Origin of the sequence: Trinickia terrae, assembly GCF_005144415.1 — a bacterium.
Classification (GTDB): Bacteria; Pseudomonadota; Gammaproteobacteria; order Burkholderiales; family Burkholderiaceae; genus Trinickia_A; species Trinickia_A terrae.
This window is the reverse complement of the sequence record NZ_SWJE01000010.1, coordinates 173,015-230,459: the sequence shown is the minus strand read 5'-3', so window position 1 is coordinate 230,459 and position 57,445 is coordinate 173,015. Positions and strand designations below refer to the sequence as shown.

Genomic DNA, 57,445 nt, shown 5'->3' with positions numbered 1-57,445 from the left:
TCGCCGCGGCGCAGGGCGTCGACCTGCGCGCGCCGAACCGGACGAGCGCGGCGCTGCAGCGCGTGCTGGACACCGTGCGCGAAGCCGTGCCGCACTACGAGCTCGACCATTACTTCGCGCCGGACATCGCGGCGATCGCGAAGCTCGTGGAGAACGGCACGTTCGCGTCGCACAGCCCGTTCTCGTTCGTCTCCGAGCAGCACTGAGGCGAGCCGGACCCGATTCACCAGACTCACCAGCAAGCACCCGCATGAACGCTCCCGCTTATCAAGGCATCAAGGACTTCATCCTCGCGCGCATCCATGCGGGCGAATGGGCGGAGGGCGATCAGGTGCCGTCGGAGAACGAGCTGGCGCGCGAGTTCAAGGTGGCGCGCATGACCGTCAATCGCGCGCTGCGCGAGCTGACGGCCGAGCAGGTGCTCACGCGGGTGCAGGGCGCAGGCACCTTCGTCGCGCGTCCGAAGTACGAGTCGACGCTGGTCGCGATCCGCAGCATCTCGGACGAGATCGTCGCGCGCGGCCATCGTCATCACGCGAGCGTGCTGCATCTGGGCGCGACGATCGCCGACGACGCGCTCGCCGACGAGATGCAGGTGAGCGCGGGCAGCCCCGTGTTCCATTCGAGCGTGCTGCACTTCGAGAACGACGAGCCCGTGCAGCTCGAGGAGCGCTGGGTCAACCCGGCCGTCGCGCCCGAGTACGCGCTGCAGGACTTTGCGCTGACCACGCCGAACCAGTACCTCGTGCGCGTCGCGCCGCTGCAGCGCGTCGAGTACCGGATCGAGGCGGCGCAGCCCGAGGCGTCCACGCGCATGCACCTCACGATGGGCGACGCCGAGCCTTGCCTGATGCTGCATCGGCGCACGTGGTCGCAGGGGCTCGTCGCCTCGGTGGCGAACCTCTGGCATCCGGGCAGCCGCTACCGTTTCACTGGACATTTCTGAACCGCCGCATTGACCGCATCAACCGAACCCGAAGAGAGCCGACATGAACAATCCGAAGCACATCGATCCGCGCCTGGACCCGACCCGCACGATCCGCGCCCCGCGCGGCGCGGACAAGACCTGCAAGAGCTGGCTCACTGAAGCCGCGTACCGCATGATCCAGAACAACCTCGATCCGGAAGTCGCCGAGCATCCGCATGCGCTCGTCGTCTATGGCGGCATCGGGCGCGCGGCGCGCAACTGGGATTGCTTCGACCAGATCCTCGCGTCGCTGAAGGACCTCAACGACGACGAGACGCTGCTGGTGCAATCGGGCAAGCCGGTCGGCGTGTTCCGCACGCACGCCGACGCGCCGCGCGTCCTGATCGCGAACTCGAACCTCGTGCCGCACTGGGCGAACTGGGAGCACTTCCACGAGCTCGACCGCAAGGGCCTCATGATGTACGGCCAGATGACGGCGGGCAGCTGGATCTACATCGGCAGCCAGGGCATCGTGCAGGGCACGTATGAAACGTTCTTCTCGGTCGCGAACCAGCACTTCAACGGCGATCCGAAGGGCCGCTGGATCCTGACGGGCGGCCTGGGCGGCATGGGCGGCGCGCAGCCGCTCGCGGCGACGATGGCGGGCTTCTCGATGATCGCCGTCGAATGCGACGAGACGCGCATCGATTTCCGCCTGAAGACGCGCTATGTCGACAAGAAGGCCAAGACGCTCGACGAAGCGCTCGCGATGATCGAGGAGGCGAAGAAGGGCGGCAAGCCGGTGTCGATCGGTCTGTTGGGCAACGCGGCGGACGTATTCGCCGAATGCGTCGCGCGCGGCATCACGCCCGACTGCGTGACCGACCAGACGAGCGCGCACGATCCCATCCATGGCTACCTGCCGCAGGGCTGGAGCGTAGAGCAATGGCGCGAGCGTCAGAAGGTCGAGCCGCAAAGCATCGTGCAGCCCGCGAAGCAATCGATGGCGAAGCAAGTCGAGGCGATGCTCGCGCTGCAACAGCGCGGCGCGGCGACGCTCGACTACGGCAACAACATCCGCCAGATGGCGCTCGAAATGGGCGTGAAGAACGCGTTCGACTTCCCGGGCTTCGTGCCCGCGTATATCCGGCCGCTGTTCTGCGAAGGGAAGGGGCCGTTCCGCTGGGTCGCGCTCTCGGGCGACCCCGAGGACATCTACAAGACCGATGCGAAGGTCAAGGAGCTGATCCCCGACGATCCGCACCTGCACAACTGGCTCGACATGGCGCGCGAGCGCATCGCGTTCCAGGGGCTGCCCGCGCGGATCTGCTGGGTCGGCGTGAAGGACCGCTATCGCCTGGGCCTCGCGTTCAACGAGATGGTCAAGAACGGCGAGCTGAAGGCGCCGATCGTGATCGGGCGCGATCACCTCGATACGGGTTCGGTCGCGAGCCCGAACCGCGAGACCGAGGCGATGAAGGACGGCTCCGACGCGGTCAGCGACTGGCCGCTCCTCAACGCGCTGCTCAACACGGCCGGCGGCGCGACCTGGGTGTCGCTGCATCACGGCGGCGGCGTGGGGATGGGCTTCTCCCAGCACTCGGGCGTCGTGATCGTCTGCGACGGCACGGATGCCGCCGCGCGCCGCGTCGAACGCGTGCTGTTCAACGATCCGGCCACGGGCGTGATGCGCCATGCCGACGCAGGCTACGAGCTCGCGCAGCAGACCGCGCGCGAAGCCGGGCTCAAGCTGCCGATGCTGGGGCGCTGAACGTGGCCGCCGGCGTGGGTGGTGTCACGGCCGATGCATCCGGTCCGCGCGAGCCGCGCGCGGGCGCGGTCACGCTGCTGCGCGCGGCCGGCCTCGCCGCCTCGCGCTGGAAGAACGGCGGCGGTGTGACGCGCGAGATCGCGGCGTTTTCCCCCACGGGGACTTCCTTCGGGGCGCCGGCGGGCTCGGACCTCGAGACGTTCGTCTGGCGCGTCTCCGTCGCCGACGTCGAGAAGGCAGGGCCGTTCTCGCGCTTTGCGGGTGTCGACCGGACGCTCGTGCTGCTCTCGGGCAACGGCATGCTGCTCGACGAGCAAGGGGGCGTCACGCACGAGCTCAGAAAACCGCTCGACGCCGCGCACTTCAACGGCGAGGCGGCGATCGACGCGAGCCTCGTCGACGGCCCGACGCGCGATTTCAACCTGATGTTGAGGCGCGGCCGCGTGCGGGGCCTCGTCGACGTCTGGCGCGGCGACGCGGAGCATACGCTCGACGCGGACGTGATGCTGCTGTTCTGCGCGAGCGGGACGCTCGACGTGACGCTCGGGCTGGACGCACAGGGCGGCGGCGCGCCGGTCACGCTCGGTGAAATGGACACGCTCAGCATCGAGGCGCCTCGCGCGCTGTCGTGCGCCGTGGCCGGCACGGGCGTGATGCTCGCGGTGTACATCCGCTACGTGTGAATGGCCCCCGGCCGTCATGAGCCTGCAATCGCAAACCGAATCGAGCACGCGATGAACGACACTGTCTGGCATAACTTCCATCTCTGTGCGCAAGGCGACCCCGACCGCACGATCGCCGACGCGGCGCTCGCCGTGCGCGACGGCAAGGTGGCCTGGCTCGGAGCGCAACGCGACCTGCCGGGCGAATTCGCGGCGTGGCCGCGCGAGAGCTTGAGCGGCGCGTGGGTCACGCCGGGGCTCGTCGATTGCCATACGCATCTCGTCTACGGCGGCCAGCGCGCCGACGAATTCGCCCTGCGCCTCGCGGGCGCGAGCTATGAAGAGGTCGCCAAGCGCGGCGGCGGCATCGTCTCGACGGTGCGCGCGACGCGCGCGGCGAGCGAAGCCGAGCTGTTGGGCGCATCGGCCGCGCGGCTCGAACCGCTGATCGCCGAGGGCGTCACGGCCATCGAGATCAAGTCGGGCTACGGCCTCGACCTCGCGAGCGAGCGCAAGACGCTGCGCGTCGCGCGCGAGCTGGGCCGCCGCTATCCGGTCTCGGTCTACACGACGTTTCTCGGCGCACACGCCTTGCCGCCCGAATTCGCGGGCCGCGCCGACGACTACATCGACGAAGTCTGCAACACCATGCTGCCGGCGCTCGCGGACGAAGGGCTCGTCGATGCGGTCGACGTGTTCTGCGAGCGCATCGGCTTTTCGTTGGCGCAGAGCGAGCGCGTGTTCGAAGCGGCGGCGCGCCGCAACCTGCCCGTCAAGATGCACGCGGAGCAGTTGAGCAACGGCGGCGGCGCGGCGCTCGCGGCGCGCTACCGGGCGCTCTCCGCCGACCACCTCGAATTTCTCGACGAAGCGGGCGTCGCCGCGATGAAGGAGGCGGGCACGGTTGCCGTGCTGCTGCCGGGCGCGTACTACTTCATCCGCGAAACGCAACTGCCGCCGATCGACCTCTTGCGCCGCTACGGCGTGCCGATCGCGATCTCGACCGACAGCAACCCCGGCACCTCGCCCGCGACCTCGCTCGTCGCGATGCTGAACCTCGCTTGCACGCTGTTCCGCCTGACGGTGCCCGAAGTGCTGAAGGGCGTCACGCAACACGCGGCGCGCGCGCTCGGGCAAGAGGCGCGTCACGGCGAGCTGGCGGTGGGGCGCGCGGCGGACTTCGCCGCGTGGTCCGTCGATACGCTCGCCGAGCTCGCCTACTGGATCGGGCGGCCGCTCACGCAGCGCGTCGTGCGCGCGGGCGAGACGGTCTATGTGCGCGATGCGCATCCGATCCTGTAAACGCCCCCTCTTCGAGCTTTCGACCGATGACTGCAAACCACATGCTTTTTGCCGAGCACGCGTATCTGCCCGAGGGCTGGCGGCGCAACGTTTTGCTCGAATGGGACGACGCCGGCGTGCTGCGCGCGGTGACGCCCGACAGCGTGCCGCTCGCGAACGTTGCGCGCGCAACGGGTCCGGTGATGCCCGGCATGCCGAACCTGCATTCGCATGCGTTTCAGCGCGCGATGGCGGGGCTTGCTGAGTACCGTGCGAACGCCACTGACAATTTCTGGAGCTGGCGCGACCTGATGTACCGGTTCGCCGCGCGCATCACCCCGGAAGGGCTCGGGGCGATCGCGCGCTGGCTTTACATCGAGATGCTGAAGGCGGGCTATACGTCGGTGTGCGAGTTCCACTACGTGCATCACGCCGCCGACGGCAGCCGCTACGCGAATGCGGCGGAGCTGGCCGGGCGCGTCGTCGATGCGGCGGCGAGCACGGGCATCGGCATGACGATGCTGCCGGTGCTCTATCAGTACAGCGGGTTTGGGGCGCGGGCGCCGCGCGAGGACCAGCGGCGGTTCATCAATACGCCGCAGGGTCTGCTCGAATTGCTCGCGGCGCTGCGGCACGCGCGGCCGGAGCATGCCGCGTTGCGTTATGGCGTGGCGCCGCATTCGTTGCGGGCAGTGTCGGAGGCGTCGTTGCGGGCGCTGCTTGCTGGGCTCGATGACGCGGTTTCGAACACCGCGTCTCCCATTCACATTCACATCGCCGAGCAAACCGGCGAGGTCGACGACTGCCTGGCAACCACCGGCGCGCGTCCGGTGCAGTGGCTGCTCGATCGCTTCGACGTCGATGCGCGCTGGTGCCTCGTGCACGCGACGCATATCGATGCCGCCGAAACCGCTGCGCTCGCGAAGAGCGGTGCAGTGGCCGGCCTGTGCCTGACGACCGAGGCGAATCTCGGCGACGGCATTTTTCCCGCGCACGCGTACCTCGAAGCGCAGGGGCGATTCGGCGTCGGCTCGGACAGTCATATCGGCGTCGACTGGCGCGCCGAGCTGCGGCTCCTCGAATATGGCCAGCGGCTCGCGCGGCGGCAGCGCAACGTGCTGGCATCCGACGCGCATTCGCATGTCGCGGATCGTCTGTTCGACGCGGCCCTCGCGGGCGGCGCGCAAGCGACAGGCCGCGCGACGGGCGCGCTGCAGGCAGGCTGCCGCGCCGATTGGCTCGTGCTCGATCCCGATCACCCGAGCCTCGCCGAGCATGCGCCGGACAAGTGGCTGTCCGGCATCGTGTTCTGCGAGCATGGCGAAACGCCGGTTCGCGACGTGTATGCGGGTGGACGGCGAGTCGTCGAGGCGCGCCGGCACGCCGACGAGGACACGGCCTACGCTGCCTATCGCGCGGTCGTCGCGGACCTGTTAGCCTGACAGCCGGCCTATTCTTTGATCGATTCCAACGCACACGCGTCGGCCACCTATTCCGTTACGCGCACCGCCATGACCGCTTCCACCGATCTCCCGATCTACACCTTGCATCGCGGCAGCTTGCCGCTTTTGATTTCGATTCCGCACCTCGGCACACGCATCGCCGATGACATTGCGGCGACGATGACGCCGGCTGCGCTGCGCGTCGATGATTGCGATTGGCATCTCGACCGGCTGTATGGGTTTGCCAAGCGGCTCGGCGCTTCGATTCTGAGCCCGACGTATGCGCGCTATGTGATCGATCTGAACCGGCCGCCCGATGGCGCGAACCTTTATCCGGGGCAGGATACGACGGGGCTTTTGCCTGTCGATACGTTTGATAAGGAGCCGCTTTATCAGCCGGGCCGCGAGCCGGACGAGGCGGAAATTGCGCGTCGTCGCGAGATTTACTGGAAGCCGTACCACGAAGCGCTCGTTGACGAACTGGCCGCGCTCAAGGCGCGGCACGGCAAGGTGCTGCTGTGGGAGGCGCATTCGATTCGCTCGCAAGTGCCGCGTTTCTTCGAAGGGCGCTTGCCGGATTTCAATCTCGGCACGGCAGGCGGTGCGAGTGCGGTTGCGGGGTTGGCCGAGGAGCTGGCCGCGATCGTGACGAAGCACGGCGGCTATACGGCGGTCGCCAACGGGCGCTTCAAGGGCGGCTATATCACGCGCCAATATGGCGTGCCCAAGAATGGCATCCACGCGCTGCAGTTGGAGCTCTCGCAGATCACGTATATGGAGGAGCGGATGCCGTATGCCTACGACGACGCGCTCGCCGCCAAAGTCGAGCCGCTGCTTGAAACGCTGGTCAAGACCGCGCTTGAACGCGTCGCAGCGAGCTGATTTCCGCCGAGTATCCGAAGCCGCTCGCGACTGCGGACAACCGTTCGGGCACGGCCAGCTTCTCGCGGAGGAAGCCGTGCCCGATCCGTTGAAGAAGCGTCTTCATTGCCCCGCCGCATCCTTCGCCAAATCGACTTCATCCACGCCTGCCTTGCGCCCGAACCGGCGGCGCACCCACTGCTCGAAATCGTCGACATAGTTCACGGCATTGCCCGTGCGCCCCATCGAGCGCGCGAACCTTAGCCCGTAGCGCCGCAGTTCGAGACGTACGAGACTGACTCGACCCATAGTCCGCACAGCTGGGCTGCCCGAGTTTTTACCCAGCTTAACGTTGCTTGACCGCGATGGACGGCGAGTGCATCTACGATGCTCAAAATCTCGCCGATGCTGTGCGGTCTTCCTCGCCGCGCCATCTCGGCCATGCCCTCGTGCCAGCTGTCGCTCGCTCGGTACCCAGAGGGATCGGCCATCACGCAGTGGAGGGCGTCGTGCGGTGTCTCACGCAAGGGAGCACTGCCAGCGGCTCCGGCCGGTGACAACGGAACTATTCGTCTCGATCGCATGATGAACCAATGAAAGACATCGAATTCATGGACGGCGTGCGTCCCTATCACCTTTTCGTTGTGGAGGGTGATGGCGCGGTGAGGGACAGGCTTTGCGGCTACCTGGAAAGGGAAAAGCTCATTGTCACGCCCATGGCCACTGCAGCTGAAATGCTTCGCCGTGTTCATCGGGTGCGTCCCGACCTGATCGTGCTCGACGTGGGGTCGCCAATAATGTCCGGACTTGGCGCCTGTCGCAAGTTGCGGGCAGAGGGGGATCGTGTTCCGATTATCTTGTTGGTGGGGCACAGCGAGGAAATCGAACGTGTGGTCGCGCTGGAAATGGGCGCGGATGACTGTTTGAGCAAACCATACGGGCACCGGGAACTGCTCGCCCGCGTGCGGGCCGTTCTGCGGCGAACCACCATCACACCGGGCGCGCCACTTGATTCAAGTGCTTCCATCCAGATTGGGGAATATGTTTTCGATGTGGCGGCGCGAAGTCTGTACCGCAGCAACAATGTGCGCGTTCTCAACACAATCGAATACACGATGCTTGCCGAGTTGGCGACGAATGCTGGCATCCCTGTGTCACGGGAGCGTCTAGTGGCCGTGTCTCACTTGCGCGAGGACGCTGTCTCCCTGCGAGCCGTGGATGCCGCGATGGTCCGCCTGCGCAGGCTATTGGAACCGGACCCGGCCGTGCCCAGGTATATCCAGACCGTACGCGGACATGGCTATGTTTTCGTGCCAGTCGCAACCAAGATGCCGGCATGAGCAAACAGCGCGATTTTTCACCGGTACGTTGGATCGTACGTCAGGCGCTCACATTCGCAATGGTAGTGCTGTGCGCAGTGGTACTGGGCGTAGTGCTTGGTACGCTGGTCGCTCAACTGATCAATTCGTTCCCTGCCCCGTTCGGCATGGATTGAAGCGGATCACGCATCCATCCCAAGACAGAAGCACTGATGGTCCGCCGCGTAGTGCAGAGCGAGAATTTCCTATCGCACGCGATCGGGATCGAACGTCGCCAGATTTCGCGCGGACCTGTGACGCGTTCGCCAATGTCCGGTCTTCGGGTCGATCTTTGCTGCAATCCCGAACAGACCGAAAATCGCTACCGGCGCGACTACGAAAAAAACAGCTAACACAACACCTCTCCTTAGGGGATGAGGAAAATGTCGGATGCGTGAGTGAAAACTATCGGCAAGCCGACATGCAGACGACTCCACCAGCACCAATCACTGTGCCCGCAACCAGACCAGAAAGAAAAGGTTGAGTGGTGCACCCCGAGGTACAAAAAATCAAGAGTACGGCGAATAGAGAAGTGATTCGTCGCATTCAGTCGCCAGTTGTTTATGACGTGTGTTAATGAAATCGCCGGTTGCCGAATCGATCAGACGCGCAAGCCGGTGTTCAAAGGCAATCCCCCTGGCGACGTGCCAGCACGATGTGTTGAATGGAGTGCGAACCGAAGGGCGTTTCCAGTTTGAATGTCTCCGATAGGTCCGCCGCTTCAGGCATAACCGTCGCGTTGCCGGATCCGGACATTGTCGGACCTTCACAGGCCAGCGCCCATGAAGACTGCGCGCCTTCGCGGCGAATGTTGGAGTACGCACACTTTGGGGGGGCTCTGGACCCATCGTCAGCGGGTGCGGGCGCAGCGCTCATCAGGGCTTTTTCGGGAATGGAGCCGAGTTCTGCCGCTGAAATGCACGCCGTTCGGGCAGGCTTCGCGGAGTCGCCGAAAGGCAGGCCCCTGAAGGTGCTGGTCAGTTCCCACTTCCCTGGCTTCACGGGAACCTGCGCGAACGCGCCCGCATGTACCGCTATTGCCAGCCAGATGACCGATCGCGCTCCAGGTAACGCCATGACATTGCTCCGTGGTTGGGAATGAAGCGAGTTTAGGGTTCAACGCGCGCCGGGCGTCGCGCGAAATGTGACGGTGCGTGACGCGTACCGGCTTGATGTCGCAGATCGTCTCTCGCGTGACTGGCGCGGCAACCAAGGCGGGATCACATTACCGAATCCACAGTGTCAAACGACCTGCATGGCGCATCAGTGCCGGGCAACCACCCACATCAACGACAACATCATGAATGACTTCACGCGACTTGTAGCACTGGGACTGATTTCGGCCGGCTCGCTCCTGGCTGGATGCACGACGGAAGGCCCAACGGCCTCGAGGGCTCAACCGAAGAGCGTGCCGGATATTTCGGTAGTGATCGATTGCGGGGAGTGTCAGGTGCGCCCGAGCGTTCCGGAGGCGATCCATAAGGGCTACGTTGCGGCAGCGTCCAAAGCCGGCGTGCCGATCGCAGGTGACACGAAGGTGACGCTGACGATCAAGGACTACACGGAACGTGGCCTCGCAGAGCGCTCCGCTATTTTCGTCGTTTCCTTGCTCGTGCCGCCGGTCGCGTTCGTGCTGAAAGATGAGATCAAAGCCGACGCATTGGCCGATGGAAAACTGGTGTCGCTGGAGTACCACTACCGCGTACCTTTCCGGGGCATCGAGGACGTTGCGCAGAAGTTGGGCGAGCGGACGTTCGAGGCCGTCGACAGATAGCTTGCCCAGAGTTGCTTCGCGCCGCTTCCGGTGTCAGCGGCGCTCGCATCAAACGTAAATTGATCCTGGCTTTAGTACGGCGCCGGGGCGAGCAGTACCGGCGCTGGGAAGAGCAGCACGGGTGGCGGTGGCGGCAGCGGCAGCGGTGGCGGTGGCGGTGGCGGTGGCGGTGGCGGTGGCGGTGGCGGCGGCGGCGGTGGCGGCAGCGGCAGCGGCAGCGGCAGCGGCACAGGCACCACGGGGAGAGGTGGCACAGGCACCACGGGCGGTGGCGGCACAGGCACAGGCACGGGCACCACGGGCGGTGGCGGGTCGTCGGGCGTCACGGGGGGCGGCGGCGTGTAGGCCGTCAACAGCAGCGACGAGGCGGCGGCCACAGTGGCCACGGCGGCGAGCTTCAGGGCGGACAGCAGCGATCTGTGCATCAAAGCCTCTTTCTATCGTTTCAATGGCGATTGCGGGATTGGGAAGAGATGGCGCGATAGCGCGCCGAGTCCGGTTTCAGGCCGGATAGAGGGTCTCGGCGTGTCCACGCATGCGATCCGGCGCTCAACGCTGCGCCTCACGCTCGCTGCTTTCCTGGGAGCAGGCCACGCTGCGCGAACGTGCCCAGCGGCGCGCGTCGATATCGATCCGCGCGGCCAGCGCCGCGACCGCGCGCTGTTGCGCCGTCACCGTTTCGGCGTAGCTGCCGCCGGCGGGCTCGTCGAAATCGCCGTGGCATAACAGCCGGCGGTTTGCCGTGTCGGCGGCGAAGCCCAGGCTCCAGTCGGCGTCGAGCCGGACGCGCTGCCCAGGCCAGGTATCGAAGCGGCGAACCTGGACCTTGATTCTCAGCAGGGGCTTTCCGGGGGGCGGCAGGCCGGCTGTGTCCTGCGTTCCGAGCCGTCTCGTCAGCTCGGCCGACAGCGCGCCGCGCATTTCTTCGCCGAATGGGCTTGCCCAGCGTTCGCCGTCGAGCACGGCCATGCCGTTCGTGCCTTGCCGCACGATCTGCTGCGTCTGGTCGAGGCTGGCAGGGATGCCGACGGGGAGGACGTCGATCAGGAAGTCGACGGGCTGTTGCGGCGACACCGCGCCTGCCGATGGCGCCAGCAGCGTGTGGTAGTGGACCGGTTCGGAGGCGCAGGCGGCGAGGCCGAGCAAGAGCGCGGCCGGGCCAACGCGGAAGAGGGCGCGCCGGGCCGCCCCATGCAAAGCAGGCGAGCGTGGGGGTTGTTTCATCTCAGTTTCCCTTTGGTGCCGAGCCGGTGTTCGAGGCCGGTTGCGCATCGCTCGGCATACCGCGCAGCAGCGCTTCGGGATGACGGCCGAGCAGGTCGATGACGGTGCGCAGCGAACCGGCGGTGCGCTGCACTTCCTGCAGCGACTGCTGAAGGTTTTGCTGCAACGGCGAGTCGGCAGCGAAGGTGCTCTGCACCGTCCCGAGCGTTTGGTTCGTCTGCTGCAAGGTCTGAGTGGCGGCCGGCAGAACCTGTCCGTTGACCTGCTTCAGCGTCTCGTCCAGACCCGCCAACGATGCGTCGAGATGGCGGCCGATCGAATCGAGCGGCATCTTGTCGACCTTGGCGACGATGCTGGCGATCTGCTCCTGCATGTGGTCGAAGCCTCCGCTGACGGCGGGCAGCATCAGCGGGCGCGCATGGACGTCGAAGGCAACCGCCGGCGCGTTGGGCACGAAGTCGAGCGAGATGTAGAGCTGGCCGGTGAGCAGGTTCCCCGCGCGCGCCTGGGCGCGCAGGCCGTGCTGGACCAGGCCGGCAAGGAGCTGGGCGCCCTGCTCGTCGATATCGCCGCTGTACCTTGGCAGCCGTTGCAGCACGCTCCCGAGGCGGCCCGGATACACGACGATGTCGACGATCGACGGGAAACGATGGTTGCCGGCGTCGTAGTCGAGATGCAGCGACGTCACCCGGCCGATGTTCAGCCCGGAGAATTCCACCGGCGCGCCCACCGCGAGACCGCGCATGGACTGCTCGAAGCGCAGCTGCATGTGCTGGCCTGGACCGTCCGGCGGCGCCATCGCGGTCTGCTCGTCCCTTGCCAGCTCGTAGCGGGTCAGGCTGGGGGCGGCTTGCAGGCCGCCGCCGGACGGCGTGGCGAACGCGACGCCGCCCGCGATGACCGTGGCCAGCGATTGCGTGTTGAGCTTCAGCCCGTCGGCGCCGAGCGAAACGTCGACGCCGCTCGCGTTCCAGAAGCGCGTGCCGGTCATGACGTAGCGGTCGTAGGGCGCATCGACGAATACCTGCAGGTCGATGCCGCGGCCGTCGGCGTCGAGCCGGTACGACGCAACACGGCCGACCTGGATGCGGCGGTAGTAGACCGGCGAGCCGATGTCGAGCGAGCCGAGATCGTCGGCGTGGATCAGGAAGCTCTTGCCGGGCATGCCGTTGATGACGGTCGGCGGCGATTCGAGCCCGGTGAAGACGCGGCCCGGGTGCGGCGAGCTGCCCTTGTCCACGCCGATGTAGGCGCCCGAGAGCAGCGTGTCGATGCCTGACACGCCGCCCAGCCCGACGCGCGGACGCACGACCCAGAAGCGCGTATCGTCGCGCGCGACACTCTCGGCGCTCTTGCTCAGCGCGACGTCCGCGACCACGTGCGAGCCGTCCTCGCTCAAGGCGATGGCCGTCACCGTCCCGATCGTCACGTCCTTGTACTTCACCGGCGTCTTGCCGGCTTCGAGGCCGGTCGCGGTCTGGAACGCGATCGATATCGTCGGCCCCGCCGACAGCCACGCGTGGAGCAGCAGCGACAGTCCGATCAGCGCGGCAATCGCCGGCACGAGCCAGACCGGGGACACGCGCGGCCGGCGCCGGATCACCGGGGGCAAGCCTGGTTCAAGCTGTTGTTCGGGGGTGTCGCTCATCAGTCTTTACCGTCCCAGGTCAGGCGAGGATCGAATTGCATGGCCGAGAGCATGGTCAGGATCACCATGCCGCCGAAAAAGAGAATGCCGGGGCGCGGCTCCACGACAGCCAAGGCGCGGAACTGGACAAGCGCGGCGGCGACCGCCACCACGAGCACGTCGAGCATCGACCAGTAGCCGGCCAGCTCGACGAGGCGATGGAGCCGCGCGCGCTCGCGACGCGCCCAGGGGCTGCCGCGCCGGGCCGTGACCATCAGCAGGCCGAGGATCAGGAATTTCGCGCAAGGCACGGCCACGCTGGCGACGAAGATCACCAGGGCGATCCCATAGGCGCCGTGCTTCCAGAACGCGACGACGCCTTGCAGGATGGTGTTGTCGCTGCCGCGGTTCAGCATGACGGTGTACATCACCGGCATCGTGTTGGCGGGGATGTAGAAGATGATTCCCGCCAGCAGGAACGCGAAGGCGCGCGCGATGCTGTCGGGCCGGCGGCGCTGCAGCCTCGCGCCGCAGCGCTGGCACCGCGCATCGTCGTGACCGTCGGCCGGCGCTTCGCTGACGAGGCCGCATGCATGGCAGCCGAGCACGCCGAGTTGATGGGCGCGGGGGCGTGGATTCATGCTTGCGCACCGCGCTCGGTCAGGTCCCACAGCGGCTGGACGTCGCGGCGGGCGATCAGCGTGATCAACACCATCGACGCGGCCATGGCCCAGATGCCGACGCCCGGCACGACCTTCAGAAAGCCCGAGAGCTTGACGATCGATACGAGGACGCCGAGCAACGCCACCTCGACCATGCTCCACGGCTGCAAGGCGGCGAGCAGCCGCATCGCCGGGGCGAACCCGGGCGCCTGACGGCCTGCCCGCGCGTAAGCGAGCACCCACGCGAGCAGCGCGATCTGCAGGAAGGGCACGACGACGACGGCCAGCGCGGTCGGTACGGCGATGGGGGCGGCCGCGCCGTGCGCGAGCGCCATGACGGACTGCCAGAGCGTCGCTTCGCTGTGCAGGCCGTGCAGATCGATGCGGATCAACGGACAGACGTTGGCGATCGCGAAGACGATGGCCGCGGCGGCCGTCAGCGCGAGCCACCCGTCGACGTCCGGATGGCTCGCGCCATGCAGCGCGGCTTCGCAGGTTTCGCAGCGCGACGTATCGCCGGGTGCGAGGCGAGGGCGCCGGTAGACCGTGTCGCATTCGCGGCACACGATGAGGTGCGGGAAGGTTCTCATGGCGCCGCCGTATCTTTCGCCAACGCATCTTCGCGTACCCCGGCAACGTGCTCGAAGCGGCGGCGCAGCCACCGTTCCAGATCGTCCACGTAGGTGAAGATCACCGGAATCACGATCAGGCTCAGCAACGTGGAGGCGAGCAAGCCGCCGATCACGACGATCGCCATCGGCTGCCGGAAGCTCGGGTCCGCCCCGAGGCCGAGCGCGTTGGGCAGCATGCCGGCGCCCATGGCGATGGTCGTCATCAGGATCGGGCGGGCCCGCTTGTGGCAGGCGTCCATCAACGCCTCCATCCGGCCCAGGCCGCGTTCGTGCCGGGCGACGACGGCGTACTCGACGAGCAGGATCGAGTTCTTGGTCACGATGCCCATCAGCATCAAGAGGCCGATCAGCGCCGGCATCGAAAAGCTCATGCGGGCGGCCAGCAGCGAGAACAGCGCGCCGCCGATCGACAGCGGCAGCGCGCAGAGGATCGTGGCCGGCTGCAGGAAATCGTGGAACAGGACCACGAGCACCGCGTACACGCAGAAGATGCCGATCGCCATAGCGATGCCGAAGCTGTTGAACAGCTCACCCATGTTCTGCACTTCGCCTTGCTGAACCTCTTTCACGCCCGACGGCAGATGCTGAAGCGCCGGCAACTGATGTGCTTCGCGGTTGACTTCGCCGAGCGTGCGTCCGTTGAGCTCGACGGACAGCGTGATGTTGCGGTCGCGGTCCATCCGGTCGATCTGCGACGGTCCGCTGCCGATCGAGAGCGTGCCCACCGAGGCCAGCGTCACGCTGCCATGCGTGCCCGCGACGCGCAGCTGGCCGATGGCATTGAGGTCCTGCCGCAGCGCGGGATCGAGACGGACGCGCAGGGCGATCTGCCGATCGGGAAGATTGAGCTTGGGCAACGACGTCGAGTAGTCGCCGTAGGTGGCGATGCGCACGGCGTCGGCGGCGGCCTCGGCCGTCACGCCGAGGGCGGCGGCGCGCGCCGGGTCGATGCGGAACTGCACTTCGGGGCGTTGCAGCGCCGCACTCGACGTGACGTTGCCGATGCCGTGCAGCGTGCGCAACTGCTTTTCCAGTTCGGCGGCCGAAGCTTCGAGTGAGGCCGTATCGCTGCCGGCCAGCGTGATTTGCAGCTTTTCGCCGTTGCCGCCGTTGTTCACCGATACGCGCACGCCTGGCAGATCGCGCAGCTGCGCGCGAATCTCGTCTTCCACCGCCGATTGCTTCAGGCTGCGCCCGCTGCGCGGGACCAGGTCGACGATCAGCGACGAGGTGCGCACATCGGACGTGCTGCTGCCGCCGCCGACCGGACCGCCGCTGCTGTCGTCGGCGCTTCCGACCGAGGCGAAGACGCCTTTGACCTCGGGCAATTGACCGATCAGCGCGTCGGCGTGAAGGGCCGTGGCGCGGCTCGCTTCGAGCGTGCTGCCCGGCGCCAGCTCGAGCTTGACCTGCGTCTGCGACTTGTCCTGCGACGGCAGGAAGCCGGTCTTCAGCGCGCCGATCGCCGCGAGGGAGACCAGCAGGAACAGGCCGACTGCCGTCATGGTGCGGCCGCGCTTGCCGAGGCAGGCGCGCACCCAGCCCAAATAGCGTTTCATCAGCGGGCCGTCGTGGTCCACGTGGCTGGCCGCCTTCATCAGGTAGGCGGCCATCATCGGCGTGAGCAGGCGCGCGACCAGGAGCGAGATCAGCACGGCCACCGACGCGGTCACCCCGAACTGCCGGAAGATGAGCCCCGGAATGCCCGCCATGAACGCCGTCGGCAGGAACACGGCGACCAGCGTGAAGGTGGTGGCGATCACCGCGAGACCGATCTCGTCGGCGGCTTCCATCGCGGCCTGGAAGGGCGATTTGCCCATGCGCAGATGGCGCTCGATGTTCTCGATCTCGACGATCGCGTCGTCGACGAGAATGCCGATCACGAGCGACAGGGCCAGCAGCGTCACGGTGTTCAGCGAATACCCGGCGAGGTACATGAAGCCGAACGTCGGGATGATCGACAGCGGCAGCGCCGCCGCCGACACCAGCGTGGCCCGGCCGTCGCGCAGGAACCACCAGACCACGGCGATGGCGAGCAGCGCGCCCTCGATCAGCATGCTCATCGAGCCTTCGTAGTTGTCTTCGATGGGCGTGACGGTGTTGCTCGCTTCGGTCAGCTCCACCTGCGGATGCGCCGCGGCGAACGCGGCCACGGTGCGGCTCAGGCCGTGCAGCACCGTCACGTCCGAATTGCCCTTGGAGCGTGTGATCTGCACGCCGATGACGGGCCTGCCGTCGAGATAGGCGTAGCTCGTGCGGTCCGCGGCGCCGTCATGGACGCGGGCGATCTGGTCGAGGCGCACACGGCGGCCGTCGCCGGTGGCGATCGTCAAGGCCGCCACGTCTTGTACGGTGCCCACGCCAATCAGCGTGCGCGCCGACTGCCGCTGGCCGCCGACGTCGCCCTGTCCGCCCGAGCGGTCGCGCTGCATGGCCTGGAGCTGGGTCGAGACGGTTTCCGCCGTCAAGCCGAGCCCGGCCATCGTTGCCGGGTTCAGGTCGATCAGCACTTCGCGGTCGATGCCGCCGATCCGCTCGACCTTGGAGACGCCCTTGACGGAGAGCAGCGCCTTCGAGAGGTCGTTGTCGACGAACCAGGACAGGTCCTGCTCGTCCATCGACGTGGAAGCGGCCGTGTAGGTGACGAGCGCGGAGCCGGCCGAGTCGACTTTCGACACGGTCGGGGCCGCCATCTCCGCGGGCAGGTCGGCGCGCGCGCTGTCCACGGCGTTGCGCACCTCGCTCAACGCGGCCTGCGGGTCTTTTTCGAGCTTGAAGGTGACGCTGATGCTGACCGCGCCGTCGGTGATCGTCGTCGAGATGTGATCGAGCAGCGACAGCGAGGTCAGCTTGTCCTCGATCTTGCGGGCCACCTCGTTTTCCAGTTGCGATGGCGCCGCGCCTTCGAGCGATGCGGAGATGGTGATGGCCGGCAGGTCCATCTCCGGGAAATCCTGCACCTGGAGCCTGTGGAAGCCTAGCAGGCCGAAAACGGTCAGCAGGATGAAGCAGAGCACCGCGGGTACGGGATTGCGAATCGACCAGGAGGAGACGTTCATTGGCCGCCTCCTTGCGCCGCGCCGTTTGCCGAGGCGAGGGAGGCGGGCGCCTGCTGTTCCACCACCTTCACGCGCGAGCCGTCCGACAGGAAGCCGCCGCCGCTCGCCACGACGCGCATGTCCGTCGTGAGCCCAGAGACGATTTCGCAGCGTCCGTCGCGATGGCGTCCGGCGACCACGGTGCGCCGTTCGACCGTCGCGCCGTCGCGATTGAGCACGTAGACGTCGGTGCGGCCGTCGCGGGGCACGAGTGCGGATTCGGGCAGCGTCAGTACCTTCGCGTCGCCTAATTCGATGTCGCCGCTCGCGAACATGCCGGGCTGGGCGCCGTGTCCGTTCAGCGCGACGTAGACGAGGGCGCGGCCGGTGCTGGTCGACAGCGTCGGCGACACCAATCGCACTTTGCCGTCGAGCACCTTGCCGTTCGGCAGCGTCACGCGCGCAGACTGCTGTGCGTGAATGCGCGCCAATTGCTGCGCATCGACCTCGGCCTGCCATTCGATCCGTCCCTGGCGGATCAGCCGGAACAGTTCCGTGCCCGTGCTCACCACGTTGCCGAGCAAGGCCGAGCGCGACGACACGATGCCGTCGTCGACCGCGACGATGCGCGTCTGCGACAGGGCGATGCGCTTGTTCTCCAGGTCGGCCTGGGCGGAGGCCAGCGCGGCGCGGTCGACGGTCGCCGTGATGCGGTACTCGTCGAGCTTCTGCGCGGACAGGGCGCCGCTGTCGGCCGCCTGCCTGGAACGTTTCAGGTCGGCCTCGGCCTGCTCGAGGTTGGCGCGCGCCTGCGCGACGGCGGCTTCCTGCTTGCGCAGGTCCGCAGTTGCCGTGGCATCGGCGAGCCGCGCGAGCAGCTGGCCGCGCTTGACCTCGCTGCCGACGTCGGCCAGCACTTCGGTGATGCGCAGGCTGCCGGTCTCGGCGCCGATCACCGCCTCCTGCCAGGCCGCCGTGCTGCCGTTGGTCTCGATGGTGTCGGGCCATTGGCGGTACTGCGGCTCGATCACGCTGACGGTCAGTGCGGCGGGCGGCGCTTGCGTCTCGGCATGGGCCCGGAAATCGGGCGTGAACCGCCAGGCGGCAGCTCCGGCGGCGATGAGGGTGAAGGCTGCCAAGGCGGCCTTTGGACGACTCAGCTTCACTGTATGGTTCCTTGCGTGGTGGCGGGTGTAGTGGCCGTGGTGCCGGCAACCGGCAGCACGGCATCGTTGCCTTGCCAGCCGCCGCCCAGGGCCTTGTAGAGGGAGATCCAGTTGCGCACGCGGTCGCGCTGCAGCTCGATGTCGGTGATCTCGGCGCTCGTCAGCGAGCGGCGCGCCTGCTCCCGCGTCAGCAGCGTGTCGAAGCCCGTGCGCCAGTTGGTTTCCATCGCGCTGTCGTAACGGCGGTATTGCTCGACGGCACGGCGTGCATCGTCGCTGCGGCGCGCGGCGCCGTCGAGATCGGCGAGCGCTACCTCGACCTCCTTGACCGCGGTGCGCACCGAGCTGCGATAGGAGGCCAACTGCTCGTCATAGCTCGCCTGCGCGGAATCCACGGCGGCCTTGCGCTTGCCCGCGTCGAACAGCGGGACCGACAGGCTCGGCCCGAACGACCACGTCGACATCGGCGTGGTCAGGTTGCTGGCCGAGAGGCCGATCGAGCCGGACAGCGACAGGCTCGGGAAACGGTCGGCGCGGGCCTTTCCGATGGAGGCATAGGCCGCGGCCAGCGCGCGCTCGGACGACGCCAGATCGGGCCGCTGGCGCACGAGATCGGCAGGAGCGGACTGCACGCGAAATCCCTCGGGCTGGGGCAGGGCGGGCGCTTGCGGCCGATCGACGATGGCGCGCAGCGCCGCTTCGCTCGCGCCTGTGAGCTCCACCAGCGACTTGATCAATTCTTCGCAGGTCACGCGCTGCTGCGTGGCCGACGCGTTGGCGCTGGCCGTGTTGGCTTGCGCGAGGTAGCCGTCGGAGGCGGGCGTCATGCCGGCGTCGACCGCCGCGAGCGTGGCCTTTTCCGTGTGCGCGTACGACGCCGCCGATTCCTCATCGGCGCTGACGAGCTGACGGCATGCGCGGTACTGCACGTAATCGTCGGCGACCTCGGCGGCGAGCGAAACGCGCGCGTCGTGCCAGTCGTCGATGCGCGCTTGCAGCTGCGCCTGCGACGATTGGCGGGCCGAGCGCACCTTGCCGAACAGGTCGAGCTCCCAGGAGGCGTCGAGCTCGCCGCTGCGCGTGGTCGTCTCGCTCGTGAAGACTTCGTTGCCGAAAGACACGGAGGACTTCGCCCGCGTGACCGACCCGCTGCCGGTCAACGACGGCCAGGCCCCGGAGCTGTCGGAGGTCAGCGTGGCGCGCGCGTCGTCGATGCGGGCGACGGCCTTCGCGAGCGACGGGCTGTCGGCCTCGGCCGTGCGGATCAGCTCCGCGACGGCCGGGTCGTCGAAGCGGCGCCACCAGTCGACGAGGTTTTCCACGCTGCCGCCGTGCGGCAGCTCGGCTTGCCAGCCGGTGGCCTCGACCACCTTCGGCGCCTGATAAGGCGGCTGCAATGCGCAGGCGCATAGCGCAAGGCAGCTGCTCGCGATCGCGGCAAGCCATGCGCGGCGGCGCCGGTGATGTTGCTCCTGCTGCTGCTCCATTCGGTTCAATGCACGCTCCCTGGCCCCTGTCGGGCCGATGAGCGCTATTGTCCGGAGCGCTTGATTCAGCGCGGTATGGTCAGGTTAAGTTGCGTAAAATTCGGCGCGAAAGGCTTTCTCGGGCGATACCGGCTGCGCCATACTGCTTTCATGATGAATCTCGATCGATCCTCGATGACGCCGGTGCTGCTGGTCGACGACGACGCCGAACTGACCGGCATGCTCGTGCAATACCTCGCTCACGAAGGCTTTGCCGCCGAGGTCGCGCACGACGGCGAGGCGGGCGTGACCCGCGCGCTGTCCGGGCGCTTCGCGATCGTGGTGCTCGACGTGATGATGCCGCGCCTCTCGGGCATCGAGGCGCTGCGCCGCATCCGCGCGGCGAGCCACGTGCCCGTGCTGATGCTGACGGCGCGCGGCGACGACATCGACCGCATCTCCGGCCTCAACCTCGGCGCCGACGACTATGTCCCGAAGCCTTGCACGCCCGGCGAGCTCGTCGCGCGGCTGCGGGCCATCCTGCGGCGCGCGCCCGGCACGGGAGCAGCGGGCGCCGGCGGTCCGGTCCACGCGGGACAGCTCGTGCTGTGGACTTCCAGCCGCCGAGCCACCTGGCAGGGCACGCCGCTCGAATTGACCGGCACGGAGTTCAGCCTCGTCGAAATCCTGGCGCGGCACGCCGGCCGGCTCGTCAGCAAGGAGGAGATCTCGCAGCAGGCTTTCGGCCGGCCGCTCGCGCGCTTCGACCGTCGCATCGACGTGCACATCAGCAGCATCCGGCAGAAGCTCGGCCAACGTCCCGACGGGCAGCCGTGGATCGTCAGCGTGCGCGGCATGGGCTATCAGCTCCTCACAGATTGAAGACGGACTGAACCATGCAATTCCGGCTTGGGCGGATGTTCTGGCGAATTTTCTTCATGGGCTGGCTCGCCATGGTGGCTGCATTCCTATGCGCGGGCTTCTACATGCATGTCAGCGGGGTTCAGCCACCCGATACTCCGCGTTGGATTTTTCTTATTCCGCTGCTGGCGGGCGCCACCGTGAGCGTGCCCATCGCGTTCGGGATCGCGTGGCATATCTCCAAGCCCGTACGGCATCTCAGCCAGGCGCTGCGCGACGCGGCGCTGGCGCGCTTCGACGTGCGCGTCCTGCCCGCGCTCGGTTCACGCCGCGACGAATTCGCGTATCTGGCGCAAGAGTTCGATGAAATGGCGGCGCGTCTCCAGCAGGCGGCGATGCAGCAGCGCCAGCTCTTTCATGACGTGTCGCACGAGCTGCGCTCGCCGTTGGCGCGCATCCAGGCGGCGATCGGGCTCATGCAGCAGGATCCCCAGTCGGCGGCGGCGATGGCCGAGCGCATCTCGCGGGAAACGGAGCGGCTGGATCAGTTCATCGAAGAGCTGCTGACGCTGCACAAGCTGGAGGCGGGCGCGATGAACCCGGCGCGGGAGCGGGTGGATGTCGTTGAGCTGCTGGCCGATATCGTGCAGGATGCTGCGTTCGAGGCGCAGGCGCGCGGTTGTGTCGTGACCTTGGACGCGCTGGATAGCTTTGTGGCGGAAGTCGCCGGGGAGCCGCTTTATCGCGCTTTCGAAAACGTCGTGCGCAATGCGGTGAAGTACACCGCTCCCGACACCACCGTGGAGGTTCGTGCGCGCACATTGCCGACGCCGGACGACGGAGCAGGGTGGCTCGAAGTCAGCGTGAGCGACAGGGGGCCGGGCGTGCCGGCGGAGTCGTGCGAAGAGATCTTCGAGCCGTTTCGCCGTTTTGAGTCTCACGAGCGCGATGGCGTGATGCGCGCGGTGCCTGGTACTGGGTTGGGGCTGGCCATCGCACGGCGCGCGTTGGAGCTGCATGGCGGCGATATTCGCGCTGTGCCGCGAGAGGGGGGCGGGCTCGTCGTGATCGCACGCTTGCCGGGTTCGGCGGCGACAGCGAGGCCTGCGTCGAGATAAAGCTCACGACATGGACGCATATTGGCTATCGAATGAGGCGAGCGTAAATGCATTCAATGCTTAACATCTTCGCGACGCTCGTATTGGCGATTACCGCAATCGTCGCCATTTCTGTGCTGGCGTTCTACTTCATCACGGGGGTCGTGCCGATGTCGTCGAGTTCGGCGGAAGCGAGCGACGTGATTGCGTTGCTGAAACAGGCAGGGCTGCCTGAGCACGCAATCCTGTACGACCTCGGTTGCGGTTGGGGAATGCTGGTGAGTGCCCTGGCTCGCGCGTTTCCCGAGGCGCAGATTCGCGGCATTGAGATCTCTCCCTTTCCGTATTGGATCGCCCGCCTGCGAACCCGGAATCTGCCCAACGTGCGTCTGCAAAGAGGCAGCTTTTTCGATTGCGATATCCGCGACGCGGACGCCATCGCCTGCTATCTGATGATCAAGCCGATGCCGAAGCTCGCCAGCTTTCTCGACACGACGCTCAGGCCCGGCACGCCCGTGGTGTCGCTCGCTTTTTGGTTTCGAGGCAGGCAAGTCGTCGCGGCGCGCAAGGGACCAGGGTTGCGCGGCGCCGTCGCGCTGTATCGTTGGCCCGCTCAGCGTAGCGATGAGCCGCAGCGCGATGGCGCCGATTCGCTCGTTCCATGAAGCCGCGGCCGATTCACACCCTCGGTGCCTCGCCAGGGAGCGTAACTTGCTCGCCCTGCATCACGCCGGCCGCGCCTTGCTCGCGGCGCGGCAGCTACGTTCTCAAGTCCCGTTCACGGTTGCCGTAATGTCGGCATTCGCTTGCGCAATGAATGCAGCCACGCCTGCTGCGATACCTGCGGCGTCGGCGCCGTAGACGCCGCCGCTTATCCTCTGTTGGAACAGATGGGCCAGAGCGTCGAGGTCGGCAATGGCATTGCTCATGGAATTATGGAACTGGTTATAGCGCGCAGCCCTGTTCCCCGCGGGAAGCGCTGCGACTGCGGCCCGCGCGGCAACCTTGAAGCTCCGTGTCGCATGAGCTTTACGCGCAAGCAACGCGTGCTTCAATTGCGGTCCGATCGCCGCGGCCTGTTGATGCGTGCCTAACGTTGCAGCCGCTGCCGCGCTTCTTCCCTGCGACCTGACAAGGTTGGCCGCGATCGCGGTATTGGTTGCCGCGGACAATGCATGGCCGTTCGCATTGCCGAAGCTCGTTATCGCATCGAAGGGGACATTGCCATGCACGAGCACTTCCTTGGTCCGTACCGCATCGAGAATTTGTTGCCATTGCTGGGTTTGGCCGGCATTCATCGTGGCCGGCCGATGCGCACCAGCCGCAGCATGTGCGGCGGCGGCTTGACCAGGCTGCGCGGCATGGATCGCAGCGACTTCCGTGTGTGCGGCATCCCATATAGCCGGAAAGTTGTTGCGGATATTGACGGCCATGCGGTTCCCCAGTTCTAGCGTGGCGCCCGCCGTTGCATGCAAGTCCACGATATCGGCGGCTGGGACTTGCAGCATGTCCGCATGGACTCTTCCGTTGCTGTTCGCATTGAACAATGCACCCTGGGCATTGGTCACATCGGCCAGTCCGGCGGTCATCGAGATATAGGGTGAAGGTGCGCCGCCAACGTGCTGCAGCGGCGTCGCGTGGCTTCCCGGGTTCGCGCCCTGAATCGAGTTTCGCCCATTCACGCGCTGGCGGTCGGCCACCGTGATGCTCCTTGACTGGAAACGCGGCGTGAAGAGACCGTTGGCATCCCTCACATACTCAGCTCCCGTGCTTTTATTCACCCAGAGTGTATTCACATCACCGGCGGCCGCCGGCACCGGGAGGTACATTTGCTGATTCTGATCGTCCGCCAGCGTCCCGAGGCGATCCACGTGGGCACCCGCGGCCGTGTCCAGAAATACTGCACTGCCCGTGAAGTTGAGCACATGGCCTGCCGGGACAGCGGGGTGGCCGCCGAAGACCGCTTGCATGGCTGTCTGGGCTGCCGCGGTATTCGCATTGTCCGGCAAGGCGGTAACGGCGGCCTTCATCGCCGCATTCAGTGCGGCTAACTGATGGTTGTAGAAGCCGGCGTCCTGTCCCGAATGCTGGTTGTCCTCATAAAACTGCTTGGCCTGCACCACGTTGGCGGTGGGCGAAGTCGTTCCGGTTCCGACTGCGTCAGTCTGCGCAGTCGCTGGAGCGGACTTCAACTGGAGCGCCCGCGCGCCCATGACATCGGCTTCCCGTTCCAGCGATTCGTTGTCGTTGATCCGCACGCCTCTCGCCTGCATCGTCGGCTTCACGAGCCCTCGCGCCTGTTGCACCACATGCCAGGCTTCGTGCGGAAGATGACGCTCCTCACCCGGGGCGACGTGGATATCGCTGCCCATCGCATACGCAGCCGCGTTGAGTTGCGCAGGCTGCCGTGAGTTGTAATGCACCTTGACGTGATCCATCGACAGGCCGGACAGATGCTCGATACCCGCTTTCAACGAGTCCGGCATGCCGGTTCGATTGGGGGCATGCTCGGCCTTCGCTTGCAAAGGGGTATCGGAGACGGCTTCTCCTGACGCGCCTTGCAGCGACGACGCCTGTTCCTCCCGCTCCTGCCGTTGCACAGCTTCCCCGCGAATCATTGCCACTTGCGCGCGCTGCGCCACCATGCGTGGGCTTTGTTCGATGAGGGCGGCGAGTTGGCGGTGCGATGCCGCGGCTTCGCGGTTGCCGACCAAGGTCTCCGCCTGCTTGCTCGCCGTCGTCGTGGGGCGGACGGCATCGTTGAGTCGCTCTGCAGCTTGAACGTGGGTGGCTTGCGGCATTTGGCGTTCCATTTTTTGTGCGCTCACTACAAGCTATGGCCGGGTCGAACGGCAAAGCGATCCGGCGCGTGCGATTGTAGCTCTCGTTCGTCTGACGATACGGCAGGATGCGATATCGCGACGGAGTTATTTACATAGTGCTTGCGCCGATCGGGCGCGCAACTTGCTCGCCAAAGGCCAAAAACCGTTCCCGGTAACGGATACTTTCAATTTCCCGCCTTGCCCGCTCCACAGCGCAGCGGCTACGCTTTCCACCAAAGCATTTCCGAATACGCGCGCCACGCCTTAGCGCGTGCCGCGTCGACCCCACCTCGGAGGCAACGAAGCGATGGACGATTCGGCAATGGAAGACTCCTACGACGCCATGCTGCCCATCTGGCGCGAGAACCTCGTCGTTCTGACCGAAGCAATCGGCGCGGACACGCGCCTCGCGCGGATGATGTCCCTTTCAGCCAGCTTGCTGAAACTGATCCTCGCCGGCCAGCGCGAATTCAGCGAGGAGTTCGTGCGCGGCGTCGAAACAGTGACCGGCCTGCCCGCGCACTGGATGGACACGGTGCACGAAGCGGACGAGATCCCCGGGAGCACGCGCGCTGCGATCGATACCGAAACCCCGTTCGCCAAGTTCCGCGGCACCGTGCACCCCGTGCGCAAGCGGGCCGTGCTCAAGTCGAGCGGCGACATCATCGGGCGCAGCGAAGCCGCCCGGCGCGCGGCCGAGGCGGCCGCCAGCGACGAGGCCGAGCAGAACCGGCGCCGCGCGCATTTCCGCAAGGTCCGCGATCTCGCCATCCAGGAAGTACGGCGGCTCGAGTGGCATCTCGGTCATCCGCCCGCGGAGCTGGCCGTGCTGCGCGCAAAAATCGAGGACGTGATGGACGCCGCAAGCGAGCTGGACCCGCGCGTCGCAGCCGATCTCGCCGGGCGCATCGAGCAGATCGAGAAGCATCACGACCTGCTCAGGCGCCACGTCGAGAAGCTGCATGCGCTCCTCGCGCGGCTCGATGCGGCCGAGCGCGGGCCGGAGGGGGGGCCGGAGTAGCGCGCGACGCGTGATCGACCGGCAGCGCACGGGATGCGCGACCCGCATGAAAGTCCACCGTAAGCACAACGCGCGCCCGGCGCACCGCATCTGATGTTTTGAGGTAAAAGGGAGCGCATGACCGATCGCTCCCGACTGATTCCGCTCATCGTTGCGTGCCCGCTGTTCCTGCAAAACCTCGACACGTCGATCATGGCGACGGCGCTGCCGTCCATCGCGCGTTCGCTCGACGTGGAAGCGCTGCACCTGAACCTCGCCATCACCTCCTATCTGCTGAGCCTCGCCGTGTTCCTGCCCGCGAGCGGCTGGCTCGCTGACCGCTTCGGCCCGCGCCGCGTGTTCTGCGGCGCGATCGTTTGCTTCTCGCTGGGCTCGGCGCTCTGCGGGCTTGCGCAGTCGCTGCCGGAGCTCGTGCTGTTCCGGGTGCTGCAAGGCATGGGCGGCGCGATGATGGTGCCGGTCGGGCGCTTGATCCTGTTGCGCAGCGTGCCGAGCGCGCGGATGGTCGCGGCGATGGTCTGGTTCACCGTGCCGGGCGCGTTCGGGCGGCTCGCCGGGCCGCTGTTCGGCGGATTGATCGTGACGATCGCGTCGTGGCGCTGGATCTTCCTCCTGAACGTGCCGTTCGGCGTGCTCGGCGTGACGCTCGCGTCGATCTTCATCGACGGCGAGTTCGAGCCTGTGATCGAGCGCTTCGATCTGGCCGGCTTCCTGCTCATGTCGACCGGCCTCGTCGGCATGGTCGGCGGGCTCGACACGGTCGGCCGGGGGCTCGTGCCGCACGCGGCGACAGCGGCTTTCATCGGCACGGGCGCGCTTTCGCTCGCTTCCTATTGGCTCTACAGCCGCGCCCGCGACGGCACGGTCATCGACCTCGCCATCCTGCGCTACAAGGCGTACCGGACCGCGGTGCTAGGCGGCATGCCGCTGCGCATCGCGATCGGCGCTTCGCCGTTCCTGATGCCGCTGATGCTGCAGCTCGGCTTCGGGTTGTCGCCGCTGCAATCGGGTTCGCTTTCCGTGGCGACGGCGGTCGGCTCGCTCAGCGTGCGCACCGTGATGACCACGGCGATCCGCCGCATCGGCTTTCGCACGCTGCTGCTCGGCGCGACCCTGGTGACGAGCCTGTTCTACGCGAGCTATGGCCTCTTCCGGCCGACCACGCCGCATCTGCTGATCTTCGCCGTGCTGCTGTTCGGCGGTCTGTTCAATTCGCTCGCGATGGTGACGCTCAACACGCTCGGCTACTCCGACATGCCCAAGCCGAAGATGAGCCGCGCCACCGCGCTCTCGAGCATGATGCAGCAGCTCTCGGTGAGCCTGGGCGTCGCGTTCGGCGCGTCGCTGGTCGCGTTGACCGCGCATCTGCACGGCGGCAGCGCGGCGCATCTGGTGGCGGCCGACTTCTCGCCTGCGTTCGTCGTGGTCGGTGCGCTGACGCTCTGTTCGCTGCTGTTCTTCGTGCGGCTCTCGCATGACGAAGGGGCGGAGCTGCGGCAGCATTGAGGCACGTCGCGTTCAGGTTTTCATGCGCGTCGCGAGGAACTCGCCTTCGAGCCGCCACGTCGGGGCGCCGACGTCGCGCGCGTCGCCGATCCAGTGGAACGAATCGGGTGTGATCTCGGTGAAGCGCCAGCGCGTCGCGGCGCCATTGGCCCGCGTGCCGAGCTGCACGATGTCGCGGCCCTCGCGCCGGCCGGTCTGTTCCTCGCGATGGCCGTTCACGGGGTTGGTCCAGGCGATGCGCCAGGCGCGCAGCGCCGCGTCCCAGACGCGCTGCGTCGTGCCGTACATGTTCCAGGCCGGATCGGGCGGGGCGGTGCGCGCGCCGCGCGCGGGCATGATCCAGACGTCCTGGATCGCGCGGCCTTCGAGCACCCAGCCGAAGTGGGCTTCGCCCGTCAGTGGCGCGGCGGGGACTTCGCCGCGATAGTGCAGGACTTCGAGCTTCCAGCTGCCGACGAGCCAGCCGTAGAGATCGTCGGCGGCGTCGATTTCGGCGCTGCGGGAAGGTGTGCCCAGCGCCGTGAGGAAAGCTTGCGGCAAGCCGTGGTTGTCGAGATTCATGAGCGGTTCTCCATGAGGGGGAGGGCGCGGGCGAAACGCCGTCATCGGCGCGCGGCCGATGTGTGTGCTACAACGGATCGTAGGCACGGATGCGAGGCGAATCTTGGGGAAAATTGCGGTCGATCTGGAGCATGCGCTTGCGCGGCGCGAGGCGGAGGGCGTCGAGGGCAGGGTGACGCCGCGCGCGCTGGCGCGCGGCGCGGGCTGGTCCGCCGCCGACGTGCTGTGCACGAACGGCCCGTTCGACCGGCCGTTCGAAGAGCGTCACGAGAGCGTTTCGATCGCGATGGTGATCGGGGGCGCGTTCGAGTACCGCTCGGACGCCGGCGCCGAGTTGATGACGCCGGGTGCGGTCCTGCTCGGCAATGAGGGCGCTTGCTTCGAATGCGGTCATCGGCATCATGTGGGTGACCGCTGCGTTGCCTTTCACTATGCACCGGATCGCTTCGAAGCGATCGCCGCGGACGCGGGCATCCGCAGCCGTGACGCCCGCTTCGGGACCGTGCGTATTCCGCCGCTGCGTGCGCTCGCACCGCTCGTCGCGGCAGCGTGCGCGGGCGTGGTTTCTCCTGCGGGTATGGCTTGGGACGAGCTTGCGCTGGCGCTGGCGGGACGCGCGCTGCGGCTCGCCGCCGGCATGCCGGCCCAGGATGCGCGCGCCGTGCCCGAGCCGGCGCTGGCGCGCATCGCACCGGTGCTGCGCCTCATCGACAGCGCGCCCGACGACGGCTTGAGCGTCGAGCGTCTTGCGCAGCACGCGGGCCTGAGCCCCTATCACTTCCTGCGCACGTTCGAGCGCGCGACCGGCGTCACGCCGCACCAATACCTGCTGCGCGCGCGGTTGCGCAATGCCGCGCAGCGGCTCGCCGGCGAGCCCGCGAAAATCGTCGACATCGCGCTCGAGTGCGGCTTCAACGACGTATCGAATTTCAATCACGCGTTTCGCGCGGAGTTCGGCGCGAGCCCGCGTGCGTATCGGTTGCGCATGCAACGTTAACGATGCGCGTTCCCGTCCTGTCTCGTGCGTTCCTCATGACCTCGTTGCGCGGCGCGGCCTGCACGGGTGTGTTCGTGTGCTGCACGGGCGCGTTCGCGCAAACCGCCGATGCTTCGGGCAATGCCGCGCCGTCGACGGTCGAATCGGACGTGCACGTTTTCGTGATCCAGCACGACGGCTCGGTCAAGGAGCACGACGACTCGATCCTGCGCGCCAACACGACAGCCGGCGTCGACGACGTCGCCCAGCGCTACGTCTGGTTCAACAAGGACACCGAGAAGGTCGAACTGCTTGCTGCCGAATCGATCGATCCGGAAGGCCGTGCGCATCCGGTCGGGAAGGAGGCGATCCGCGACGTGCAGGAGCCGCGCTCGGCGGGCGCGCCGACCTTCGAGGACGGCGTGTTGCGCACGGTGATCTTTCCGGGCGTCGAGTCGGGCTGGCGTGTGCGTCTTGCGTTTGCGAAGGCGCGCGTGAAGCCGTTGCAGGCGGGCATGTTCGAGTACTACGCCGAGCCGTCGCGCGATCCCGTCGACGAGCAAAAGCTGATCTTCGACCTGCCCGCCGACATGCCGCTCTACGCGGATGCGCGCGGCTACGTCGCGCTGCCCCCGGTGACGGAGAACGGGCGCACGCGCTACGAGTTCGACTACCGTCACGGGCCGTACGCAACGATCGAGAACGGGGCGGTGGGGTATGCCGATTACGGCGACCGGCTAATGGTTTCGACCGTGCCCGACTTCGCCGCATTCGCCGCGCGCTACCGCGCGGGCGCGGCAGACCCGAGCGCGAGCGATCCCGCCGTCGTGCGCTTTGCGCAGGCGCTCACCGCGAACGCGCCCGATGCGCGCACGAAGGCGCGCGTGATCTACGACTGGATGCGCGCGAACGTGCGCTACGTGGCGCTTTTTCTCGGCGAAACGGCGACGATGCCGCATCGAGTCAGCGACATCCTGCGCAATCGCTACGGCGACTGCAAGGACCACGTGGCGCTGTTCGGCGCGCTGCTGGCGGCGGTGGGCGTGCGCAGCGAGCCGGCGCTGATCGGGCTCGGGCCGGTCTATACGCTGCCTTCGGTGCCTGGCTACGGGGCGACGGCGATCAATCACGTGATCTTATGGCTGCCCGATCTGCAGGTGTTCGCCGATACGACCGCGGGCGGCACCGAGTTCGGCTACCTGCCGCCGATTTTGATGGACCGTCCGGCGCTTTTGGTCGACGACGGCGTGCTCGTGCGCACCTCAGCTGCCGAGCCGCGCGGCCGCACGGCGCGCTTGCAGATCGACATTGCGACAAGCGGCGACGCGCACTATGCGTACCGTGTCGAGGATTCCGGCTGGACCGCCGAGCTGGAGCGCAACATGTTCCGCCGCGCGACGGTCGAGCGCGTGCAGCAGATCGCCTTCGACCGCTTGAAGCTGACGGGCCTGCAGGGCACGGCGCGGCTCGTCACGGACGACGTTGCCGTGACATACGGGCCGTTCGCGGTATCGATGACGGGGGCGCTGGAGCATGTCGCGTGGCCGACGGGGATGACGGCGGTGCCGGCGCTGTCGAGCCTGTCAGGCGGGATCGCGACGCAGGTGCAGGGCTGGCTTGCCGAACCGGTGCGCACGCAGCCGTATGTGTGCATCGGCGGCGAGTTCGACGAGACGGGGCAGATCGTGTTGCCGCCGAACGTGCGGATGGTGGGCTTGCCGGACGATCTTGCCGTGGAGGACCGCTTCTACGACTACGCATCGCACTACGTGTTCGATTCGGCGACGCGCGTCGTGCAGGTCACGCGCCGTCTGCGTGCGCGCTTTGACAAGCAGGTGTGCTCGCCGCAGGAGTTCGATGCAACGCGCTCGACGCTCGTGAAGATCGAACGGGATGCGCTTGCGCAGGTCGTCGTTCAAGCAAGCGAGCCGGGCGCGAGGTGATAGCTCGCCTCAAACCACGTTTTTCTCCACCATCGGCCGCCCCTGCAACACGCGCTCGAACCCGAGCCCGCCAAGATCGAGCGTCACGAACTTCCCGTGCAGGATCAACTCGGCAACCCCACGCCCCGTCGCCGGCCCTTGCTGCAGCCCATGCCCGGAAAACCCGTTCGCAAACACGCAATTATCGACATCGGGGTGATAGCCGATGATCGCGTTCTGATCGAACACGTTGTACTCGTAGTACCCGGACCACGCATTCTGTATCCGCAGCGCCTCGAATTGCGGCACGCGATGCGCGAGCGCGGGCCAGATCACATCGTCGAAGATCGCGTAATCAACCTCGTCGAGCGGCAAATCGTCGGGGTCGTGATCGGCGGAAGGGGAGGTGCCGCACAAAAAGGTCTTCCCCTCAGGCCGAAAATAGACGCCGCTCGGATCGATCACGAGCGGACACTTGTCGAGCTGCGCGGGCGAGCTCACGTTGAAGATGCTGCGGCGGCGCGCGTATACGGGCAAGTCGATGCCGGCCATCTGCGCGATGCGGCGCGCCCACGGTCCCGCAGCGTCGACGAGCACGTCGCAATCGAACGTCTGCCCCTGCGCGGTCGACACTTGCTGCACGCGCCGGCCGTCGCGCCGCACGCCCGTGACTTCGGCCGCCACATAGCGCGCGCCGAGCGCCTGCGCCTTCTTGCGCAGGCCCTGCACGAGCCCGTAGCCGTCGAACCAGCCTTCGCCGGAGACGCCATAGGTGCCCGCGACGAGATCCTCGGTATTGAGCCAGGGGAACGCCGCTCGCAATTCGTCATGCGGCAAGTAGCGGATCTGCGCGCCGAGCGAGGTCTGCAGCGCATGGTTCTCGCGCAGGATCGACTCGCCGGCCGCGGTCGCGAGAAAGAGATAACCGCCTTCGTGCAGCTCGATCGACGGCCTATCGCCGCCGATCGCGAGCCGTTCGCCGATCGAGCGCAGGAACTCGATGCCGAAGAGCGACATCTGCACCGACAGCGCCGTCGAGAACTGCTGCCGGATCGACGCCGCTGACAGCGCCGACGACGCGCGCGCATAGGTCGGATCGCGCTCGATCACGGTCACGTCGACCGTCGCGTCGGCCGCGCGCAGAAAGTACGCGATCGAACTGCCGATCACGCCGCCGCCCACAATCACTACCTTCGAACTCATGGAGACCCCGTCGATAGAAATAGACACGGCGCCCGAAGGCGCCGTGCGTGCATCGATGCTGGCGCTCGATCCAGCACTGCACAAGTCAAGTCGCGCTTTTCGTCACGATCGTAACCCATTGGCCGTTCTTCACCTGATAGAGCGTCGACAGACCGCTCTTCAACGAGCCGTCGGCATTGAACGAGATGTGCCCCGTGATGCCTTCGAAGTCGATCTTCTTCAAGTACGGCCGGTACGCGTCAGGCGAGGTCGAGTTCGCGGCCTGCATTGCCTTGATCGCGGCCCACGCCGCATCGTAGCCGAACTGCGCGTACGAGAGCACGTCGACGCCGAAGCGCTTCTTGAAGCGCTCCGCGAAGGTCTTGCCCTGCGGCAGATCCTCGAGCGGACGCCCGTACTCCCACGCCATCGCGCCGTTGCCCGCATCGCCCGCGAGCTTGATGAACTCGGCGTCCTTCACGCCGCCGCCGCCCAGGAACTGCGCGCTCATGCCGAGCTTCTTCATCTGCTTCACGACGCCCGCGGCCTGCGTGTCGAGGCCGCCGAAGAAGATCAGGTCGGCGTTCGCCGCCTTGATCTTGGTGAGCTGCGTGCTGAAGTCGACCGCCTGGTTGTTGGTGTATTCGCGCGTGACGATCGTGCCGCCATGCGCCTTCACGGCCTTCTCGAACTCGTCGGCCTCGCCCTGGCCGAAGGCGGTGCGGTCGTCCATGATCGCGATGCGCTTGGCCTTGGTCACGTCCACCGCGTAGGCGCCCGCGTTGCCCGCGTTCTGCGCGTCGTTCGAGATCACCATGAAGACGTTCGGCAGGCCGCGGCTGCTGATCGTCGGGTTGGTCGCGGCCGGGTCGATCATCGGGATGCCGGCTTTGTCGTAGATCGGCGAGGCGGGCAGCGTCGTGCCCGAATTGAAGTGGCCGACCACCACCGCCACGTTCTGGTCGACGAGCTTCTGCGCCGCCTGCACGCCCGCGCGCGGGTCGGCCTGGTCGTCCTCGGCGATGAGCTCGAAGGTGGGCGCCTTTCCGTTGATGAGGATCTTCTGCGCTTTGGCGTCTTCGAGCGCGAGCTGCACGCCGTCCTGCAAGTCCTTGCCGTAGCCGGCGTTGGCGCCGGTGAGCGGAGCGGCATAGCCGATCTTGATCGTCGCGTCATCGGCGCGGGCCGCGGGCGGCGCGGCGGCGAGCAGCGTACTGAAGGCGAGGGCGGCAACAGCGTGGGGTTGGATCGTCTTGCGAAGGCTCATGGTTGTCTTCCTTGGCAATCTCGGTTGTCGACTTTGAAGAATGGATGCGGCCGCGTCGCGCCTACGTCCTGGAAGCCGAGGCGGTCACATGGCGCAAATCTTAGGAAGCCAATATGGGCCCGTCTTGACTGATCGAAGCGCTCCGCATGCGCATTTCGGCATAGCAAAAAGGCGCGCGGTAATAGGGCTAATACTGAGGAGAGGCGGCGGGACGGGGCGTGCGGACAGGTTCGCGCAGGCGCCCGGCGGTGCTGTGCCGAGCATACTCGGCTGGTTTTATGCGGGTGTTTCCGCGGGTGTTTCGCGGCGCGCGGTTCAGTGCCCGTGCTGCAGATCCCGCAGCGTGTCGCGCAGCGCCACGAGCGGCGCTTTGGTTTCGTCGTCGGCCCAGTGATCGAGGTCGTCGAGCGCGCGCTCGCAGCCGTCGAGCAGGACGTCGAAGTCGATCGGCACGCCGTTCGCGAGCGCGAAGCGGATCGTTTCGGCGAAGCGCTCGCAGTCGTCGTCGCCGTACGAGATGTCGAGGTTCTCCGCGATGATCTCGGCGATGCTGCTGCGCGCGCGGTCGTCCTCGCCGACCATGTCGATGATGCCGCGCGCCACCGCCGGCGAGTAGTAGAGCGCGATGTCGAGCCATTGCGCGGCGTCGAAGCCGGGCTCGTCCATCTGCGCTTCGAAGCATTCGATGCCTTCCTGCTCGTGTGCTTCGTCCGCATCGATGCTGATGCACAACTGCTCGAAATATTCTTCCCGCTCGCTGCGGATGTTGCTGCTCATCGGATCCTCGATTGCTGTTCGTTCAACGGCGTTCGTCTGCCGGCGGCGGAGCCGCCGCGCGACGCGCATCGGATTATAGGCGGTCGTCCGATACGGGCCAGCAGCAAAAGAGGCGCGCGGCGTCACTCGAGATTCGCGTGTCTCTGCGCCATCTCCTCCTCCCCGATGCCCTTCTTGGCTTTGAGCCAACACACGACCGACTCGCACAACAGGAAGAACGCCTGTTCGAACAGGGTGCGCATCGGTTGCAGGTTGTGCGGATGCTCGTGATTGACGAGGCCAGAAGGCGCCGGAATCAGGACCGTCACGTCGGCGGCCATGCTTCGCGCCTTGCTGCGCTGCGCGGCGGTGAAGAGCGCGACTCTCGCTCCGGCTGAACGTCCCTGATCGAGGATCGCCGAGACGCTTCGCGTTTCTCCCGAGCCGGAGGCGACGATGATCAGGTCATCGGCGGCGACGGGGGGGCAGGGCAGACCTCCTGCCATGTAGGCGTTGAATCCCAGGTGATTGAGCCTCATGCAGAAGGCTTGCAGAAGGATGCCGGACCGCCCGGCGCCGAGGCAGAACACCCTGGGCGCGCGCTCGATTTCCGCAACCAGCGCACCGACGGCGACGGGATCGACGCCACGCAGGGAAGCGTGAATTTCACCGAGGATTTCGCTCGCCAAGCGGGGAATCTCCAGTTGTCTCAGTTCGTTCATGGTGGCACTTAGCGTCTCGTTGGTTGCGTTCCGTTGCCCGGCTTGGGTGGACTGCGGCACCTGGTTGTGAATCAACTATAACATCCGCAGTGCAATAATGTTAAAACTAAAACAATTATGTTGCACTTATAACTTCCGTTGTGTAGAGTGTCCTCATGGTTGAGTCAGTTGGAGACGCTGGCTCACCCGGCTGCCGACGCGCCGCTGGCTCGTGTCGCGGACCTCCGCAGCCGTTCGCTTTCTTGTATCTACCGAAACAAGGCCGAGAAATGGGAGACACACCAATTCTTGAGTTGCGTGGAATCGAAAAGCGATTCCCGGGTGTGATCGCGTTGCGGGACATGAGCTTCGCGGTCCGCAAGGGCTCGGTCCACGTGATTTGCGGTGAAAACGGAGCCGGCAAATCGACGCTGATGAAGATCGTCAGCGGCGTCTACCAGCCTGACGGCGGCGAGATCTTCGTCAATGGCGAGAAGGTCGCGATCGACAGCCCGGTGACCGCGCGGCGGCTGAAGATTTCGATGGTCACGCAGGAGCTCAACTACATTCCCGAGATCACCGTCGCGCAATCGCTGTTTCTTGGCGACGAGCCGAAAACGCGCTTCGGTTCGATCGACTGGAAAAAGGTCTGCGCGGATGCGAAGGCGCTGCTCGAACGCGAGGGGCTGCACTACTGCCCAGACACGAAGCTCAAGGACCTGAGCGTGTCGGATCTCCAGATGCTGGAGATCATGAAGGCGGTGTCTCGCGAGGCGAACATCATCATTTTCGATGAGCCGACCTCTGCGATCACGTCGAAAGAGGTCGATGTCCTCTTCAAGAAGATCAATGAGCTGAGAGCCAAGGGCGCAGGGATCGTCTATATCTCGCACCGCTTCGAGGAGCTCTATCGGATTGCCGACGACATCTCCGTCATCCGGGACGGCAGTCATGTCGCGACGCGGCCCGCCGGCGAGATCGACATCGATACGATCATTCAGATGATGGTCGGCCGCAAGCTCGACAACGTCTATCCGCACAAGCCTGCGCGCGAGCTGGGCGCCACCGCGCTCGAGGTCGAGGCGCTCGGCGACGGCGAGCGGTTTTCGAACGTCAGCTTCCATGTCCGCAAGGGCGAGATCATCGGCTTGGCCGGCTTGATGGGCGCGGGCCGCACCGAAGTGGTCCGCACCGTGTTCGGCCTCGATCCGTACACGGCGGGAGAGATTCGCGTACATGGGAAGCCGGTGCGGATCCGGTCGGTTCAGGATGCGATCCGGCTCAAGATCGCGATGCTTTCCGAGGATCGGAAGCGCTACGGCATCGTGCCGATGCGCAGCATCACCGAGAACACCGGCCTCGTCTCGCTCGAGAAATTTTTCAAGCGCGGCCATCGGAACGCGAAGACCGAGAAGCGGCTGATCGACGGCGTCAGCAAACGGATGCGGGTCAATGCGCCGAATCTGAATACGCAAATCGGGCTGCTCAGCGGCGGAAACCAACAGAAGGTGATGCTCGCGAAGTGGATGCTTTGCGGCTCGGATGTCCTGATTCTCGACGAGCCGACGCGCGGCATCGACGTCGGCGCGAAATTCGAAATCTACAAGATCGTTTTCGAATTGGCGCAGGAGGGACGAGCCGTCATTGTCATTTCGTCCGAACTGCCGGAATTGATCGCAATCTGCGACCGCATCTATGTGATGGCCAACGGACGAATCAGCGGAGAGCTGCAAGAGCCCGAATTCAGCCAGGAGGGAATCATGCGCCTGGCCACTATTGGTGGAGACGACAATTGAATACCGCTACTCGCAATCTTCCCGGCCGCTGGACGCTGCTGTCGAACGGCCGGTACAGCATCTATCTGATCCTGGTTGCGATGATCGTCGTGAGCTCGATCATCAGCCCCGTATTCCTCTCCACGACCAATTTCCTGAATATTTCCCGGCAGATTTCGATCACGACGATTCTGGCCTTCGGTCAGACGCTCTTGATCATCTGCGGCCTGATCGATCTTTCGGCAGGCTCCGTGCTCGCGCTTTCCGGGCTGTTGTCCGTCATGTTTTACAAGGCCACGGGGTTGTTCGTGCCGTCGATGCTGGTCGGCATCGCGATCGGCAGCGCGTGCGGGCTCGTGAACGGCTGGATCGTCACGCGCTTCAACACGCCGGCCTTCATCGCGACGCTGGCGATGCAGACGGCGGCGCGAGGCGGGGCGCTGATGCTGACGAGCGGCCAGAACATCTACGAGCTGGATAAATTCGTCGGCTGGGGCCAGGGGGCGGTGCTGGGCGTTCCGTCGCCGGTCATCTTCCTCGTGCTGATCGCGTTGCTGACTTGGTATGTGCTGAACCATACGCGGCTCGGCCGCTACATCTACGCCATCGGCGGAAACCAGGAGGCCGCGCGCGCGTCGGGCATCCGCATCACCCGCATCAAGATGATGGCGTTCCTGTTGAACGGGGCGCTCGTCGGGCTTGCCGGGGTGCTCTACATGTCGCGGGTCAATGCGGGTTTGCCGAATGCGGGCATCGGCTTCGAATTCGATGCGATGACGGCCGCGATCATCGGCGGCACCAGCTTCTCGGGCGGCATCGGCACGGCGATCGGCACGCTGGCCGGCGCATTCATCATGGGCTTCCTCGGCAACATCATGAATCTGCTCGGCATTCAGTCGTACCTGCAGCAGATCATCAAGGGCGGAATCATCGTGCTCGCCGTCGCATACGACATTTCCGCGAAGCATGGAGGCAAGAAGAAAAAGGTCAAGGCCGCGCAGACGGAGCAGGCCAAGGCGGCTGCCAGCTGACGGTTTGGGGGGGCTGTTCCAAAGACGGGAAGTCCTGACTGTGTTGGCCTCGACTTCCTGTATCAAGCAAGCATGACGTCATAACCTTGAGGAGACGGTGGTATGAAGCTGAAGAAACTGATGGCGTGCGCGGTGGCGCTGGGTGTGTGCGCCGCGAGCGGCGCTGCGATTGCGCAGACCGCCAAGTATCGCGTCGCTTACCTCGCACGCGCGCAAAGCGATTCGTTCGCTGCGTGGCTGGCCAATTCGATGGTCAAGGAGGCGAAGAAGTATCCGGATATTTCATTGACGGTGTTCGACGGCCAGAGCCAGAACTCGGTGATGCAGTCGAACATCGAGAACGCCGTCACGAACAAGTACAACCTGGTGATCATTCAGCCGTACGATCCGGCGGTCCAGGTGGGCCCGGTCAAGAACGCGATGGCGAATGGCATGAAGTTCGTGGCGACCAACCCGAAGTTCCAGGACGACTCGATCCCGTCCGTCGACTCCAGTCCCTACCTGCTCGGCCAGGTCAACGCGAAACTCGCGCTGACGCAAGTGCCGAAGAACGCGAAGGTGGTCGTTCTGCTTGGGCCGCCGGGCAACCCGCACTCGCTCGGCCGGCGTGAGGCGTGGCAGAAGGAGTTCTTCGCCAAGCGCCCCGACGTCAAGATCGTCAACGAACAGACAGCGAACTGGAACAAGGACGAAGCGATGCAGCTGACGGAGGACTGGATCCAGGCGAACCCCAAGATCGATGCGGTGATTTCGATGAACGACAACATGGCGGCAGGCGCCATCGAGGCGCTCAAGGGCTCGGGAATGAATCCTTTCCCGTTGGTGTACGGCACCGACGGAACGGCTGAGGCGTGCCTGCTGATCAAGGACGGAAAGATGACCTCGACCGCGCTGCAAAGCGCGGACGAACTGGCCCAGAAGTCCATGGCGATGGCGCACGACATTCTCACCGGCAAGCAGACCAATCTGCACCAGGTCGAAGGGACGGAGCTGTATACGAAACAGAACGTGAACAGCTGCATCGCGCTTCACAAGCAGTTGGGCGACATCAAGTAACGGATTCGCCTCAGGGCCTGTTATTGGCGCGAACAGGCCCTGAGCCAACGGCATTCATCAACGGAATGGAATTGACATGAAAGCGTTAGTGCTCGAAGAGAAAGACAGGCTTCGGATCCGCGACATCGAGATCCACGAGGAACTGGGTCCGAACGACGTGCGCATCAAGATTGCGAACGTCGGCGTCTGCGGTAGCGATGTCCACTACTACAAGCATGGCCGGATCGGCGATTTCGTGGTTCGCGAACCGATGGTGCTCGGGCATGAGGCGAGCGGCGTCATCGCCGAGGCGGGCAGCGCGGTCAAGCATCTGAAGGCGGGCGACCGAGTCTGCATGGAGCCCGGCATCTTCGACCCGAACTCCCCGGAAGCCATGCAGGGCATGTATCACCTCGACCCGGGCATCAGGTTCTGGGCGACGCCGCCGATTCACGGCGTGCTGCGCGAGTCGGTCGTCCATCCCGCGAGTCTCACGTTCAAGCTGCCCGACAACGTCAGCCTGGAGGAGGCCGTGCTGGCCGAGCCGCTGACCTCTGGCGTGCACGTTGCCCGCAAGGTCGGCATTTCGCCGGGCGATACCGCGGTCGTTTCCGGCGCCGGCACGATCGGCGCGTTGATGGCGCTCGCGTTGCTCGCTTCCGGCTGCAGCCGCGTCATCATCACCGACGTGAAGCAGGAAAAGCTCGACTTCCTGGCGCAGCACTACGGTGAGCGCCTCATCACGTTCAACGTGACGAAGGGCGATCTGAAGGCGTTCGTCGCGCAGCACTTTCCGCACGGCGCGGACCTGTTCGTCGACTGCAGCGGCAGCCCGGCGGCGATCGGCGCCGCGCCGCACTGCCTGCGTCCGGCCGGAAAGATCGTGTTCGTCGGCATGCCGCAAGATCTCGTGCCGATGGACATCGTCGCGATGCAGGTCAAGGAGATCGAAACGGTCTCGATCTTCCGCTATGCGAACGACTACGAGCGTTCGGTCGCCTTGATCGCGTCCGGGCAGATCGACGTCAAGCCGCTGATTTCCCGGCGCTTTGCGTTCGAGGACAGCATCGAGGCGTTCGAGCTGGCGGCGTCTGCGCAGCCAGACGTGATCAAGGTCGTGATCGACTGTCAGTAACGCTCATCGAACGATACGGAACGATACGAAGAGGGAACGCATGTATCTCGGCATCGACTGCGGTACGCAAGGTACCAAGGTGGTTTTACTGGATCCTGCAACGGGTGCGATTGCGGCCCGTGGTCATGCCGGTCATCCGATCATTGCGGAATCGAACGGCAGGCGGGAGCAGAAGACCGAGTGGTGGGTGTCGGCCCTGAAGACCGCGCTGCACGGCCTGTTCGCGCAAACGGCGCACACCCCGCGGGACGTCGCGGCGATTGCCGTTTCGGGACAGCAGCACGGTCTTGTCATGCTGGACGAAGGCGGTGCGGTGCTGCGCAACGTCAAGCTCTGGAACGACACCGAAACGACCGAGGAAAACGAACGGCTTTACGCCGCCGCCGGGGGCGACGCGCGTATCCGCAGCCTGATCGGCACGACGATACCCGTCGGCTTCACCGCGTCGAAGCTGGCATGGGTTCGCAGGCATGAGCCCGAAACCTACGAGCGGATGCGGCACGTTCTTTTGCCGCATGACTACATCAATCACTGGCTGACGGGCGAATACGTGACCGACGCGGGGGAGGCGTCCGGCACGGGTTATTTCGATGTCGTTTCGCGTTCGTGGTCACAGTCGATGACGGATCTGATCGACCCGGCCGGGACCTTGGAGCGGTCCTTGCCTCGCCTGGCTTCGCCTCTCGAGCCGATCGGCGCGATCCGTCCGGAGGTGGCGGCGGAATTCGGCTTCTCGCCGAAGACGCTGGTCGCCTGCGGTTCCGGCGACAACGTCATGGGCGCGGTCGGCACGGGTAATGTAGCGGCCGGCCGCGCGACGCTCGGCCTCGGGACCTCCGGCGTGCTCAACATCCATGCGGACAAGCTGGCGGCCTCAGTCGATCCGAGCGTCTACATATTCTGCGGGCTCGACGGCGGCTGGCTTCCGACCGTCGCGACGATGAACGCGACGTCGACGACGACCTTGCTGCAGCAGCTCTTCGAAATCGAAATCGACGAGGTCGAGCAGCTGATTGCCTCGGCGAGCCCGGGAGCGGGCGGCGTGCGCCTGTTTCCGTATTTCAGTGGCGAGCGGATTCCGGCGCTGCCTCGTGCGCGAGGCGTGATGAAGGGCTTGTCCGCCGACAACCTGACGCGCGCCAATCTGATGCGGGCAGGCGCCGAAGCCGTCGCGTTCGGATTGAAATGGGGCTACGAGCTGCTTGCGCAAAGCTTCGGCCGCCCGCAGCAGTTTCGCCTGACGGGCGGCGGCTCGAACAGCGCGGCTTGGCGGCAGATACTCGCCGACGTATTCGACACCGATGTCATCCGCGTCAAGTGCGATGAGGGCGGGGCGTATGCGGCGGCGTTGCTCGCGCTGACGGTGGATCAGCGTTCGCGAGGTGCGGGCGTCACGTTATACGACGTGTGCGAGCGCTACGTCGAGCTCGATCAGACGATGGCGGCGCAACCGCGTCCGGACGTCGCCGCGTTCTATCGGGAATCGTTCCGCGCTTTCACCGGCACGATCGCAAACGAAGATTTCGAGGCGAAGTGAAAGCGGACCTCGTCTGGCAGCGATCCTGCCTGATCGCGCCGTCGCTGATCACCTTCGATCTGAGCAATCTCGAGCGTCAGGTGCAAATCATTGCCGAGTCCGGCATCGACGTTGTCCATCTCGACGTCATCGACGGGCATTTCAGCCCGAGCATGCCGTTGGGCATCGAGACGATCGCGCATCTGCGCCGCAAGACGGATCTGGCCTTCGACGTGCATCTCATGGCGACGCGGCACGATTATTTCGTGGACGCTCTGCTCGACATCGGCGTGCAGCAGCTGACGTTTCAGATCGAGTCCGAGCCGCACGTGGACCGGCTGCTCAATCGCATCCGATCTGCGGGCGTTCGTGCGGGCGTCGCGCTCAAGCCCGCGACGCCGCTTGGCATGCTCGACTACGTGCTGGAGAAGTGCGACACCGTGCTGCTCATGCTGACGAATCCTGGTTACGCGGGAAGCCCTGGTGAAACGCAGGTCCCGTACGCGGAGCGGAAGATCCTGGCGTTGCGCGAGTTGATCGATCTGTGGGGACTCGACACGGCAATCGAGATCGACGGCCGGGTTTCGAAGGCGGCCATCGGTCAGTTCGCCCCGGCCACGGTCGACATGTTTGTGGCCGGCAGTGCGTGCATTTCGCGGGAGTCTCCGGGCGCCGGTCTCGGTGAGCTCGTCGAGCTTCGGCGCTCGATTCTCGCCGCCGATTCGAGAGCTCGATCATGACGGCGCACCGCGATCCCACGCGAACGCGCGGCCGAGATCAGTGTTAACCACAATCACAGCGAAGTTGTGCTGTCTGTGTGAAGATCATATCATTTGTTAAAAGTCGAACATTTAAAGTGATCTGACGAACATGACCCAAGAGCGCATAAGGATGGACCGCGAACCCGCCACGACGCCGTCAGCCGAAGAAGGCGCAGGCGTCCGGAACCTGAGGAAACGGCTGCCGGACGAATCCGGCATCGCATTCGTCCTGCTGGTCATTTTGATCGGCGGGGCGTTGGCTACGCCGGATTTCCTGACGCTGTCGAACCTCAAGATCCTGTTGCTGAACGGCGCCGTGGTCGGATTTCTGTGTCTGGGGCAGACGTTCGTCCTGCTGACGGGCGGCATCGACCTCGCGTGCGGCTCGATTACGGCCTTGACCTGCGTGACGGCGGCGCTGCTGATGAGCCTTGGGATCGATTGGCATGTCGCCGTGCTGGCGAGCTTGTCGATCGGGATAGTGGCGGGAGCCGTGAGCGGATTGCTCATTACCGCCACGGGCGTGCCGCCGTTCATCGTCACGTTTGCCATGATGGGCGTGGCGGGCTCGATACCGCAAATCGTGACGGGCGCGGAAACGATTCAGGTCACGCAGGAAGGCTACAAATTCATCGGGCAATCGTATCTGCTCGGCGTGCCGTTTCCCGTGCTCGCGCTCGGCATGACGACCGTGAGCGCGATTCTGTTTCTGCGGCGCAGCGTTCTCGGCACTCACATCTATGCGGTCGGCGGCAATGCGGACGCGGCCAGGCTGGCCGGCGTGAACGTGCGCAAGGTGACGATCCTCGTCTATGCGATCTCCGGGTTTTGCGGCGCCTGCGGCGGGCTCATCTACGGCTCGAGACTGATGAACGGATATCCGACGGCGGGCCGTGGGGACGAGCTGTTTTTCTCGATCGCAGGCGCGGTCGTGGGGGGCGTCAGCCTGTTCGGCGGCAAGGGGAGCATCGTCGGCGCGGCGATCGGCGCGACGCTGGTCGCGACCATCTCGAACCTGATGAACGTCCTCAACGTCGACTCGTACTGGCAGCCGCTCGTGATCGGACTGATCATTCTCGTCGGCGTGACCTTCGACACCATGCGCTCGAGAAAGCATTAAGGCCTGTTATCGATGACCATTCCAATCCTGGAGACATATTCGTGAAAGCCGTTCAGCTCAGCCACTATTTGATCGTGCCGATCCTGGCAGCATGCTTCGCATCGTCGGCGCTCGCCGCGGACAAGACGATCGGCGTCTCGCTGCCCAACCTCAGCAACCCTTACTACATCGCGATGAAGAAGAGCTTCGAGGAGAACGGCAAAGCAAGCGGCTTCAAGGTCAAAGTGCTCATCGCCGACAACGACGTCGCGAAGCAGTTGTCGCAGGTACAGAGCCTGATCGAACAGAAGGTCGATGCGGTCGCGCTCAACTGCATTGCCTCCGGTCCCTGCGTGGCCTCGGTCGGCGAACTCAACAAGGCCAACATTCCGGTCTTCACCATCAACCTGCTGCCCGATCCCGACGGCTTGAAGCGGGCCGGCGCGAAGGTCGTGCAGTCGGTGCAGACGGATCAGAAAATGGGCGGCAAGTACATCGGCGAACAGCTCGTCCATGACCTTGGGCCGCAGGGCTCGGCAGTCGTCGGCATCGTCGGCGAGCCGACTTCGGTCGCCGCCAACGCTCGCGATGCCGGATTCAAGGAGGCCATCGCCGTCAATCCGAACATCAAGGTCGTCGCGCTGGTGAACGGCAAGGTCGAGGAAACGACGTCGCTGAAGGTGACGACCGAGATGCTGCAGGGCAATCCGCGCATGAACATCGTCTATTCGGACACCGAGCCGTCTGCGTTGGGGGCGTTGGCCGCGATCCAGCAATCCGGGCTCGCGGGCAAGGTCAAGCTATACGCTTTCGTGGACAAACGGGGCGTTCAGGCCATTGCGGGCGATACGCTGATGAAAGCCGGCGCCATTCAGGATCCGGCCGGGCTGGCAAAGATCCAGGTCGACGGAATCAAGAAGTACTTCGCCAACGCCACGATCGAGCCGAACATCTCGGTTGCGCCGGTGCTCGTCAACCAGGCCAACGCGGCGGCTGCGGTGAAGAGCGCGTACTAGCGTGGCCGCAAACATGACGGATGAGATCGTGAGTCAGACGGATCGCGGCTATCGGGCTACCGGCATTCGCAAGTCCTACAACGACGTGGCGGTGCTGCGCGGTGTCGATTTCGTGGTCAAGCCCGGCCAGATCCACGGTCTGTTCGGGCATAACGGAGCCGGCAAATCGACGCTGATGAAGATTCTCGCCGGAGCCGAGACGCCGGACTCCGGCGCGCTGTCGGTCGATGGCAGTCCGATCGCGTTTCGCTCGCCGGCGGAGGCGCTGTCGCATGGCGTTGCCTGCGTGTATCAGGAGTTGCGCTTGATCCCCGCGCTGACGGTGGCCGAGAATCTCTTCCTGGGCCGCGAGATTGCCCGCAACGGCATGAGAGACAACCGGCGCATGCGTGCCCATGCGCAGCGCTTGCTGGACGAGTACGGCATCGACGTGCGCGCGACGGACCTGCTTCGCGATCTGTCGCATCCGGACAAGCAGATGATCGAGGTCATCGCCAACCTGGATCGGAACGCGAGCTATCTGTTTCTCGACGAGCCCACCACCGCGCTCAGCGGTGCGCAGGCGGAGGGCTTGCTCGCGAGGATCAAGCAAATCGCGCTTGCCAAGCGCATTGGCGTCGTGCTCGTCTCGCACAAGCTGGATGAAGTGCTGGGCGTTTGCGACGACGCCACGGTTCTGATGGCCGGCCGCGAGCTCTTCACGGACCGCGTGGGGCCGACGACCAAGCAACGGATCATGGACTGCATTGTCGGCGAAGAGCATCACGAGTCGCCGCGCTCGCAGAAAAAGGCTCAAGACCGCGACGCGAAATCCGCGATCACGGTCAGGAATCTTTCGAATCCATGGTTGCGGGACGTTTCGCTGGATGCCAAGGCGGGCGAGATCGTCGGCATCTACGGATTGGCGGGCTCCGGCCGCACGCGCTTTCTCCGCGCGTTGTACGGCCTCGATCGGATCGACGGCGGCCGCGTCGAAATGGGCGGGCGAGCGTACCGGGCGCGCGAGCCGATTGGCGCGATGGCGAGCGGCATTGCCTATCTGACGGAAGAGCGCAAGAAAGACGGCTTCATCCCGGCGATGTCTGCGCTGCAGAACGTGGTGCTGTCGACGCTTCACCGGTATTCGAGGTTCGGGCTGGTGCAGCACGCATCGGCACATGCCGCCGCCGAAGCGCTGCTCGAGCGGATGCGGATCAAAGGGCAAGTGTCGAGCCGCATTACCGGATTGTCCGGCGGGAACCAGCAGAAGGTGCTCTTCGCGCGCATCATCCAGGAAGATGCGGCGGTCGTCTTGCTTGACGAACCGACGAAGGGCGTCGATATCGGCGCGAAATCCGACATCTACGCCATTATTCGGCAGCTGGTCGAAGATGGGCGGTGCGTGATTGTGGTCTCGAGCGAGGAAGAAGAGCTGCTCGAGATCTGCGACTACATCTATGTATTCAAGAGCGGCGTATGCAGAGAGGCGCCGCTGGCTGCCGCGGATCTGTCGATCGGCGCGCTGCGCAAGGCGGCCTGGGCCTGACTGGCGCAGGCGCCGTCAGGCGATCAGCAGCTTCAAGCCCTTTTCTTCGAGATCGCGCCGGTATGGCTCGGGAATGCCGTCGTCCGTGACCACGGTGTCGAAATTTTCCACGCCGGCGAAACTGCAGGTGGAGACCTTGCCGAATTTGGATGAGTCCACCAGCAAGATTCTTTCGACGCTCGATTGCATGGCGGCCTGCTTCCACGAGCAATCTTCAACGTAGCTGCACGTGAGCCCGTGCTTGAGCTCGTACCCGGTCGCGCCGATGAACACCTTGTTGGCTCGGTACTTGTGCAATGCCTGAACGGCGTCGGGCCCCGAGAACGTGTACGACTTCGGCGAAAGGACGCCGCCGAGCGAAATGACCGTGGTGTCCTCTCGTCTGGCCAGAACGTTCATCGTGTTCAGGCTGTAGCAGATGAACGTGAATGCGCCTTCGGCCGGAAGGCATTCCGCGAGTTGCTGGACCGTCGTTCCCGAATCGAGGATCGCCACGTCGCCCGGGCTCAGCAATGTGCTCGCAGCCAGTGCGATCCGCCTTTTCTCGTCGGCGTGCTGCGTCCGCTCGGTCTGCGCGTTGTAATTCGCAGTCGCGCCACTGTTTTCCAATGACGCCACGCCTCCGTAGACTGCCCGCACTTTGCCCGCGTCGACGAGATCCCGCACGTCGCGGCGGATCGTCATTTCGGATACCGCAAACGACTTGGCCAGATCGCCGATGCTCATGAAATGGTGGGAACCCACCATTTCCAAAATACCGTCCAATCGTTGATTTTTGCTGGTCATAGGGAAGCTGTATCGCCGGCTTGATCGACATTCGACATCATGAATGCAAACACTGTTCGCGTAGCAAAACAGATGTTCGACAAGCAACATCTTATCTCATTCGCTTGCGATCCGGAGCCGGTGGCGCGACCGTGCCGTCCGGGCGAATGCACGAACGTTCGCGCCAGAGGTTTTTCTCAAGTATCGGGAGTTGCCGCCGTTATCCGCCACGAGGATCACGAGTCCTCTACCGCCTATTCGTCGGAAGGAAACCTCCCACATGTTTGCTTCAATCCGCTCGCGCGTGCTGGCAGCGTGCATCGCCATCGTCGTCTGCTCGCTCGTCGTGAACGCCGCGCTCAATTACTTCGTCGTCAGTTCCTACGACAACGACTCGATCAACAACAACCTCGCCGCGCTCGCGAACGGCCACGTCGCCGGGATTGGCGACTGGGTCGCGTCGAAGACGGCTGCGGTCGTCTCGCTCGAAGACACGGCGCTCACCGCGGACCCCGTGCCGGTTTTCAAGCAGGTCGCCGCGGCGGGCGGCTTCACCAACGTCTACGTCGGCACCGCGGAGAAGACCGCGAAGTTCTCCGATCCGACCGGCGTGCCGGCCGACTACGATCCGACCGGACGTCCCTGGTACAAGCAGGCGGCCGCTGCGGCCAAGCCGGTCGTCACGCAGCCTTACGTCGATGCGGGTTCGGGCAAGCTCGTGGTCACCTTCGCCGTGCCGATCGTGCGCGACGGCGCGTTGAAGGCGGTGGTCGCCGGCGACGTCAACATGGACAGCGTGATCGCCAACGTCAAGTCGGTCCACCCGACGCCCGCGAGCTTCGGGATGCTGATCGACGCGAGCGGCACGATCGTCGCGCATCCCGATGCGAAGCTCACGTTGAAGCCCGTCTCCGAGCTGATGCCTGACCTCGACGCGGCAAGCGTCGCGTCGCTCGCTTCGGCGGACCGGCCGCGCGAGGCGCATGTCGATGGCCACGCGAAGCTCCTGCGCGGACAAGCCGTGCCGGGCACCGACTGGGTCACCGTCGTCGCGCTCGACAAGTCCGAGGCCACGGCCGGCACGCGCTCGTTCCTGACGACCTCGGCGATCGCGCTGATCGTGATCGTCGCGGTGGCGGCGGGGATCGTCAGCGCGATCACGGCGACCGCGTTCAAGCGCCTTTCGCTGGTGCGCGACGCGATGGATGCGATCGGCTCCGGCGAGGGCGACCTGACGAAGCGCCTGCCCTCGGACGGCGCCGACGAAGTCGCGCAGATCGCGCGCGCGTTCAACACCTTCGTCGACAAGCTGAGCCACGTGATGCGCCAGATCCGCGACACGAGCGAATCGGTGCGCACGGCGGCCGACGAGATCGCCGCGGGCAACCACGACCTCTCGGGCCGCACCGAGTCGGCGGCGGCGAGCCTGCAGGAGACGGCGGCGTCGATGGAGCAGATCACCTCGACGGTGACGCAGTCGGCGAGCGCCGCGCGCCAGGCCAACGACATGGCGGGCGCGGCGTCGGCGGTGGCCGGGCGCGGCGGCGCGGTCGTGTCCGAGGTGGTCAGCACGATGGGCCAGATCGAGAGCGCGTCGGGCAAGATCGGCGACATCATCTCGGTGATCGACGGCATCGCGTTCCAGACCAACATCCTCGCGCTCAACGCGGCCGTCGAAGCGGCTCGCGCGGGCGAGCAGGGACGCGGCTTCGCGGTGGTGGCGGGCGAGGTGCGCAGCCTGGCGCAACGGAGCGCGCAGGCCGCCAAGGAGATCAAGTCGCTGATCGAGGCGACGATCGACAGCGTCTCGTCGGGCTCGGGCCAGGTGCGCCGCGCGGGGGACACGATGGGCGAGATCGTCAGCAACGTCTCGAACGTGACCGCCATCATGTCCGAGATTACGAACGCCGCCGAAGAGCAGCAGCGCGGCATTCACGAGGTCAACCGAGCGGTGACGCAGCTCGACGAGATGGTGCAGCAGAACGCGGCGCTCGTGGAGGAGTCGGCCGCCGCGGCGGCCGCGCTGCAGACGCAGGCGGTGCAGCTCGCGAGCGCGGTGGGGCAGTTCAGGCTCGATTGAGGCAATGCCTGGAGCCGCGTGCGAACCACGCGAGCGTCGCTGAGACAATCCACAAACGGCGGGCCGCACGGTGACGGCCTCTCAATCGGCCGGGACGTCTTCCATGAGCGGCGGCCCGCTCAGTTCGAGTGTAAGCAGATAACGCTCGTCTTGCGGCCGGTTTTCATGGACGAACCGTCGAATATCGAGTGCCACCTGGAATTTGCCCGCTGCCTGCCAGAAGGTCTGCGGATCGTCCCCGCGCCGGATGCTTTGCACCATTGCGGGCGTGTTGGCGATTGGCGGGAAACGATGCGCCCGGATTGGATGCCAACCGCGCCGCCGTAGTTGCTCCTGCAAGTCGAGGACAATCGCCATTGCCTTGTCGAGCGGCAAGGTCCCGATCGGCGGTAGCGTCGACCGGGATTGTTGGCGTACGTGTTCGTACGGTTCGCCAAGCGTCAGCACGACTTCATCAGCAGGGAGTGCCATCGCACAGATACCCAATAAGGCTGCAAAGCTGGTCACCGCGCACGCGAAATACCTGAACCGCCAGAACTTTCGACGTTGCATGACTACCTCGGGTGCGCAATGAGATAGATGGAATTCTCGACCATGTGCTTTTCTATCGGGTCGCGCAACAGGTCATCGAAACGCTGTGCGCGTGGTCGGCGTGAGCCATGTCCGTACGCGCTGCTATTCCAGCAGGTACATCAGTCAATCAATCGTCTGGACGGTTCTCAAACACCGAGAAACTAAGATCCAGAGTAATCAGGTAACGCTCGTCGTTTGCCCGATCGTCCGTCCGAAAGCACCGTATATTGAGCGAAACCTGATATTTGTCGTCGGCGTGCCAGCGCGTTGTCGGTGCTGTGCACGTCCGGATTGCATTTCGAGTTGCCTGAGTGTCTTCGATGGGGGGGGTGTCACGAGAGTGAAATGGCTTCCACCCTTTCCGCCTGAACTGATTCTGTAGGTCCGTGAGAATATCCATTGATTCGTCAAGCGGCAATGTTTCGACTTGTGGCGATAGGGTAACAAGCGACACATTGCCGAGCTGATCCGCATAGAGACTCAGAAACCTCGCGGGCGGTGTAACAAAGCCGAATTGCGGATCGCGAAACCGGAAGACTGCGGGGCGCCTTACGTACAGATTGATGGAGTTGTCTTCGGTTGCAACCGGCAGCGTTGATCGCGAGTGCTGTCGCACTTGTTCATAGGGCTCCCCGAGCGTCAGCACGACTTCATCGACGGGCTTGGTCATCGCATAGATTCCCCAAACGACAGCACAGCCGAACAGTGTGCACGCGGTGTACCCGAACCGCCTGATTTTTCCACGCAGCATGATTACCTCGGGTGCGCGATGAGATAGAGCGAGTTTTCGACCGAGTACTTCTCAATCGGATCGCGTAACAATTCATCGAAGCGCTGGGCGGCGCGCATGACGAACGCCATGCGCTGATCGGGGGCCGCGAGGTTGGCGAGCGGTTGCTTGCTGAAAATTTCAATTTGTGCGTTTGCGCCCGTTACAGTGCATTGATTCGCGAGGGTTAACTGGATCTCGCGTGCAGATCCGGTTGGAATGTTCAGTGCCCACGCGAACTGGTTGGCGCGCATCAGCATGGCAAATGACGGATCGTTATACATGGCGGGTTGCAGGATATTGATCTGTTCGTGACGGGCGAGCAACCTTACGCTTTCCACGATGTTGCCTGCATCAATTGCGCGGAATGCGAGTAACACCTCCGGTTTGCTTTCGGCGAAGAGAACACGATCCGCAATCGGCCAGATAACCGAACCGCGCAACTGCGCGCGCTCCTTGAGACACTTCTCGAACCGCTGTAGTCCGAGCTCCTTATAGAACATGTGCAGCGGCCAGATATCGAGGAACAGCGCCATGTTTCCCTTTGCCAGCATCTGATACCCCTTGGCGGCACCTTCGCCCGTTGCCTGATCCGGCATGGACATGCGTGGCGATGCGTAGGGCGAAAGTCGCTCGAGCGGCGAACTGCTTCTCTCCCATTTCGGATACGCATTGCGTTGGCGGTTCGACTTGCTGATCAGTTCGGCCGCATTGAGCAATCCGCAACCGACTTGCTTGGATGCAAAGGCTGCCAGCCCCGCCCATTGAAAGCGACGATCGTCGAGCCACAGCTTGGCATAGGCGGCATTGATACGCCGGTTACGCGCAATCGGATCGTCTACCGAGATGATCGCTTCGGCTTGCTTCTGATAGTGTCGCCAGCAGTTGATGCAGTTCTGGCGATCGTCTTCCGTACGCTTTGCGGCGGCGGCTTCCTCCTCCCTCCAGTTCGGGTAACAGATCGGACAGCGTCGGTTTTCACACTTTTGCATGAGTTCTTGTTGACGTTGAAGTTGTGCCTATGCGCAACGCATGAACGCGCTTGCGCGCAATCCATAGCGTTATGGACTGAAGATTCTAGGCGCACTTCAGTAGTTCAACGAACAGAATGCGATCGAATGCCAAAGCCGAAGGTTGATCGAGGGATTACGCCGCGTCGGTGACCCACGCGCCGAACCATTCGCTCGGCTGGGCGATTTCGTTCTGCGCGGCGACGATCTCGAGCTCGTAGCGGCCCGCGTCGTAGGTCGCCTTGACGACCGCGTGCACCGCGGCCAGCGTGTGCTCGAACGCGGCGCGCACGGGGTCGCCGAGCAGGCGGCGCGCGACGAACACGGCGCTCGTCAGGTCGCCCACGCCGACGGGCTGGCGCGCGAACGGATAGAGCGGACGCTGCCCCATCCACGCTTCGTTTTCGGTCACGACGAGCATGTTGAAGCGGTCGGCGAGGCTGTTGCGATCGATGAGGTGCTTCACGAGGACCACCTGCGGACCGCGCTCGATGATCTCGCGGCACGCCTGCACGGCTTCCTCGACGGTCTCGATCTTGCGGCCGGCGAGCTTTTGCAATTCGTTGTGATTCGGCGCCAGGCCGTCCGCCACTTCGGGCATCGTCCGCACCAGATACTCCTGGATGCCGGGCTCGACGGTGCAGCCGCCGGTCTGACCCATCACCGGATCGCAGAAATACCACGCGTGCGGATTGGTCGCTTTCACCGCGCGCACGATCTCGACCACCGCCTCGGCCTGCTCGGGCGAGCCGAGGTAGCCGGAGAGCACGGCGTCGCAGCGTCTCAACATGCCGATCGCGCCGATGCCTTCGACGAGCTCCTGCATCTGCGAGGCGTCGATGGCGCTGCCGGCCCAGTGGCCGTACTGCGTGTGGTTCGAGAACTGGACGGTGTTGAGCGGCCACACGTTGACGCCCAGGCGCTGCATCGGGAACACGGACGCGCCGTTGCCCGCGTGGCCGAACACGACGTGCGATTGGATGCTGAGGACGTTTTTCATGGTTGGTTTCGCTGCGTCATGCGCTGTCTTGGATCGATGGCGGAGGGGGCCGGTGTTCCCGGGACTCTGCCGGAGCGGCTCCGCGTTGCATCAATCACGATGCCCTGGAGCAGACCGCTTCGTCTATCGGCTGCGGCCCAGCCTTGCGTGCCGCACTGCCGCATATGAAAGAACAATACATGACTTTTGGGGATCGCAAAGCGTCCGGTAGACGGCTTGTTGCGCTGCATCATCGGTTCGGCATAGGGGAGCGCCGAGTCCCGGGGGGCGCCCCCACATGCCGTCGGCATTCGCTTCAGGCGAGCTCGCGATAGAGCGCCAGATAGTGCTGCGCCGACGCGCCCCAGCCGAAGTCCTGCGCCATCGCGCGGCGCTGGACCGTCTTCCATTCCTTGCCGCGCGCGTAGAGCGCGAATGCGCGCCTGATCGCAGCCGTGATCGAGACCGGCTCGAAGTGATGGAACGCGAAGCCGGTGGCGAGATCGTCGGCGAGGTTTTCGAGCGAGGCGTCGATCACGGTGTCCGCGAGGCCGCCCACGTGATGCACGAGCGGCAGCGAGCCGTAGGCGAGGGCGTAGAGCTGCGTGAGCCCGCAGGGCTCGAAGCGCGACGGCACCGCGACGACGTCGCTGCCCGCGATGATCGCGTGCGCGAGCGCCTCGTCGAAGCCGAGCTGCACCGCGACGGCGTCAGGGTGGGCCTGCGCGACCCGCAGCAGGCCCGCCTCCAGCGCGGGCTCGCCGCTGCCGAGCACGGCGAGCTGTCCGCCGCGCTTGACGATCTCGGGCAGCACTTCGAGCAGCAGGTCGAGCCCTTTCTGCTCGGTCAGCCGCGAGACGACGCCGAACAGCAGCGCGTCGCCGTCCTGCGCGAGGTTCAGGCGCACCTGCAAGGCCTTCTTGCAGAGACCCTTGCGCGAGAGTTTGGCGGCCGTGTACCGGCTCGCAATGGAGGCGTCCTCGGCCGGGCTCCACACCGCGTAGTCGACGCCGTTGAGGATGCCCGAGAGCTCGTGCGCACGGCCGCGCAGCAGGCCGTCGAGCCCGGCGCCCTGCGCGACGGTGCGGATCTCGCGCGCGTAGGTCGGGCTCACGGTCGTGATGCGGTCGGCGAAGTGCAGGCCCGCTTTCAGGAACGAGAGCTGCCCGTAGAACTCGACGCCGTGCATGTCGAAGAAGTCATCGGGCAGGCCGAGCTGGCCGAACAGCGCAGCCGGGAAGATGCCCTGGTAGGCGAGGTTGTGCACGGTCATGATCGAGCGCGCGAGCGGCGTGCCGCGGCGGCGCTCGGCGGCTTTCAGGTAGGCCGGCGCAAGCCCCGCATGCCAGTCGTGCGCGTGCACGATGTCGGGCTTCCACTGGGCATCGAGATGCTGGGCCATGAGCGCCGCAGTCCAGCCGAGCAGCGCGAAGCGCTGAGCGTTGTCGCCATACGGCGCCTGCGCGGTGTCGAGGTAGGGGCTGCCGCTGCGCTCGTAGAACGAGTCGGCGCGGATGACGTAGATGCCGACGCCGCTCGCGGCGAGCGTTCCATATTCGACACGCGCGTCGCGCGCGCCGAAACGCGGCTCGAGCGTGGCGACCGGCCGCAGGTCAGCCACGCCCGCGAGCACCGAAGGAAAGCCCGGCAGCAGCACGCGCACGTCGGCGCCGTGCTCGATCAGGGCGGGCGGCAGCGCGCCGACGACATCGGCGAGCCCTCCGGTTTTCAGCAACGGATACAGCTCGCTTGCGACGTGCAGCGCGCGAATCGTCATGGGCTGGCTCCGCTAGGGCGTGTCCTGGGAAAAGGTTCGGGGCGGCGTCTGGTTCGGCAATCCAGGCGGTCTAGCGCTCGATCCGCGCGAGCGCGTCGCCCGTCACGAGCACGATGCCGGCCTCGGTCCGGTAGAAGCGCTCGTTGTCGAGCACCGGGTCCTCGCCGATCACCGTGCCGTCGGGAAGGGTGCAGCCGCGGTCGACGACCACGCGCTTCAACCGGCACCCTTGTCCCACCTGCACCTGCGGCAACAAGACTGCCTCATCGAGATGACAGAACGACTGCACGCGCACGCTCGACGACAGCACCGTGCGCGTCACTTGCGAGCCCGCGATCACGCAGCCGCCGCAGACGAGCAGGTTGGTCGCCATGCCTTGCTCGCCCTTCAGGTCGCGCACGAACTTGGCGGGCGGCAACTGCTCCTGGTGGGTCCAGATCGGCCAGGTGGTGTCATAGAGGTCGAGCGCGGGGATCGTCGAGGCGAGGTCGAGATTGGCGGCCCAGTAGGCGTCGATGGTGCCGACGTCTCGCCAGTACGGCTCGACGCTCGCATCCGACGACACGCACGACATCGAGAAAGGATGCGCGATCGTATTGCCGACCGTGACGACGCGCGGAATGATGTCCTTGCCGAAATCATGGTCGGTCGCGTGGCTCGAGATGTTGTCCTGGAGCAGCGCGTACAGGTAGTCGGCGTTGAACACGTAGATGCCCATGCTGGCGAGCGCGATGCCGGGCCGGCCGGGCATCGCGGGCGGGTCCTTGGGCTTCTCGACGAAGCCCGTCACGCGGCGCGAGGCGTCGACGGCCATCACGCCGAACGCGACCGCGTCCATGCGCGGCACCTCGATGCAGCCGACCGTGCAGTCGGCCTGGCTGTCGGCGTGATCGAGCAGCATGCGCATGTAGTCCATCTTGTAGATGTGGTCGCCGGCCAGCACCACGATGTACCTCGGCTTCATCGAGCGGATGATGTCGAGGTTCTGGAACACGGCGTCGGCGGTGCCGCGATACCAGTGCGCGCCTTCGACGCGCTGCTGCGCGGGCCACAGGTCGATGAACTCGTTGAACTCGCCGCGCAGGAAGCCCCAGCCTCGCTGCAGGTGGCGCAACAGCGAATGCGCCTTGTACTGGGTGACGACGGCGATGCGGCGGATGCCCGAGTTGAGGCAGTTCGACAGCGCGAAATCGATGATCCGGTATTTGCCCCCGAAGTGGACGGCGGGCTTGACGCGCTTGTTGGTCAGCGGGCCGAGCCGGGTGCCACGGCCGCCGGCGAGCACGATGGCCAGCGTCTGGCGCTGGATCAGGTTGAGGCGGGGGGATGTCGAAGTCTCCATGTTCGTCTCCTGTCGATCAGAGTTAGCGCTTTAGCGCTTACTCTGATCCCATGCAAAGCGGATTCCTTGCAGGTAATGCAGGTAGCCCCCGAAGACGGCGCTGGGTCTCAGTTGTTCTTTTGCAGGCAGATTCAAGCGTTTTAGCACCTAAACGCTTGATGCGGGTAGTCGCGTTTTTCTTGAGGCGCGGCAAACGGAGGTCCGGCCGGCGTCCGGACTCAGTTCAACGAAGCACGGCGCGGCTGTCTGTGCGGCAAGACGCGTTTCGCCAGCGATGCAACGGATTTGCTGCGATGCGGCACCAGGATGCGCGCCCGGCCACCGGGCCGGCGAATTCATGTTCCCGTCTGGGAAAAATAAAATCCGTGTATTCCCTTGGGTGTGTACTAAGATGATTTTCATCAAAATGCAGGACCAGAAGGAATTAAAAGAACGACAGGAGCAATGCAATAAGCATTACGGGGAGTTCATTCCTTGTGGAATGAAAAAAACCAAAACACACTTTAGATATCGATCGGGGGATGACATGAAAAAGAATTGGCTGATCTTGATATGCGTAACGGGGATGGGCGCGCTGGCGGGCTGCGCGCAATTTCCCAGCGGCGGCGAAGGGCCGCTGGTCGAAACGGCCGCCTGCACGGGGAGCATCAACGTGCCGTACGGGCTCGTCGAAGTCGCGGACGACACCCTCCTCAAGCAAGTCGTCCAGCCGGCCGGAAAGGGCGGGCTGTGCGATGCGAAGGTCTTCAAGGTGGCGCAGCCGCTGACGGTCTATCGCGTCTGGGATCAGGCCAATCAGAATTCGCAATACGGACGCTGGTGGTCGTTCAATCCGCCCGCGGGCCCGGTCGGCACTTATCGCGCGGCAAATGCCATTTGCCCCGAATGGAGCGCATTGAATCGCGTCAAGCAATGCCGATTGAAAGTCGGCGCGGAAATCGTAATTGGCCCGGGGCAAAGCGCGTTATGTTCGAATAATCTCACCTATCCGCAATCCGCCACGAATCAGGTTTTCGTTCCCAATGACACGCGCGATCCGAAAAACCTGAAGCTCGACGTCGGCGATTGCCTGGCGGATGCCGCGTGGCCTTGATAGGGTGTGGGTCCTCATCAGCACAGGACGCATGCGGCGCTGCACGATCGCGGTGCGCGCCGCCGCCACGCCACCGATGATCGTCAAATTCCGCTGTTTGCTCGCCCGGCTGTTGCCGGTTGTTTGCGCTGCCGCATCGATCCTGCCGCCATCGCCCGCGGGAGCCGCTGACGCCGACCACGGCCCTGCCTACGGCCCCGAGCTGGAAGGCTTCGCCTATCCGGCGCCGGTCGAGCACTACGCGTTCACGTCACAGCAGGAAACGCTGCAGATGGCGTACATGGACGTCAAGCCCGAGAAGCCGAACGGCCGCACCGTCGTGCTGCTGCACGGCAAGAATTTCTGCGCGGCGACCTGGGGCGAGACGATCGAGGCGCTCGCGGCGGCGGGCTACCGCGTCATCGCGCCCGACCAGATCGGCTTTTGCAAATCGAGCAAGCCGGCGCACTACCAGTACAGCTTTCAGCAGCTCGCGCACAACACGCATGCGCTGCTCCAGTCGCTCGGCGTGACCGAGGCGACGATCGTCGGCCACTCTACGGGCGGCATGCTGGCGATCCGCTATGCGCTGATGTACCCGCAGGAAACCCGTCGGCTCGCGCTGGTCGACCCGATCGGCCTGGAGGACTGGAAGGCGAAGGGCGTGCCGCCGATCACCGTCGACCAGTGGTACGCGCGCGAGCTGGAGACGACCGCCGACGGCATCCGCCGCTACGAGCAGGCAACCTACTACGCGGGGCAATGGCGCGCGCAATACGAGCCCTGGGTGCAGATGCTGGCGGGGCTGTACCGCGGGCCGGACAAGGAGATCGTCGCGCGGAACTCGGCGCTCATCTACGACATGATCTATACGCAGCCGGTGGTCTACGAGCTGGGCAACCTGACGATGCCGACGCTCCTTGTCGTCGGCGACAAGGACGCCACGGCGATCGGCAAGGATTTCGCGCCGCCCGAGGTGCGCGCGAATCTTGGCCACTACCCGGAACTCGCCAAGCTGGCGCGGGCGGCGATCCCGCATGCGACGCTCGTCGAGTTTCCCGGCTATGGGCACGCGCCACAGATGGAAGACCCGCCGGCGTTCCACAAGGCGTTGCTCGACTGGCTGGCGGCGCAGCCGTGAGCTTGCCGCCTGACGCTCGTCCAACCGATTACTGACCACCGCCTGCGGGGCGAGCCGTCCCGGCGTCCGCCAGTTCCGCGCGCACCTGCGCAGCGATTTCGAACGACTGCAGCCGCGCCGCATGGTCGTAAATCGACCCCGAGAGAATCAGCTCGTCGGCGCCGGTCTGCTCGATGATCGATGCAAGACCGGCACGCACCGTGTCGCGCGAGCCGATCGCCGAATAGGCGAGCGAGTGCGCGAGGCTCGACAACTCGAACTCGGACGCTTCGAGCCGGTCGACGGGCGGCTGGAGCTGCCCCGGCGTGCCGCGCCGCAGGTTCAGGATCTGCTGCTGCAGTGAGGTGAACAGGCGCTGCGCCTGCCCGTCGGTCTGTGCCGCGAACACATTGACGCCGACCATCGCATAAGGCTTGGCAAGCGCCGCCGACGGCCGGAATTGCGTGCGGTAGACGTGCAGTGCCGTCATCAGGTGATCGGGGGCGAAATGCGAGGCGAACG

The 57,445-nt window shown here is 65.3% G+C and carries 52 protein-coding genes (2 of these 52 cut by a window edge); 29 read left to right on the top strand and 23 right to left on the bottom strand.

Annotated elements, in window-relative coordinates; all coding sequences use genetic code 11:
- The 7 genes from hutH to hutG form a co-directional block, all read left to right on the top strand.
- A protein-coding gene (gene hutH / locus FAZ69_RS19500) for a histidine ammonia-lyase (RefSeq protein ID WP_169708700.1) crosses the window boundary here: on the top strand, positions 1–206 show its end. 1,321 nt of this gene lie to the left of the window's left edge; 206 of the gene's 1,527 nt are visible here — the last part of the coding sequence; the start codon falls outside the window, past its left edge; the stop codon is at positions 204–206.
- A 44-nt stretch (positions 207–250) separates the two neighbouring features.
- Positions 251–946 carry a histidine utilization transcriptional repressor HutC gene (gene hutC, locus FAZ69_RS19495; RefSeq protein WP_136896721.1) on the top strand — a complete coding sequence of 232 codons (696 nt, stop codon included), beginning with the start codon at positions 251–253 and terminating at the stop codon, positions 944–946.
- Positions 947–989: 43 nt separating this feature from the next.
- Positions 990–2,678 carry a urocanate hydratase gene (gene hutU / locus FAZ69_RS19490; RefSeq protein ID WP_136896720.1) on the top strand — a complete coding sequence of 563 codons (1,689 nt, stop codon included), beginning with the start codon at positions 990–992 and terminating at the stop codon, positions 2,676–2,678.
- Positions 2,675–3,361, top strand: coding sequence for a HutD/Ves family protein (locus tag FAZ69_RS19485; RefSeq protein WP_136896873.1), 687 nt, complete (start codon positions 2,675–2,677; stop codon positions 3,359–3,361). The genes hutU and FAZ69_RS19485 overlap by 4 nt, the downstream gene beginning before the upstream one ends.
- A 51-nt stretch (positions 3,362–3,412) precedes the next feature.
- Complete coding sequence (gene hutI, locus FAZ69_RS19480) at positions 3,413–4,642, top strand: imidazolonepropionase (protein WP_136896719.1); 1,230 nt, start codon at positions 3,413–3,415, stop codon at positions 4,640–4,642.
- A gap of 26 nt (positions 4,643–4,668) precedes the next feature.
- Positions 4,669–6,063: a formimidoylglutamate deiminase gene (locus FAZ69_RS19475; protein WP_136896718.1), complete on the top strand. Its 1,395-nt coding sequence runs from the start codon at positions 4,669–4,671 to the stop codon at positions 6,061–6,063.
- Between the two features lie 69 nt (positions 6,064–6,132).
- Positions 6,133–6,945, top strand: a complete 813-nt coding sequence (gene hutG / locus FAZ69_RS19470; protein ID WP_136896717.1) for an N-formylglutamate deformylase — start codon at positions 6,133–6,135, stop codon at positions 6,943–6,945.
- 102 nt (positions 6,946–7,047) lie between these two features.
- Here the strand turns inward: hutG and FAZ69_RS19465 are convergent, their stop codons facing one another.
- Complete coding sequence (locus FAZ69_RS19465; protein WP_136896716.1) at positions 7,048–7,233, bottom strand: hypothetical protein; 186 nt, start codon at positions 7,231–7,233, stop codon at positions 7,048–7,050.
- Between the two features lie 284 nt (positions 7,234–7,517).
- Between FAZ69_RS19465 and FAZ69_RS19460 the strand changes: the two genes are divergently transcribed.
- A complete protein-coding gene (locus tag FAZ69_RS19460; RefSeq protein WP_136896715.1) occupies positions 7,518–8,264 on the top strand; it encodes a response regulator in 747 nt (248 codons plus the stop codon).
- The gene (locus FAZ69_RS33310) at positions 8,261–8,419 is read left to right on the top strand and encodes a hypothetical protein (RefSeq protein ID WP_169708699.1); all 159 of its coding nucleotides are present in this window, start codon (positions 8,261–8,263) and stop codon (positions 8,417–8,419) included. Before FAZ69_RS19460 ends, FAZ69_RS33310 begins: the two co-directional genes overlap by 4 nt.
- A gap of 484 nt (positions 8,420–8,903) precedes the next feature.
- Here the strand turns inward: FAZ69_RS33310 and FAZ69_RS19455 are convergent, their stop codons facing one another.
- Positions 8,904–9,359 carry a DUF3617 domain-containing protein gene (locus tag FAZ69_RS19455; protein ID WP_136896714.1) on the bottom strand — a complete coding sequence of 152 codons (456 nt, stop codon included), beginning with the start codon at positions 9,357–9,359 and terminating at the stop codon, positions 8,904–8,906.
- A 223-nt stretch (positions 9,360–9,582) separates the two neighbouring features.
- On the opposite strand from FAZ69_RS19455, the gene FAZ69_RS19450 reads away from it, so the two are divergent.
- Complete coding sequence (locus FAZ69_RS19450) at positions 9,583–10,056, top strand: hypothetical protein (protein WP_240702336.1); 474 nt, start codon at positions 9,583–9,585, stop codon at positions 10,054–10,056.
- Between the two features lie 549 nt (positions 10,057–10,605).
- Here the strand turns inward: FAZ69_RS19450 and FAZ69_RS19435 are convergent.
- The 7 genes from FAZ69_RS19435 to FAZ69_RS19405 are packed head-to-tail and all read right to left on the bottom strand — an operon-like array spanning position 10,606 to position 19,892.
- The gene (locus FAZ69_RS19435; protein ID WP_136896713.1) at positions 10,606–11,280 is read right to left on the bottom strand and encodes a PqiC family protein; all 675 of its coding nucleotides are present in this window, start codon (positions 11,278–11,280) and stop codon (positions 10,606–10,608) included.
- A gap of 1 nt (position 11,281) precedes the next feature.
- Entirely contained in the window at positions 11,282–12,928 is a 1,647-nt protein-coding gene (locus tag FAZ69_RS19430; protein ID WP_136896712.1) for a PqiB family protein, read from the bottom strand.
- The gene (locus tag FAZ69_RS19425) at positions 12,928–13,548 is read right to left on the bottom strand and encodes a paraquat-inducible protein A (protein WP_136896711.1); all 621 of its coding nucleotides are present in this window, start codon (positions 13,546–13,548) and stop codon (positions 12,928–12,930) included. Before FAZ69_RS19425 ends, FAZ69_RS19430 begins: the two co-directional genes overlap by 1 nt.
- A complete protein-coding gene (locus FAZ69_RS19420) occupies positions 13,545–14,159 on the bottom strand; it encodes a paraquat-inducible protein A (RefSeq protein ID WP_136896710.1) in 615 nt (204 codons plus the stop codon). Before FAZ69_RS19420 ends, FAZ69_RS19425 begins: the two co-directional genes overlap by 4 nt.
- Positions 14,156–17,260 carry an efflux RND transporter permease subunit gene (locus FAZ69_RS19415; protein WP_136896709.1) on the bottom strand — a complete coding sequence of 1,035 codons (3,105 nt, stop codon included), beginning with the start codon at positions 17,258–17,260 and terminating at the stop codon, positions 14,156–14,158. Before FAZ69_RS19415 ends, FAZ69_RS19420 begins: the two co-directional genes overlap by 4 nt.
- A complete protein-coding gene (locus FAZ69_RS19410) occupies positions 17,257–18,405 on the bottom strand; it encodes an efflux RND transporter periplasmic adaptor subunit (RefSeq protein ID WP_136896708.1) in 1,149 nt (382 codons plus the stop codon). Before FAZ69_RS19410 ends, FAZ69_RS19415 begins: the two co-directional genes overlap by 4 nt.
- Entirely contained in the window at positions 18,402–19,892 is a 1,491-nt protein-coding gene (locus FAZ69_RS19405; protein WP_136896871.1) for an efflux transporter outer membrane subunit, read from the bottom strand. Before FAZ69_RS19405 ends, FAZ69_RS19410 begins: the two co-directional genes overlap by 4 nt.
- A 174-nt stretch (positions 19,893–20,066) precedes the next feature.
- On the opposite strand from FAZ69_RS19405, the gene FAZ69_RS19400 reads away from it, so the two are divergent.
- From FAZ69_RS19400 to FAZ69_RS19390, 3 genes are all read left to right on the top strand, one after another.
- Positions 20,067–20,753 carry a response regulator transcription factor gene (locus tag FAZ69_RS19400; protein WP_136896870.1) on the top strand — a complete coding sequence of 229 codons (687 nt, stop codon included), beginning with the start codon at positions 20,067–20,069 and terminating at the stop codon, positions 20,751–20,753.
- Between the two features lie 14 nt (positions 20,754–20,767).
- Positions 20,768–21,850, top strand: a complete 1,083-nt coding sequence (locus FAZ69_RS19395) for a HAMP domain-containing sensor histidine kinase (RefSeq protein WP_136896707.1) — start codon at positions 20,768–20,770, stop codon at positions 21,848–21,850.
- 83 nt (positions 21,851–21,933) lie between these two features.
- The gene (locus tag FAZ69_RS19390; RefSeq protein WP_169708698.1) at positions 21,934–22,494 is read left to right on the top strand and encodes a class I SAM-dependent methyltransferase; all 561 of its coding nucleotides are present in this window, start codon (positions 21,934–21,936) and stop codon (positions 22,492–22,494) included.
- 102 nt (positions 22,495–22,596) lie between these two features.
- On the opposite strand, the gene FAZ69_RS19385 is transcribed toward FAZ69_RS19390, so the two are convergent.
- On the bottom strand, positions 22,597–24,630 hold the full coding sequence (locus FAZ69_RS19385; protein WP_240702334.1) for an eCIS core domain-containing protein: 2,034 nt from the start codon (positions 24,628–24,630) through the stop codon (positions 22,597–22,599).
- A gap of 343 nt (positions 24,631–24,973) precedes the next feature.
- Here FAZ69_RS19385 and FAZ69_RS19380 point away from each other — a divergent pair, with 343 nt between their 5' ends.
- Complete coding sequence (locus FAZ69_RS19380; protein WP_136896705.1) at positions 24,974–25,672, top strand: hypothetical protein; 699 nt, start codon at positions 24,974–24,976, stop codon at positions 25,670–25,672.
- A 117-nt stretch (positions 25,673–25,789) separates the two neighbouring features.
- Positions 25,790–27,178, top strand: coding sequence for an MFS transporter (locus FAZ69_RS19375; RefSeq protein ID WP_136896704.1), 1,389 nt, complete (start codon positions 25,790–25,792; stop codon positions 27,176–27,178).
- Between the two features lie 12 nt (positions 27,179–27,190).
- Here FAZ69_RS19375 and FAZ69_RS19370 read toward each other — a convergent pair whose 3' ends face one another.
- Positions 27,191–27,739: a hypothetical protein gene (locus tag FAZ69_RS19370; RefSeq protein ID WP_136896703.1), complete on the bottom strand. Its 549-nt coding sequence runs from the start codon at positions 27,737–27,739 to the stop codon at positions 27,191–27,193.
- 103 nt (positions 27,740–27,842) lie between these two features.
- Here FAZ69_RS19370 and FAZ69_RS19365 point away from each other — a divergent pair, with 103 nt between their 5' ends.
- Positions 27,843–28,736 (top strand): helix-turn-helix transcriptional regulator, encoded by an 894-nt coding sequence (locus FAZ69_RS19365; protein ID WP_136896702.1) that lies wholly within the window; start codon positions 27,843–27,845, stop codon positions 28,734–28,736.
- A gap of 35 nt (positions 28,737–28,771) precedes the next feature.
- Positions 28,772–30,658, top strand: coding sequence for a DUF3857 domain-containing transglutaminase family protein (locus tag FAZ69_RS19360; RefSeq protein WP_136896868.1), 1,887 nt, complete (start codon positions 28,772–28,774; stop codon positions 30,656–30,658).
- Positions 30,659–30,667: 9 nt separating this feature from the next.
- Here FAZ69_RS19360 and FAZ69_RS19355 read toward each other — a convergent pair whose 3' ends face one another.
- From FAZ69_RS19355 to hxlB, 4 genes are all read right to left on the bottom strand, one after another.
- Positions 30,668–31,840 (bottom strand): NAD(P)/FAD-dependent oxidoreductase, encoded by a 1,173-nt coding sequence (locus tag FAZ69_RS19355; RefSeq protein ID WP_136896701.1) that lies wholly within the window; start codon positions 31,838–31,840, stop codon positions 30,668–30,670.
- An 85-nt stretch (positions 31,841–31,925) separates the two neighbouring features.
- Positions 31,926–33,086 (bottom strand): branched-chain amino acid ABC transporter substrate-binding protein, encoded by a 1,161-nt coding sequence (locus FAZ69_RS19350; RefSeq protein ID WP_136896700.1) that lies wholly within the window; start codon positions 33,084–33,086, stop codon positions 31,926–31,928.
- A gap of 315 nt (positions 33,087–33,401) precedes the next feature.
- The gene (locus tag FAZ69_RS19345) at positions 33,402–33,863 is read right to left on the bottom strand and encodes a hypothetical protein (protein ID WP_136896699.1); all 462 of its coding nucleotides are present in this window, start codon (positions 33,861–33,863) and stop codon (positions 33,402–33,404) included.
- Positions 33,864–33,985: 122 nt separating this feature from the next.
- Positions 33,986–34,639 carry a 6-phospho-3-hexuloisomerase gene (hxlB, locus tag FAZ69_RS19340; RefSeq protein WP_136896698.1) on the bottom strand — a complete coding sequence of 218 codons (654 nt, stop codon included), beginning with the start codon at positions 34,637–34,639 and terminating at the stop codon, positions 33,986–33,988.
- Positions 34,640–34,905: 266 nt separating this feature from the next.
- On the opposite strand from hxlB, the gene FAZ69_RS19335 reads away from it, so the two are divergent.
- The 9 genes from FAZ69_RS19335 (at position 34,906) to FAZ69_RS19295 (ending at position 45,436) form a co-directional block, all read left to right on the top strand.
- A complete protein-coding gene (locus FAZ69_RS19335; RefSeq protein WP_206171218.1) occupies positions 34,906–36,339 on the top strand; it encodes a sugar ABC transporter ATP-binding protein in 1,434 nt (477 codons plus the stop codon).
- Positions 36,336–37,349, top strand: a complete 1,014-nt coding sequence (locus FAZ69_RS19330) for an ABC transporter permease (RefSeq protein ID WP_206171217.1) — start codon at positions 36,336–36,338, stop codon at positions 37,347–37,349. Before FAZ69_RS19335 ends, FAZ69_RS19330 begins: the two co-directional genes overlap by 4 nt.
- A 102-nt stretch (positions 37,350–37,451) precedes the next feature.
- A complete protein-coding gene (locus FAZ69_RS19325) occupies positions 37,452–38,405 on the top strand; it encodes a sugar ABC transporter substrate-binding protein (RefSeq protein WP_136896696.1) in 954 nt (317 codons plus the stop codon).
- A 76-nt stretch (positions 38,406–38,481) separates the two neighbouring features.
- Complete coding sequence (locus FAZ69_RS19320) at positions 38,482–39,519, top strand: NAD(P)-dependent alcohol dehydrogenase (RefSeq protein WP_136896695.1); 1,038 nt, start codon at positions 38,482–38,484, stop codon at positions 39,517–39,519.
- Positions 39,520–39,559: 40 nt separating this feature from the next.
- Entirely contained in the window at positions 39,560–41,056 is a 1,497-nt protein-coding gene (xylB, locus tag FAZ69_RS19315) for a xylulokinase (protein WP_136896694.1), read from the top strand.
- On the top strand, positions 41,053–41,775 hold the full coding sequence (locus FAZ69_RS19310; RefSeq protein ID WP_169708697.1) for a ribulose-phosphate 3-epimerase: 723 nt from the start codon (positions 41,053–41,055) through the stop codon (positions 41,773–41,775). The genes xylB and FAZ69_RS19310 overlap by 4 nt, the downstream gene beginning before the upstream one ends.
- Positions 41,776–41,926: 151 nt before the next feature.
- Positions 41,927–42,916, top strand: coding sequence for an ABC transporter permease (locus tag FAZ69_RS19305; protein WP_136896692.1), 990 nt, complete (start codon positions 41,927–41,929; stop codon positions 42,914–42,916).
- Positions 42,917–42,957: 41 nt separating this feature from the next.
- Positions 42,958–43,911, top strand: coding sequence for a substrate-binding domain-containing protein (locus FAZ69_RS19300; RefSeq protein WP_206171216.1), 954 nt, complete (start codon positions 42,958–42,960; stop codon positions 43,909–43,911).
- A gap of 28 nt (positions 43,912–43,939) precedes the next feature.
- Entirely contained in the window at positions 43,940–45,436 is a 1,497-nt protein-coding gene (locus FAZ69_RS19295; protein WP_206171215.1) for a sugar ABC transporter ATP-binding protein, read from the top strand.
- A 15-nt stretch (positions 45,437–45,451) separates the two neighbouring features.
- Here the strand turns inward: FAZ69_RS19295 and FAZ69_RS19290 are convergent, their stop codons facing one another.
- Entirely contained in the window at positions 45,452–46,312 is an 861-nt protein-coding gene (locus FAZ69_RS19290) for a DeoR/GlpR family DNA-binding transcription regulator (protein ID WP_136896690.1), read from the bottom strand.
- A 169-nt stretch (positions 46,313–46,481) separates the two neighbouring features.
- On the opposite strand from FAZ69_RS19290, the gene FAZ69_RS19285 reads away from it, so the two are divergent.
- Positions 46,482–48,281 carry a methyl-accepting chemotaxis protein gene (locus FAZ69_RS19285; RefSeq protein ID WP_136896689.1) on the top strand — a complete coding sequence of 600 codons (1,800 nt, stop codon included), beginning with the start codon at positions 46,482–46,484 and terminating at the stop codon, positions 48,279–48,281.
- Between the two features lie 81 nt (positions 48,282–48,362).
- On the opposite strand, the gene FAZ69_RS19280 is transcribed toward FAZ69_RS19285, so the two are convergent.
- The 6 genes from FAZ69_RS19280 to glgC form a co-directional block, all read right to left on the bottom strand.
- Positions 48,363–48,833: a flagellar biosynthesis sigma factor gene (locus FAZ69_RS19280; protein ID WP_136896688.1), complete on the bottom strand. Its 471-nt coding sequence runs from the start codon at positions 48,831–48,833 to the stop codon at positions 48,363–48,365.
- 148 nt (positions 48,834–48,981) lie between these two features.
- Positions 48,982–49,524, bottom strand: a complete 543-nt coding sequence (locus tag FAZ69_RS19275) for a flagellar biosynthesis sigma factor (protein ID WP_240702333.1) — start codon at positions 49,522–49,524, stop codon at positions 48,982–48,984.
- Positions 49,525–49,607: 83 nt separating this feature from the next.
- The gene (locus FAZ69_RS19270; RefSeq protein ID WP_136896686.1) at positions 49,608–50,615 is read right to left on the bottom strand and encodes a DUF2515 family protein; all 1,008 of its coding nucleotides are present in this window, start codon (positions 50,613–50,615) and stop codon (positions 49,608–49,610) included.
- A 154-nt stretch (positions 50,616–50,769) separates the two neighbouring features.
- Complete coding sequence (gene pdxY / locus FAZ69_RS19265; RefSeq protein WP_136896685.1) at positions 50,770–51,633, bottom strand: pyridoxal kinase PdxY; 864 nt, start codon at positions 51,631–51,633, stop codon at positions 50,770–50,772.
- Between the two features lie 295 nt (positions 51,634–51,928).
- Complete coding sequence (gene glgA, locus FAZ69_RS19260) at positions 51,929–53,389, bottom strand: glycogen synthase GlgA (protein WP_136896684.1); 1,461 nt, start codon at positions 53,387–53,389, stop codon at positions 51,929–51,931.
- Between the two features lie 70 nt (positions 53,390–53,459).
- Positions 53,460–54,731: a glucose-1-phosphate adenylyltransferase gene (glgC, locus tag FAZ69_RS19255; RefSeq protein ID WP_136896683.1), complete on the bottom strand. Its 1,272-nt coding sequence runs from the start codon at positions 54,729–54,731 to the stop codon at positions 53,460–53,462.
- A 391-nt stretch (positions 54,732–55,122) separates the two neighbouring features.
- Here glgC and FAZ69_RS19250 point away from each other — a divergent pair, with 391 nt between their 5' ends.
- Positions 55,123–55,824 (top strand): hypothetical protein, encoded by a 702-nt coding sequence (locus FAZ69_RS19250; protein ID WP_136896682.1) that lies wholly within the window; start codon positions 55,123–55,125, stop codon positions 55,822–55,824.
- A 31-nt stretch (positions 55,825–55,855) separates the two neighbouring features.
- Positions 55,856–56,944 (top strand): alpha/beta fold hydrolase, encoded by a 1,089-nt coding sequence (locus tag FAZ69_RS19245; protein WP_169708696.1) that lies wholly within the window; start codon positions 55,856–55,858, stop codon positions 56,942–56,944.
- A 28-nt stretch (positions 56,945–56,972) separates the two neighbouring features.
- On the opposite strand, the gene FAZ69_RS19240 is transcribed toward FAZ69_RS19245, so the two are convergent.
- Positions 56,973–57,445, bottom strand: the final stretch of a protein-coding gene (locus tag FAZ69_RS19240) for an LLM class flavin-dependent oxidoreductase (protein WP_136896681.1). Its footprint extends 550 nt past the window's final position; only the last 473 of its 1,023 coding nucleotides appear in the window; its start codon lies beyond the right edge, outside the window; it ends in the stop codon at positions 56,973–56,975.

Coding starts and splice junctions, on each gene's coding strand:
- hutC (WP_136896721.1), top strand. CDS start 251: ATGAACGCTCCCGCTTATCAAGGCATCAAGGACTTCATCCTCGCGCGC.
- hutU (WP_136896720.1), top strand. CDS start 990: ATGAACAATCCGAAGCACATCGATCCGCGCCTGGACCCGACCCGCACG.
- hutI (WP_136896719.1), top strand. CDS start 3,413: ATGAACGACACTGTCTGGCATAACTTCCATCTCTGTGCGCAAGGCGAC.
- FAZ69_RS19475 (WP_136896718.1), top strand. CDS start 4,669: ATGACTGCAAACCACATGCTTTTTGCCGAGCACGCGTATCTGCCCGAG.
- hutG (WP_136896717.1), top strand. CDS start 6,133: ATGACCGCTTCCACCGATCTCCCGATCTACACCTTGCATCGCGGCAGC.
- FAZ69_RS19465 (WP_136896716.1), bottom strand. CDS start 7,233: ATGGGTCGAGTCAGTCTCGTACGTCTCGAACTGCGGCGCTACGGGCTA.
- FAZ69_RS19460 (WP_136896715.1), top strand. CDS start 7,518: ATGAAAGACATCGAATTCATGGACGGCGTGCGTCCCTATCACCTTTTC.
- FAZ69_RS33310 (WP_169708699.1), top strand. CDS start 8,261: ATGAGCAAACAGCGCGATTTTTCACCGGTACGTTGGATCGTACGTCAG.
- FAZ69_RS19455 (WP_136896714.1), bottom strand. CDS start 9,359: ATGGCGTTACCTGGAGCGCGATCGGTCATCTGGCTGGCAATAGCGGTA.
- FAZ69_RS19450 (WP_240702336.1), top strand. CDS start 9,583: ATGAATGACTTCACGCGACTTGTAGCACTGGGACTGATTTCGGCCGGC.
- FAZ69_RS19435 (WP_136896713.1), bottom strand. CDS start 11,280: ATGAAACAACCCCCACGCTCGCCTGCTTTGCATGGGGCGGCCCGGCGC.
- FAZ69_RS19430 (WP_136896712.1), bottom strand. CDS start 12,928: ATGAGCGACACCCCCGAACAACAGCTTGAACCAGGCTTGCCCCCGGTG.
- FAZ69_RS19425 (WP_136896711.1), bottom strand. CDS start 13,548: ATGAATCCACGCCCCCGCGCCCATCAACTCGGCGTGCTCGGCTGCCAT.
- FAZ69_RS19420 (WP_136896710.1), bottom strand. CDS start 14,159: ATGAGAACCTTCCCGCACCTCATCGTGTGCCGCGAATGCGACACGGTC.
- FAZ69_RS19415 (WP_136896709.1), bottom strand. CDS start 17,260: ATGAACGTCTCCTCCTGGTCGATTCGCAATCCCGTACCCGCGGTGCTC.
- FAZ69_RS19405 (WP_136896871.1), bottom strand. CDS start 19,892: ATGGAGCAGCAGCAGGAGCAACATCACCGGCGCCGCCGCGCATGGCTT.
- FAZ69_RS19400 (WP_136896870.1), top strand. CDS start 20,067: ATGACGCCGGTGCTGCTGGTCGACGACGACGCCGAACTGACCGGCATG.
- FAZ69_RS19395 (WP_136896707.1), top strand. CDS start 20,768: ATGCAATTCCGGCTTGGGCGGATGTTCTGGCGAATTTTCTTCATGGGC.
- FAZ69_RS19385 (WP_240702334.1), bottom strand. CDS start 24,630: ATGCCGCAAGCCACCCACGTTCAAGCTGCAGAGCGACTCAACGATGCC.
- FAZ69_RS19380 (WP_136896705.1), top strand. CDS start 24,974: ATGGAAGACTCCTACGACGCCATGCTGCCCATCTGGCGCGAGAACCTC.
- FAZ69_RS19375 (WP_136896704.1), top strand. CDS start 25,790: ATGACCGATCGCTCCCGACTGATTCCGCTCATCGTTGCGTGCCCGCTG.
- FAZ69_RS19370 (WP_136896703.1), bottom strand. CDS start 27,739: ATGAATCTCGACAACCACGGCTTGCCGCAAGCTTTCCTCACGGCGCTG.
- FAZ69_RS19360 (WP_136896868.1), top strand. CDS start 28,772: ATGACCTCGTTGCGCGGCGCGGCCTGCACGGGTGTGTTCGTGTGCTGC.
- FAZ69_RS19355 (WP_136896701.1), bottom strand. CDS start 31,840: ATGAGTTCGAAGGTAGTGATTGTGGGCGGCGGCGTGATCGGCAGTTCG.
- FAZ69_RS19350 (WP_136896700.1), bottom strand. CDS start 33,086: ATGAGCCTTCGCAAGACGATCCAACCCCACGCTGTTGCCGCCCTCGCC.
- FAZ69_RS19345 (WP_136896699.1), bottom strand. CDS start 33,863: ATGAGCAGCAACATCCGCAGCGAGCGGGAAGAATATTTCGAGCAGTTG.
- FAZ69_RS19335 (WP_206171218.1), top strand. CDS start 34,906: ATGAGCTTCGCGGTCCGCAAGGGCTCGGTCCACGTGATTTGCGGTGAA.
- FAZ69_RS19325 (WP_136896696.1), top strand. CDS start 37,452: ATGAAGCTGAAGAAACTGATGGCGTGCGCGGTGGCGCTGGGTGTGTGC.
- FAZ69_RS19320 (WP_136896695.1), top strand. CDS start 38,482: ATGAAAGCGTTAGTGCTCGAAGAGAAAGACAGGCTTCGGATCCGCGAC.
- xylB (WP_136896694.1), top strand. CDS start 39,560: ATGTATCTCGGCATCGACTGCGGTACGCAAGGTACCAAGGTGGTTTTA.
- FAZ69_RS19305 (WP_136896692.1), top strand. CDS start 41,927: ATGGACCGCGAACCCGCCACGACGCCGTCAGCCGAAGAAGGCGCAGGC.
- FAZ69_RS19290 (WP_136896690.1), bottom strand. CDS start 46,312: ATGTTGCTTGTCGAACATCTGTTTTGCTACGCGAACAGTGTTTGCATT.
- FAZ69_RS19285 (WP_136896689.1), top strand. CDS start 46,482: ATGTTTGCTTCAATCCGCTCGCGCGTGCTGGCAGCGTGCATCGCCATC.
- FAZ69_RS19280 (WP_136896688.1), bottom strand. CDS start 48,833: ATGCAACGTCGAAAGTTCTGGCGGTTCAGGTATTTCGCGTGCGCGGTG.
- FAZ69_RS19275 (WP_240702333.1), bottom strand. CDS start 49,524: ATGACCAAGCCCGTCGATGAAGTCGTGCTGACGCTCGGGGAGCCCTAT.
- FAZ69_RS19270 (WP_136896686.1), bottom strand. CDS start 50,615: ATGCAAAAGTGTGAAAACCGACGCTGTCCGATCTGTTACCCGAACTGG.
- pdxY (WP_136896685.1), bottom strand. CDS start 51,633: ATGAAAAACGTCCTCAGCATCCAATCGCACGTCGTGTTCGGCCACGCG.
- glgA (WP_136896684.1), bottom strand. CDS start 53,389: ATGACGATTCGCGCGCTGCACGTCGCAAGCGAGCTGTATCCGTTGCTG.
- glgC (WP_136896683.1), bottom strand. CDS start 54,731: ATGGAGACTTCGACATCCCCCCGCCTCAACCTGATCCAGCGCCAGACG.
- FAZ69_RS19250 (WP_136896682.1), top strand. CDS start 55,123: ATGATTTTCATCAAAATGCAGGACCAGAAGGAATTAAAAGAACGACAG.
- FAZ69_RS19245 (WP_169708696.1), top strand. CDS start 55,856: ATGCGGCGCTGCACGATCGCGGTGCGCGCCGCCGCCACGCCACCGATG.